A 57671-nucleotide genomic window follows, 5' to 3' on the forward strand; every position below is an offset into this window, starting at 1 on the left:
GCGCCGAGCGCCGCGACGATCGCATCGGTCAGCGCCAGCGTGCGCGACGGCCGTTGCAGGCCGCCCGATATCGCGACCACGTTGATTGCATTGCTCATCGGTTGCATTCCCATTGTCGAGTCGGGTGCCGACGCACCCGTCACGTCATGGGTCAGCAAGGAGCGTGCCATTTCAACGATCGAGACGGAAACCGATCGTCTGCATGACGAAATGCATCGCGATCGACCGCCAGTCGCGGCGCCGCCGTTGTTCGCGCACGTCGATAAGCGTGCCAGCGATGGCGTCACAACCATATTCCACAGTGCGATGAACTCGAGGAAACAACGCTGCTGATCCGCTGCTGCGTGATCAGCAGTGCGATGTGCGGCAGGCAGGTATTTCCGCTTCGACACGGATTCCGGCAGGCGCACGACGTCCATCGGCACGCGTTGGCGCCCGCTTTTCCCGTTCACGCGCCGGCGCGACGCCTCCCACCGTTGCAGTAGCGCCGGCATGGCTGCCGCATCGTCGCGTTGCGTGCCGCCGATCGCCGTGCCGCGCGACCGTGCCGTGCGCGACTGCGTCCAGCGCAGCAATCCCGCATTGGTTATCAGAAATCGATGTTTCCCGCGTTGCGCGAAACGTTGAACACTCTGCTGATCACGCAGCACCCGGCCAGCAACGCCCGCCGCGGCCTGACCGATTTCGTGCAGCCACCCGACACATTCATCGCCATGACACCCATTTCCGTATCGCCGCGCGCGGAAGGCCTGCGCGTCGTCGCGCCGCCCCGCGACGAACCCGCTCCCCCTGACGCGCTGCAAATCGCCGAGCGCCTGGCGGCCGGCTTTGCACGCACCGCGGCCGAGCGCGACCTGCAGGGCGGCACGCCGAAGGCCGAGCGCGATCAGTTGCGCGACAGCGGCCTGCTCGCGCTGAGCATCCCCGCCGCCTACGGCGGCCTCGGCGCGAGCTGGCGCACGACGCTCGACGTCGTCCGCGTGCTCGCGGCCGCCGACAGTTCGCTCGCGCACGTGTTCGGTTTCCACCACCTGATGCTCGCGACCGTGCGGTTGTTCGGCGCGCCCGCGCAGTGGGAATCGTGGTTCGAACGCACCGCGCGCCAGCGGTGGTTCTGGGGCAATGCGCTGAATCCGCTCGACGCGCGCACGATCAGCCGCTCGCGCGGCGCATGGCATGAATTCAGCGGCCAGAAGAGTTTTTGCTCGGGGGCGCTCGATTCGCAGATGCTGATCGCGTCCGCGCACGATGCGCAGACGCGCGCATTCCTGATCGCGGCAGTGCCGACACAGCGCAGCGGCATCTCGATCGCCGACGACTGGAACAACATCGGCCAGCGCCAGACCGACAGCGGCACGGTCACGTTCGAGAAGGTGCGCGTCGAGGATCACGAACTGCTGACGGATCCCGGCCCGCTGTCGACGCCGTTCGCGTGCCTGCGCCCGCTCGTCGCGCAGCTCGTGCTGACGAACGTGTATCTCGGCATCGCCGAAGCCGCGTTCAACGACGCGCGGCACTACACGCTGCACGAGGCGCGGCCGTGGCCCGGCGCGCAGGTCGCGAGCACCGGCGACGATCCGTACATCCTCGGCCAGTACGGCGAATTCTGGGTCGGGCTCGAAGCCGCGCGCGTGCTCGCCGACCGCGCGGCGGACCGGCTCGACGCCGCATGGTCGCGCGATGCGGCGCTCACCCAGGCGGAGCGCGGCCAGGTCGCGCTCGCCACGGCCGCCGCGAAGGTGTCGGCCGCGCGCACCGGGCTCGATCTCTGTACGCGGATGTTCGACGTCGCCGGCGCACGCGCGACGCACGGCGCGCTGCGGCTCGACCGGCACTGGCGCAACCTGCGCACCCACACGCTCCACGACCCGCTCGCATACAAGATTCGCGAGATCGGCGAATGGGCGCTCAAGCGAACCTATCCGACGCCGGGCTTCTACTCGTGAATCACACCCCTTCCGATGCGTGGCCCGACGCCGCGCCCGTCCTCACGCTGCCCGACCGCCCCGCGCTCGCGACATCCATTCGTGCCCGCGCGCAGGTGTTCGTCGATCCGCGCTCGGTCGCGCTGCTCGACCGGATTCGCCTGGTCGCGCCGAGCGACGCGAACGTGCTGATCGTCGGCGAGACCGGCACCGGCAAGGAACTGATCGCGCGCCACGTGCATGGCCTCAGCCGCCGCAGCAGCGGGCCGTTCATCGCGGTGAACTGCGGCGCCTTCTCCGAGACGCTCGTCGAGAGCGAACTGTTCGGTCACGAGAAAGGCGCGTTTACCGGCGCGTTCAGCGCGAAGCCCGGCTGGTTCGAGGCCGCGAACGGCGGCACGCTGTTTCTCGACGAGATCGGCGACCTGCCGCTGTCGATGCAGGTCAAGCTGCTGCGCGTGCTGCAGGAGCGCGAAGTCGTGCGGCTCGGTTCGCGCACCGGCGTGCCGATCGACGTGCGCGTGGTTGCCGCGACCAACGTGGATCTGCAGCAGGCCGTCGCGAACGGGCAGTTTCGCGGCGACCTGTTCTACCGGCTCAACGTCGTGCAGCTCGCGGTGCCGACGCTGCGCGAACGCCCGGGCGACATCCTGCCGCTCGCGCGCCACTTCTTCGACGACTACCGCAGCCGCCTCGGCTACGGGCCGCGCAGCATCGACCCGCGCGCCGAGCGCCGGCTCGAGGCACACAGCTGGCCGGGCAACATCCGCGAACTCGAGAACGTGATCCATCACGCGTTGCTCGTGAGTCGGAACGACTCGCTGCAGGAGGCCGATCTGCATATCGCGTTGCCGGGTGTGCCGACGGCCGCCTCGAGTACGTCAGCGCCGGAACCCGACCCGGGCGCCGGCGCGCAGGCCGCACTCGAACGCGCGCTGCGCGAGCTGTTCGACGAGGATCACGGCAACCTGTTCGAACGCATCGAGGACACCGTGATGCGCGTCGCGTTCGAATTCAGCCACCGCAACCAGATTCAGGCCGCACGGCTGCTCGGCATCAGCCGCAACGTGCTGCGGGCGCGGCTGATTCGCGCGAAGGAAATTGCGGCGGTGAAGTAGCCGCGTATGGGGGCGCACCGCTGCCTCGCTCCGGCGTGATCGCGCAGCGTTCTGTGCATCAACGTTCAAACCTGATGTATCGCGGCCCGAGCCGGAGCTTGAGCAGGCGATCGTACCGTAGCGGTAAACGATCAACTCAACGTCTTTGTCGTCCACAGGTGTCCACCTCCCCAATCGGTGGACACCCATGCTCGTTGGTCAGCGCGCCGTGACATCGACGTCGAGAATGGCCCCTCACGGCCGCTCAACCTCAATTGCTATAGATCAGACCGCGAGCGGCGCCATTGACGTAAATCCGGCCATACGTGTTCCAGTCGCCGGCCATCACGCCGGAGCCGCCGAATTGGTGCGCGTCATCGTTGAAGCGCGCCCACGTTGCCCCCCCATCATCGGAATGGTAAATGCCCCAGACGCCGTTCAATGTGCCTTCCACATAGACCGCGGCCGAGTACGACGAACCGGCCGGTGCCCTGCCCAACGCGATCACGGTGGCGCCCGGTGTGTCACTGGTCGACGCAAAGACGCCGAGCTTCGTCCAGGTTGCCCCCGAGTCCACCGAGTGGTACACGGCTGTGCCGTCGGCCAGCCAGAGATCACCCTCCGCGTTCGGATTGACCACCATCGACGTATCCCCCCATGCATTCCAGGCCAGGTTCGCGTTCACCGAGCCCTGGCTCAGCGCGAACGTGTGGCCGCCGTCGTTCGAGACGTAGATCTTGCCGCGCTGCCAGCTCCACGGTGCGCCGCCGGAGTCGTACGCATAGACCTTGTTCGGGTTCTTGCGGTCCGCGGCCAGGCGGTAGGCACGCGGGAAGCCGTTCCATGTGGCACCGAACGCCGGCAGGTTGGTCGCCGTCCAGCTGGCGCCATTGTTTGTCGTGTACGACGGCACCGAGTCCGGCGGTGCCCACGTCACGTTGTTACGAGACGGGACGACCAGGTTGCCCACGTTGCTCTGGCTTGCCGCGGCGCCGTTGGGCAGCGACGCGAACGTCGACCAGCTATTGCCGCTGTCGCCGGACCAGAAGCCCTTGGTCGCATGGCCGTTGGCGTTGTCGACGCCTGCGGCGGCGATGTACGTCGGATCGGACCACGACATGTCGGCCGAATTGCCGCTGCTCCACGTGTTCAGGGGGCCTTTCGTCGGCCTCGTCGCGAGGTCCGTATTGACCCACGTGCCGATGTCGCCGGCGCTGTTGATGAAGTTGTACGACGCGCCGGGCGGCGCCGTGACGAGCGCCAGCGTCACGGTTTCCTCGAGGTTGTCGACCTTGGGGCGCCAGGTTGGCGTGGGTGACGAGGCGTTCATGGTTTCGCAGATGCCGCCGCCGTGCACGTGCATGACGTGATCGCGATTGGCCGGGTCGATGGCGACGCTCTCGACCCAGCCGGCGCAGCCACCCGAGGCAGTGCCGGTATGCGGCATGCCGGCCTCGATCTCGCGCCACGTGCTGCCGCCGTCGTCGGATAACTGGATGGTCTTGCTGGTGTCGCTCCAGCCGGTCAGGCCCAGTGCGATGCGCGCGGACGCGCCCAGACCGGAGACGGACAGGCCGCCAAAGCCGTTGCTGCTGGAGCGGTTGAGCAGCGTCCAGTTGCTGTCGTTGCTTCCGCCGAACTTGTAGAGATAGCTCGGTCCGCCGATGCCCTGGCCGACGCCCGCGTTGAACACCACGTAGAAGTTGCCGTCGGACGTGCGCACGACGTGCAGGATGTAGTAGCCGGACACCGTCGGCGGGACAGGCACCGGCGTCCACGAGAAGCCGCCGTTGGTGGACTTGTACAGGGTCGACGTCAGGCCCGCCGCGTTGGCGTAATCCGGGGCGACGGTGGCCCACATGATCCAGGTCGGCTGGCCGCTACCCTTGCCCGACGTATCGAAGATCACCTGTTCGACGCCGATCGGGGAACTGCCACCGCTGATCGTGGTGGAGGACAGACCCGTGACCTGCGTCCAGGTCCGGCCCGAATCGGCACTCTTCCACAGGCCGGCCGTGCGCGATCCGTAGAACAGCGTCGACGGATTGTTCGGGTCGACCTGCAGGCGCTCGCCCGTGGCGCGGCCGTTGTCGTTGCCGCCCACCGGGAACGGCAGGTCGTAGTGCGTCCAGGTGTTGCCGCGGTTGCTCGAGATGTAGATGCGGCCGTTGTGACCCTGCGTCACGGTAATGCCGGTCACCATGTAGACGAGCTGATCGTTGTTCGGGTCGAGCGCGAGGCTTTCGACGCCGTGGAAATCGCCCTCGCCCGAGCCGAAACCGATGCCGTCGGTGATGGGCGTCCACGTCGAGTTGGTCGCGTTCCAGCGGTACGCGCCGCCGACGTCGGTACGTGCGTACAGCAGGCTCGCGTTGACGGGATGGTAGATCAGGCCGGTCACATAGCCGCCGCCACCCCACTTGACGCTGGTCCAGCTGGCCGCCGGCAGGTTGCTGCCGCTGCCATTTCCGCCGATCTGGCTACGATTGGCGGCTGCATTGGCGCCCGCACGGGGCACGCCTGTCGCGCTATCGGATCCGTCGCCACAGCCCCATAACGCACACGCGATCGCCGCAACGGCAATCCATCGTTGAGAAAACACGGTCATCAGAAGTCCTTATAGAAAGAGGTCCATCGCAAGGCCCGCCGTCGGGCCCTGCGTGATCAACTCGTCATGAGCGACGCAATCTGCGCAGCGTTGAGCGCACCGCGATAGAGGCGGAAATCGTCGATCAGGCCGTGGAACGTGGCGTCGGCACTGTATTGCGATTTGCCCAGCCAGTTCTGCGTGGTACTGCCCAAGCGGAACGGCGCCTGGAACATCGCCGTGTTGGTGCTGACGGGCGTGCCGTCCACGTAGATCGTGCCGGTCGACCCCGAAAGCGTGACGGCCACATGCACCCACCGCTTGCTCGGCAGCTCGGTGGGGGCGTCGATGATCTGTTCCGGCGGGCCGTCACCGGGGCCGTTGGCCGTCAAGGCGAAGCGCATGCCGGCCCAGCCGTTGCGCAACTGCGCGCGCGGCGTGAACATCATGTAGCGGTGGAAGCCCGTGCCGAAGTCGAACAGGCGTGCCCACGTTTGCGCGCCGTTCCAGAACACCCAGGAAGCGATGGTGAAGTCCGACACATCGACCAGCAGATCGTCGGGCAACGCGACATACGCGCCCGAGCCGTTGAGCGAGACCGCGTGACCGTTGTGCCCCGCCGCCCACGTTGCGCCGTTGAGCGTGCCATTGCGCCAGTTGCCCGAGCTATCGGCGGCCGTGATGCCGCTGCCTTCATCAAACGTGAGGTGTGCGAGCAGTTGCTGCGCCGTGATCACTTTCACTTCGTTGGAGGGCGCCGATTCGCCCGCAATCGTTTGCGCTGTCACGACGTAAAAATACGTGCCGGCAGCGGCTGGCAGATCCGTATAGGTCAGCAGATCGGTGATCCCGCTCTGAATGGTTTTGTACGGCCCGCCGGCAAGGGTGGCGCGCTTCACGTTGTAGCTGACGGCGTTGCTGCTGCCCCACCACGACAGCACCGCCTTGCCCGCGCTGGCGTAGCCGGTCAGGCCGGTCGGCGTTGCTGCAGGGGTGCCGGGGTCGAGCGTGCAAGTGAGCGTGCCGTAGCCAAGCTGATCGAAGCCGCCACTGTTGGGGCCATAGTTGCCGCCGCCGCCTTCCGGTGCCACAAGCTCGGCAGCGCGCTTGGTGTAAGGCGCCGCCAGACCTTTGCGGTTGATGTAATGGTTGGCTACCAACGCCCAGCAGGGCCGCCCGAGGGCGTCGCCTTGCCCGCCGGTGGAGAACTGCGTCTGGGTGACGCCGGCACTGTTCTGGTACGTGACGAAAGGCACCGTGTAGAACGCGCCGCCGGCCTGCTTCAGGTTGGCCTTGGCCACGTATTCCGCGCCCGCCAGAAAGCGATTGTTGTCATAGCCGTACAGGTCGATGCCCTGATTCCACGCCATCTCGCAAATGGCGCCCGTCAATGCAATGCCGAGCGTGCTGTGGCCCTGGTCCCGGCCGGCTTCCTGCCATTGCCCGAGGTTGCCGGGGTGCAGGTAGTACACGGCTTGCCGGATGCAGCCGTTGCTGCCGCCGGTCTTGAAATGGGTGACGGCCTCGTTGACGAGCGCGGCATCGTCGCACAGCACGCCGATGGCCAGGATGCACGCGATGTTGGCCAGGCCCCAGTTGGCCCAGTAGTGCGTGTCCATCGCGGTGTCGATACGGGTCAGGAAAGCGTGACTGACCGGGTAGAAGACATTGCGCATCATGGCCTGAAACGCGGCAAGCCCGGCCGGACTCCAGCCGCTGTAGCCGCGCATGATTTCGGCTGCGTTGGCGAACTCGTAGCCGTAGATGCCGGCGGCAAGCGCCACGTCGCTGCCGCCAAGCGTCGTCAGCTTCGCGGCCCACTGGTCCAGATACTCGACGGCCTTGTCGGCGTAGTGTGTGTCGTCCGACACCTTCCAGCGCAGCGCGTCGCCATAGGCGGCGGCGATGTCGTTGTAGAGCGCGCCGTAGTTCTGACCATGCGTGGGATCATTGCCGCGATAGATGCCGACCTGTGGGTTCGGCTTGTTCGTGAGGCGCGTGTGACCGTTGGCGACGAGCACGTTCCAGCTGTCGATCCACGGGGACGCGTGGGCGCCGACTTTAGCGCGCATGCGTTCGAAATCCGCGTCGGTATGCAGCAAGCCGGGATGCGTGAAGGCGCGGGTCTGGGCAGTGCCTGCCGACGTCGCGCCTGCGCCAATACCGTCCGAAGCTGGAACAACTCCGGACGCCTGACCGATGCCGTTTGCCGATGGTCGCTCACCGCCTGTCGCCGCGTCGCTTCCGTCGCCGCCGCATCCGGCCAGAAGCGCTGCACCAAGCCCCATCACGAAATGGCGTCGTGCAATATTCTCGATGTCGCCGAGTGGGACGATTTCCTCGGATGGCATCGTCGATGCTCCGTTGTCTCGCATGTTGGGATCCCCAGTTTTTTAGCTATGGTCGAAGCAAAAATATGTACGAACCGTTCCGTATTCATCAGGAACGCGTAGCATTCTATCCAGTGCGATAGGGAGGTAATCAAGCGAAAAAAAACATATTCACTCATGACACGCATTTGTCACATCGGTGATGGAAGAACCGAGGGACCCGCGAAGCGGCTGGGCGCCGCCATGGAACGGAACAAAGTCGAGCCTGGGCATGATCCGTTGTCCGTAGCGCGCTCACTGCGGAGCACGCCCCCTCGAATCCGACGCCCCACCTGCCGATAGAAGTGCGGCGTTGACGGCTGCGGCCGCCCGTGCACGCGCCGGATCAATCGTCCGACAGATGTCGGCCAACCGGATAGGGGACAAGGTCGGTCGTCTGGTCGGATTGCAGAAATCGGCAGCGCTGCGTGCCCGCACGGGCCACGTTACCGGGAATCCCGACAACGGCGAAACCACGGCGGCCTCCCAACGCTCTCCGCGCCCCCGCTCGGGTCAGTCGATGCGTCACCGGTTCGCTGCACGCGGCTGTCACGGAAGCGAGGTTGATATAGCGAGTCATGTGCCGTAGATCGCCGCGGCCGAACTGGCATCTCTTGCCTCGCCAGGAATGCGCCGCCCTCCGTGCATCAACGTCCGAACCTGATGTATCGTGGCGCGAAGCGTGCGCGTCGCTTCGCCCGTGCGGAAGGTCATCCATTCCATCACCGCCTGCCCCCGGCGACAGCGCCCGCACGATCCTGCGCAACACGAAAGGCCGTCCGGCGCCCGTGCGGGCCCGGCCAGGCCTCGTTCACCCGTCCGGAACCCGTCGCCATGAAAAAGCTTGTCAACCGCCCGTCCGATGTCGTGCGAGAAATGCTGGAAGGCATCGCACGGCAGTCGCCGCATGTCGCGATCCTCGGCGACGAGCACGTGCTCGTCCGCCAGCCGCTGCCCGAGCCCGCGCAGCGCCCCGTCGCCGTCCTCTCCGGCGGCGGCAGCGGCCACGAGCCCGCACACGGCGGCTATGTCGGCGAAGGGATGCTGAGCGCGGCCGTCTGCGGCGAAGTGTTCACGTCGCCGTCCACCGACGCCGTGCTCGCCGCGATCCGCGCGAGCGCCGGCCCGAACGGCGCGTTGCTGATCGTGAAGAACTACACCGGCGACCGGCTCAATTTCGGGCTTGCCGCCGAACTCGCGCGCGCCGAAGGCATTCCGGTCGAGACGGTCATCGTCGCCGACGACGTATCGCTGCGCGGCCGCGTCGAGCGCGGCCAGCGGCGCGGGATCGCCGGCACCGTGCTGATCCACAAGCTCGCCGGCGCGGCCGCCGCGCGCGGGCTGCCGCTCGCCCGCGTCGCGGCGATCGCGCGCGACGCGGCGGCCGAACTCGGCACGATGGGCGTCGCGCTCGACGGCTGCACGATCCCGGGCGCCGACAAGTCGGGCTTCAGCCTCGGCGATCACGAAATCGAACTCGGCCTCGGCATCCATGGCGAGAAAGGCGTCGAACGCCGCGCGCCGCTGCCGGCCGATGCGCTGGTCGACACGCTGCTGTCGAGCATCGTCGCCGATCTCGTGCTCGACCGCGGCGAACGCGTCGCGCTGTTCGTCAACGGTCTCGGCGCGACGCCGGACATGGAACTCGCGATCGTGCTGCGCGCCGCGCACGACAACCTGCACCGGCGCGGCATCGTCGTCGCACGCGCGTGGGCCGGCACGTTCCTGTCGGCGCTGAACATGCCCGGCTGCTCGATCTCGGTGCTGCGGCTGAACGACGAACGCGCGGTGCTGCTCGACGCGCCGACGCAGGCGCGCGCATGGCCGGGCGGCGGCGCGGTGAATACGCAGATCCGCGTGGCCTCGGCCGCCGTGCAGGAAGCGCCGTTGCCGCCGCTCGATGCGGCCGGCCGCGCGTGGGCCGCGCGCCTGCAACCGGCGCTGCACGCGGTCGCGCAGACGCTGATCGATCACGAGCAGACGCTGACCGACCTCGACGCGGCGGCCGGCGACGGCGATCTCGGCGCGAGCATGCTGCGCGCCGCGCAGGCGATCCTCGCGCTGCCGGAAGCCGCGTACGGCACGCCGGCCGGCGCACTCTCGGCGCTCGGCGCCGCGTTGCGCCGCGCGATCGCCGGCAGCTCCGGCCCGTTCTATGCGACGGCGCTGCTGCGCGCGTCGCGCCGGCTGGCCGATGTCGCCGAGCCGTCGGCGCGCGACTGGGCCGCGGCGTTCCGCGGCGCGGTGGATTCGATCAGCGAACTGGGCGGCGCGCACGCCGGCGACCGCACGATGCTCGATGCGCTGGTACCGGCCGTCGCGGCATTCGAGCGGGCGCTCGACAACGATCGCGATCCCGCGGGTGCGTGGGCCGCGGCGGTCGAAGCCGCCGAGCACGGCGCGCAGGAAACCGCACGCATGACGCCGCGCGCCGGGCGCGCAAGCTATCTCGGCGAACGCGCGATCGGCACGCCGGACGGCGGCGCGGTGGCGGTGTCGTATTGGCTGCGTGCGTTGCAGGCGCACATCGGGTGATCGTGGGAGGCGCGACAGCAGCGTCGCGCCTTCAATGCATCGGCACGCAAGACACGATGTCGCGTCACGTGCCGATGCCGCGGATCGTCGCGATGCCGGGCATCGTCACCTCGGTCGACCTCCGCATCGAGCGTCCGCAATCCATCAGCGCGTCTTCGTCCGCCCGGGCAACCATGCCGCGCCGACCGCCGCTGCAGCGAAACTCGCGAGCCAGCACCAGTAGCCGATCGCGTCGAGATGCACGGGTTCGACGTTCCCTGCTTCGTCGACGGCAATCTGGTGCTGCGACAGGAAGCTCATCCCGAACAGCAGCGCCAGACCGGCCAGCACGACCGCCTGCGCGCGATGGCGCTTCACGGTCAGCAGCCAGGCGGCAAACACGAGCGGATTCGCGAGCCATGCATAGATGCCGGCGAGCACGCCCATCCAGCCCGTCAACAGCACCTGCCAGCCGTCGGCCCATGGATGCGGGGCCGGTGCGCCGGTGCGGAACGGCGCGGTGAACATGGCGACAAGATAAAGCGCGACGCTGATCGCGAGCAGCACGGTTGCGGCGCGACCCATCGACGGGCGAACGGGCGCGGTGGCGGGAGTCGAAGGTTTCATCGGCGGGACGGGCGTCCGGCGTCGCGGCGCGCCGCCGGACACACCCGATGCACGTCGCTCAGACGCCTTCGACCAGCACGGCGCGATAGCGCGCGCCCTTGAAGCGGTGCTGGGCGACGGCCTGGTATTCCGGGCCGTGATACCACGCGTGCGCGGCTTCCTTCGACGGGAACTCGACGATCACGACGCCTTCCGGGCCTTCGCCCTCGAGCGTTTCCTGCGGCCCGTAGGCCGCGAGCACCTTCACCGGATGCCCGGCGAGCGTCGCGCCGACCTTGCTCTGGTAGAGGTCGAATTCCTGCTGGTCCTGCATGCTTTCCCGTGTAAACACGATGTAGGTTGCCAAGATACGTGCTCCTGATGCGATGCGTGGAAGGGGGCCGGATGCGCGCGGTGCCGTTCGGAACACCGCACTGGCCGCACAAGCCGCAGCCGCACCCATGGCGGCGCGGGCAGTGTGCAGATTACAGGGGTTCTGCCAAACGCGCCGACCCTGCCCGCTCACGCTTTCGCATCGAACCGGTACAGCGCCGCCGGCGTATCGACCAGCACCTGCCGGCGCCCGGCCTCGTCCGGCAGCAACGTCTCCATGTACCGGTACGCGAGCGCATCGTCGACCGCGCCCTCGTACCCGACATGCGGCCAGTCGCTGCCCCACAGCAGCCGTTCGGCACCGAACGCTTCGCGCACCGCACGCATCGCGGTCAGGCCGGACGCCTGCCAGCGATCGGCACGGTCGTTCCGGTACGCGCCCGACACCTTGACCCACACGCGCCGGCTCGCCGCCGTCGTCAGCAGATAGCGGAAGCCCGGATCGTCGATCCCGAGCCGCGGGTCGGGCCGCCCGAAATGGTCGAGCGAGACATCGACGCCCGCGTCGAGCAGCGGCGGCATCAGCACCGGCAGGCGCGCGGCTTCCGCATGCAGCTCGACCTGCCAGCCGTACCGGCGCAGAAGCGGCAGCAACGCGCGCCACGCCGCGCCCGCGAAATCCGGATCGCGTTCGCCGATCAGGTTCAGCCGGATGCCGCGCACGCCGAGCGGCGTCCATGCGGCGACCTGCTCGGCATCGCGCGCGGGGTCGATCACGACGATGCCGCGCAAGCGCGCGGGCTGCGCGCGCAGCGCGGCGAGCAGATAGCGGTTGTCGGTGCCGAGAAAGCTCGGCTGGATCAGCACGCCGTTCGACATGTCGTGCCGGTCGAGCATCGCGAGGTACTGGTCGAGCGACGCGTCGTACGCGATCGTGTAGCGATGGCCCGGCACGAGCGGCAGCGATTTCAGGAATATGTGCGCGTGGGTGTCGACGCCGGTGATCGTGCGCGTGCCGGTGATCGCACCGGCGCATCCGCCGAGCACCTCGGCCATCGCGAGTCCGACGAGTGCGCGATTGAACGAGCGCCTCGAAATCATGGGGGTCTCCTGTCTTGTTGGTTATTGTGCACGGCGGGCCATGCGGGCCGCGCCGGCTGCGTCGCGGCGTGTCAGCCTACATCGCACGCGCGACGATGAAAATCGGCACGAACGACAGCACCGTCGACAGCGCGACGACGAATGCCATCAGCCGGTGGTTGCCGCCGTACTGCGTGGACAGCACATACGAATTGCTCGCGCACGGCAGCACCGAATAGAGCAGGATCAGGTTCCCGGACAGCGGCGACACCGCGAACGCCTTCGTCGCGGTCAGCGCGAGCAGCGGAAACCCGACCAGCCGGATCGCGGTGGTCACGAGCCCCGCCCGCACGAGCGCCGCTTCCTTGCGCGGCAACGGCAGCCGCAGCGCGGCGCCGACGCAGATCAGGCTCAACGGCAACGCGGCGCCGCCGAGCACGTCGACGGTCTGGTCCAGCGCGGCGGGCAACCGCCAGCCGGTCAGGTTCAGCACGATCCCGAACGCGCTCGCGACGATCAGCGGATTCGCCGCCACCTTGCCGACGATCCCCACGAGCCCGCGGCCGCCGGCCTGGCCATGCTCGAACGACAGCAGCACGAGCGTGTTCGAGATCGCGACCATGTACGCGACGACCACCGCCGCGATCCCGTAATCCGCAGGGCTCAGCAACCCCGACGCGACCGACAGGAAGATGTAGCTGTTGAAGCGGATCGAGCCCTGGACGATCGACGTGAACGACGCATGCGGCACCGCGCACAGCCGGCAGCCGAGCACGACGGCGGCCAGCACCGCGAGCGTGAGGCCCGTCAGCAGCAGGATCGTCGACTTCGACGACGCATCGAGCGGCCCGGCCAGTCCGATCGAATGCACGAGGAACGCGGGAAACAGCACGTAATGGGTCAGTTTCTCGGCGGACGGCCAGAATGCCGCATCGACCAGCGCGATGCGACGCACCGCGACGCCGATACAGATCAGTGCGAAGGCGGGTGCGACGGCAACCCAGGCGAGTTCGGTATGCATGGCTGAACAGGTTCGGTGAAGGAGGAAACCAGTGAATCGGCGCGTTCGAGAAGCGACGGCTCGGGCGCGGTCGTGTCCGGATCGGGGTCGAACGGCAACCCGACGGCGGCGAGCGCTTCATACGCGAGCGCCGGTGCGAAACGCACGCCGGAGCCCGACGCGCCCGCCACCGCGCAGCCGTTTCGGCCGATCGGTGTGACCCGGGGATTGCGGTCGGTCGTGTAGCCGTCCACCGCCACGCGCGCGGCGAGGTGCGCGTCGCGCAGGCCCGGAAAATGACGCGCGAGCAGCCCCTGTGCCAGTGCGCGCTCGTCGGCGCTCGGCGCGACGCGCGCGCCGGCGGCGCACCCCCATGCGTGCGACGTGATGCTCAGCAACCAGCCGCGCCGCGCGTGCACCGGCGCGAGAAACGCCTGTGCGTCCGGCAGGTAGACGACCGGCGAGTCCGGTGCCGGCGGCAATGCGCGCCCGTCGACATCGAATGCGACGATCTTCTTCGTGACGATGTCCGGTCGCGCTTCGCCGCGCGCGTCGTCGTCGGCTTCGCCATCGACGGCCGGCCACGGGCCGCTCGCGCGGACGAGCCGGTCGGCGTGCAGCGTCACGCCGTTGGCCACGAGGGTCCAGCCGCCGGCATGGCACGTCACGTGTGTAACCGGCGCGTCGAAACGCGCGACGGCGCGCGCGCCCGTCAGGTAGTGCGCGACCAGCCGGGGCACGTCGACCAGCCATGCACGGCCGGCGCGCCAAAGACGCACGCCGTCGGGCAACGCGCCGAGCAGCGCGTCGCCGGCATCCGGCGTATCGGCCGGCACCGGCGTCGCGAACAGCGGGCCGCCTGCGTTGGATGCGGCCGCAACGAAGGCGAACGGCGCGTCGCGCACGCAGCGTCCGGCCCGCGCCCACGCGCCGTAATACGCGTTCGCGACCTGCGATCGCGCACGCCGTTCGCCGATGCCGCAAAACGGCGTGACGACGCCCGCCGACAGCGCCGTCGCGGTCTGCACGAGCGGCCGCGCATCGAACACGGCGATGCGCAGCGCACCCGCATGCCGCGCCGCCACGTGCGCGATCGTCGCGCCCGTCACGCCCGCGCCGACGATCGCGAGATCAACCCGCATCGGCTTGCCACCAGACGGTGCTGATCACGAGCGGCGTCGCGCCGTCGTTCTGCACCTGGTGCGACCGGTGCGATTCGAAATACAGCACGTCGCCGGCGCACACGCGCACGGGCTCGCCGTCGTAGGTCAGCCGGCCGCTGCCCTGCGCGATCATCCAGCATTCGCGCACCGCGTGAACATCCAGCCGCGACGTGCAATTCGGCTCGACCGTGAACAGGCCGCCGCGAAACGGAATCTCGCCGTCGCCGAGCCCGGCGAAATCGGCCTGGCGCAGCACGACGCCCGGCACATGCGACTCCGGCGGCAACGCGCCGACATGCGGAAACTTACGCGCGCTCATCGTGCACCTCCTCCCCGACCAGGCCCAGTTCCGCGAGAATCGCGTCGCGGTCGCGATCGAGCGCCGGTGCGGCCCGGCGGGTGGCCGGATCGGGGCAACCCGATATCTTGATCGGCGTCCCCACGAGCCGGTACGGGCCGACATCCGGATCGTCGACGTCGATCAGCATGTTGCGCGCGGCCGTCTGCGGATGGACGACCGCCTGATCGACACGGTTGATCGGGCCGGCCGGCAGCCCCGCACGCGCGAACCGCTCGCACCAGTGCTCGACGTCGTGCGCCGCCAGCAGGTCGTTGAGCGTGCGTTCGAGCTCGGCCTCGTGATCCTTGCGCGCCTCGCCGCCCGCGAAGCGCGGGTCGGCCGCGAGCGCCGGCACGCCGAGCGCGTCGCACAGCAGCCGGAACAGCTTGTCGTTGCCGGCCGCGATGATGAGCGGGCCGTCCGCCGCGCGATAGACGCCGAACGGCGGCGCGATCGCCGGCCGATAACTGCCGACCGGCCCGGTGACTTCACCGGTCGCGAAATAGCGGCCGATGAAATACTCCATCAGCGCGAGCTGGCAGTCGAACATGCCGATGTCGACCTTCGAGCCCTGCCCGGTCCGGCCGCGCCGCACGAGCGCCATCAGCAGCCCGGTCGTCAGGAACAGGCCGGCCGCGAGGTCGCCGATCGACGGCCCGACCCGCACGGGCATGCGCCCGGGCTCACCGGTCACGCTCATGATCCCGCCGAGCCCCTGGACGATCATGTCGTACGCACGGTGATCCCGAAACGGTCCCGTGTGGCCGAACCCCGATGCGCTACCGTAGATCAGGCGCGGAAAGCGCGCATGCAGCGTGTCCCAGTCGTAGCCGATGCGCGCCATCGTGCCGGGCCGGAAGTTCTCGGTGACGACGTCCGCCTTCTCGAGCAGTGCGTCGAGCACGCGGCGGTCGGCCGGGTCCTTCAGGTCGAGCGCGATGCTCTCCTTGCCGCGATTGAGCGATGCGAAGTAAGCCGACTTGCCGCCGTACCACGGGCCGTACGCGCGTGCATCGTCGCCGGTCGACGGGCGTTCGACCTTGATGACGCGCGCGCCGTGGTCGGCCAGCAGCATCGTGCAGAACGGGCCGGCCAGCACGCGCGTCAGGTCGACGATCACGAGCCCTTCGAGTGCGCCTTCCATCATGCGACCTCCCGCATGCCGGGCGGCAGCACCGCCGCCAGTTCCCCCGCCGTGACCGGATCGAAGCTCGCCAGCGGCGTGACGACCGGCGACGACAGCCGCGCGAAATCGCCCGCGTTCGGTTCGCCGCGCAACCCGAGCGCGCGCCACGCGGTCCGCGCGAGCGCCGGCATCAGCGGGTACGCAAGCAGCGCGAAGCCCTTCGTCCAGCCGTACAGGTCGCCGGCCGCACGCGCGCCGTCGAAGCGCGCACTCCAGCGTTCGACGATCCGGGCCAGCGCGGTCGGGTCGAACGTCGCGAAATCCATCGCGCGCTGCGCGTCGCGCCACGCCGCTTCTGCCGCCCGCGCCGTTTCGTCGGCCGGCGCGCGCGCCGTGAGCGGCCCGCCGATCGCCTCGGCCACATGCCGTTGCACGGTCGCATACGGCCCGTTCACGAACCGGCAGAACGCATCGCGATCGAAGTCGGTGCGCGCGTCGACCGGATTGGTCGACGCGACGAAGAAGCGCACCGCGTCGGACGGTACGCGCGTGCGGGCCGCGAGATCCTCGACCCAGATCGCCCAGCGCAGGCTCGTCGAGAACTTGCGCCCTTCCAGCGTATAGAAATGGTTGATCACGAAACGGTCGAACGGCTTCGACACGCCGTCGGCCATCGCCATTGCCTGGATCCCGACCAGGTGCGACACGCAGTTGTCGATCCCGAATCCGTTCACGGTGATCACGTCCGAGTCGCGGTCGAACGGGTTCGCGCGCAGCCCGTGCTTGCGCGCATAGAGATCGCCGACGAAACGGATCGCGCCGAACAGCAGGCCATGGCCGAACAGCGTGCGCGGCTCGCCGTTCAGCGCGTACGGCAGCCCCCAGCCGGCATGGCTCGTCATGCGAAAGCGCGCGCCGTCGCGGTCGAGATGGCGGCGCGCGATGTCGACGAACACCGGTGCGGTTTCGGTGCCCGCCAGTTGCGCGACCAGCGCGGCGGGCTCCGCGATGTCGAAGAACAGGTTGTCCTGTTCGCGCATCGCCAGCGTCTCGCCCCAGCGCGCCGACGGTTCTTGCACGTCCTCCGGCTGGAAATGCGCGCCGCAGTCCTCGCAGAAGAATCCCGAGACGTCGCGCGCGCACTGCGGGCACCGGCCGAGCAGGAAACTGCCGGTCACGTAGCACGCGCGCGCGGCCGAATACGGCAGGCGTTCACGCACCGTCGACACGCACCGCTGCGCGACCAGCCGTGCGACGAGCCCGTCGTGCGCGGCGAGGTAGGCGTCGTGATGCGCATCGCCGAGCGGATCGACGAACAGGTCGACGTCGATGTTCATGTCGGCGAGATCGTCGACGATGCCCGCGCAGCTCTGCCGCGCGAGCGCCGCCGCGTCGACGCCGGCCTGCCCGGCGCGCAGCGGGATATAGGAATCGTACGGGTCGCTCGCGCACGCGATGCGCGCGCATTCGCCGCGGCTGCGCAGGTGGCGCGCGAGCATGTCGAGCCGCAGGTACGGGCCCGCGATATGACCCAGGTGCAGGCGCCCGTTCGGCGCCGGCATCGCCGGCACGAGCAGGTAGTGGCGCGGGTCGCGAATCGTGTCGATCGCCATGATGGTCTCCGGTTCAGTCCAGCGTGACGGTCACGTCGGCCGCGAGCTCGCGCAGCAGCGCCACGATATCGCGGTCGAGTTCGCACTGCGCGATCAGGTACGCGATCTCGTACGCCTTGAACACGTCCTTCGGCAGCGCCATCTGCGCGCCCTTGCCGGCGACGACCTGCAGGAAACGCAGTTCGGGCCGGCGCCACAGTCGCTCGAAACCTTCGACGCGGGCAATGCGGCCAAGCCCGGGCGGCATCACGATGCGCTGGCCCGCGCGCGTCGACGCCGTGCCGAGCCGGTCGTCGAGCGGGCCGTCGATCGCGCCGCGCGCGAGATCGAGCACCGTGCGATAGGGCGAAAAGCCCGCGACGCTGTACGGGATCAGGTGCGAGTTGATGAACTCGCCGCCGAGTCGGCCGCCGATCTCGAGAATCTTCGGCCCGTCGCGCGTCACCATCACGTCCGCGTGGAACCCGCACCAGTCGATGCCGGTTGCCGCGACGCCCGCGCGCACCATGTCGCGAATGGCCGCCTGCGTGTCGGCCGGCAGCAGCGACGGCGTCACGTTCTCGTACTGGATCGGGATCGACCGGTCGAAGGTCTTGTCGATGATCGCGTTGATCGCGACGCGGCCGTGCGCGACGACGCCGGACACCGAGTGCTCGCTGCCCGTCAGCAGTTCCTCGAGCAGCGCATGATCGCCGTACAGGCTGAACATCTCGCCCTTCTCCGGCGAGTTGTATGCGCGAAATGCGCGATACACCTCGGCGGGGTCGTCGTGCACGTCGACCGGGAAAATGCCGCGGCTGCCGGAGTTGCCGGCCGGCTTCAGCAGCGCGGGCGCGCCGATCCGCTTCAGCGCGGCGGTGAACTCGGCTTCATTGCCGACCACCGCGTAGCGCGGGTTCGCGTTCGGCACCGCGTCCAGCACGCGGCGGGTCGCTGCCTTGTCGCGCACGTTGAGCGCGGCGTCCGGCGCCGTGCCGCGCAGCCCGAGCCGATGCGACAACCGGCTCGCGAGCACGACTTCGAGGTCCTTCCACGCGACGACGCCGGACAGCTCGACGCGACGTTCGCGCAGGTAGTCGAGAATGGTCCGCTCGGCAGCGTCGTAATCGCCGAGCCGGGTCGGAATGATGCCGGCGCAGCCGAACGAGCGGAACGCGTCCGGCGTCGGCGTCGCCACATACAGGTCGAGCCCGAGGCCGCGCGCCGCGTCGATTTCGGCGATCCGCTCGCCCGGAAGCGCGCGCGTGTCGAGATACAGCATGGCCGGTGCATGGGTCATGGCGGTGTGCTCCTGTCAGTTCACGAATTGTTGGGTGGCAGCGTGCGGCGCGTCGCCGTGCGGCCAGTCGACGAAGCCTGGCGGCGTGCCGACTTCGTAGATGGATGCGCCCGCGATCGCATTCGCGATCCGGCCGCTGCGCCACGCGGCGAGACTCAGGTTCGGGTCCGCGATACCGCGTGTCGTGCGCGCGGCGTTCTGGAAGAAAATCCGCGCGGCGCTCGGCCGGTTCCAGCGCACCGCATAGTCGTCGTCGAGCTCCGGCACGCCATTGCGCGTGTGCATCTCGAAGCGCAGCGATTCCAGCGCGCCCGGCATCTGGAATTCGCTCCCCGTCGCGAGCAGCACGACGTCGGCATGCAGCGGCGCGTGCACGCCGGTGCCGTCGTCGACGCTCAGCACGTAGCCGCCGTCCGCGCGATGCAGGTTGGCCATGTTGCGGCCGGGCATCAGCGCGCAATAGCCGGTGCGACCTTCGATGTGCGTGATCTCGTAGAGCCGCTGGTAGATCGCCGTCAGGAGCGGCAGCGTGACACCGTCGCTCGCGAGGCGCTGCGTGTCGAGCGCGTCGCGCTTGCGCTCCGGAGACAGCCGCGAGAAATGTTCGTTGTACTGCGGCACGAACCATTCGTTGACGAATGGCGAATCGTCCATCGGCAGGAAATTCTCGCGCCGGGTCAGCCATGCGACATGCGCGGGCGCCGCATCGCCCGTCAGACCGAGCAGGTGCAGCGCGAGTTCGGCGCCGCTCTGGCCGCCGCCGACGATCGCGACACGCCGGCCGGCGAGCGCCGGCCGCACGGTGCAGAACTGCGACGAATGCAGCACGTCGGCGCCCAGGTGCGGCCGTGCACACGCGGGAAGGGTCGGGCGCAGCCCGACGCCGACGACGAGGTTCGCGGTACGCACGACGCCGTGCGAGGTCGTGACGCGCAGCGCGCCCCCGTCCCGCACGACGCTTTCGACTTCGCAGTCGAACCGCAGGTTGTCGAGCGACGCGCAGACCCATTGCATGTACTGCTCGAACTCGCGGCGGCGCACGGTCGGAAAACGCGCGTTCGCGAACGAGTACAGGCGCTCCGTGCGTTGCAGGAACGCGATGAACGAGTAGCGGCTGCACGGATCCGCCAGCGTCACGAGGTCCTTCAGGAAGCTGGTCGTCAGCGACGAATCGGCGAGCATCAGCCCCGGATGCCAGCGGAACTCGGGCTTGCGCTCGACGAACAGCGAACGCAGGCCGTCCAGCGGCGCCAGCAGCGCCGCCAGGCTCAGGTTGAACGGGCCGACCCCGATCCCGAGCACGTCGACCTCCGCCCCGGTAAGGGCCCGCGGCTTGGCGCCATCGAGCGTCTGAATGTCGAAAGTGTTCATCGCGCCTCCCCGGCACCGGTGATCGAATCGTGAAGAACGGCGCTGCCGGCCTGGCCGAGCACGAGGCCGGCGAGCACCGCGCCGCCACGAACCGCCGTGGCGATCCCGCTGCCGCAATAGCCGCCGCACCAGCCCAGCCGCCCGGCCGTGCCGACATACGGCACACCGTGCGCCGTGAAGCCGAGCGGCGCGGACCACACACGCTCGACGCTCACGTGCCCGAGCGCCGGGAAATACGTCGCCAGCCGCGCGCGCAATGCGGCTTCGGCATCCGCAGGCGGGAGGTCCGGCGCAAGGCCGAGCCGGCTGCCGAACAGCAGTCGCCCGCGGTCGTCGAGCCGGAAGTAGTCCTTGTCGGCGGACAGCGTGCCGTACACGCGCGGCTGCCGCGAAATGCGGCGCTGCATCGCGTCGTCGAGCACGCAGGTCGCGAGCAGGTGCGTGCCGTACCGTTCGAGCGGCGGACGGACGTCGTCCGGCAGCAACGACCACGCGTCCTCCGCGCACACCAGCACGGTGCCGGCGGCGAGCGTCGCATCGTCGAGGTCGAGCGCGGCTGCCTCCGGCGCGAGCCGCAGCGCGTGCACGCGGGCGCCGCGCCGGATCCGCACGCCGAGCCGCGCGGCCCGCATCCGCATCGCGTCGCGTAGCGCGCGTGGCCGGATCAGCGCGAAACGCAGGTTCAACAGCCCGGCGATCGCATGCGCCGCACCGGTTTCCTGCGCGACCGCCGGTGCATCGAGCCATGCGACGCGCGCGTCCGGTTGTGCCGCGTAGTGGTCGAACCGGCGCGCCAGCTGCGCCGCCGACGCGTCGTCGCACGCGAGCGTGATGTGGCCCGGATGCGCCCAGCCGCACGCGAGGCCGCGGCTGTCGACGAAGCGCGCCAGATACGCGATCGCCTGCGCCGCCTCGCGCTCGGCGGCCTGCGCCTGCGCGGCCGAACCCGGGCCGCGCGGCAATGCCGGCGCGACGCTCGCGACCGAACCGAAGTTGAATGCGCTCGGGACGTCGCCGGGCGGATCGCCATCGCAAACGTCGACCGTCGCGCCCTGCTCCGCCAGATGGATTGCGGCGGACAACCCCGTATAACCGCCGCCGACGATCGCGACGTCGGCGGTTCGTTTGCCGGGCGCCATCATGCGTGCTCCGGCTGGTGCTGGTGCGCGTCGACGAATGCGCGGTACGGCGCGTCGAAGAAGAACGCGGGATCGCCGTCCGGCGGTTCGAGCTGGTCGAGCCAGCAGGCCGTTGCCGAATACTTCGCGAGGAACGGCCTGCGCAGCCAGCGCGGATCGCGCGCCTGCAGGAAATTCAGCAGGAAGTAGCGCTGCCCGTGCAGGTCGAGCGTGCCGGCGACCTCGACCTTGCCGGGGCCCGCGCTCATCGACGGGCCGCGCGCGCTGCGCGCGAGCCCTGACACCGACGCGATCGCCGTGTTGTAGATGTCGAGCGCTCGCGCGAGCGGCAGCTCGAAATAGGCGCGCGGCCCGGTATCGCGCTCGACGAACATGTAGTACGGCACGATACCGAGCCGCACCTGCCCGACCCAGTTGCGCCGCCACACGTCGGCGTCGTCGTTGATGTGACGCAGCACCGGCCCCTGCGAGCGGATCACGACGCCGATGCGGCGCAGGTTCGTCACGGCCTGCTCGGCGATCTCCGTCGACAGCTCGCGCCAGTGGTTCAGGTGCGCCATGACCGTCACGTTGCGCCCCGCGTCGACCAGCGTGCGCAGCAGCGCGAGCAGCTCGGGCGTATCCGGATCGCTGACGAAGCGGTACGGCCAGTAGGTCAGCGCCTTCGTGCCGATCCGGATGTTGCCGACATGCTCGAGCCCCGGCTCCAGCAGCGGCGTCAGGTATTCGCGCAAGCGTGCCGCGCTCATCACCATCGGGTCGCCGCCCGTCATCAGCAGGTCGGTCACTTCGCCGTGCGCGCGCAGGTAAGCGTGCAGCCGCGCCGCTTCGCTCGACGCGAATTTCAGCGTTGCATCGCCGACGAACTGCGGCCAGCGGAAGCAGAACGTGCAGTACGCGTGGCAGGTCTGCCCGTGGCTCGGAAAGTACAGCACCGTCTGCGCGTACTTGTGCTGGATGCCCGGGCACGGTTCGCCGTCCAGTTCCGGCTCGTTGAGCCGCTGGTCCGCCGGATGCGGGTTCATCCGCGCGCGCAGGCGCCCGACCAGCGCGTCCAGTTCCGCGTGGCGTGCCGCGTCGCGCGACAGTACGGCCAGTCGCTCGAGGTCCTCGGGCGCGAGCATGTCGGGCTGCGGAAACGTCAGCCGGAACAGCGGATCGTCCGGCACACGGGTCCAGTCGATCAGCTGCTCGACCACATAGCGGTTGACCTTGAACGGCAGCACCCGCGCGACCAGCCCGATCTCCTCGCGCATCCGCGGCGGGAGCGCCGCGAGCTGCGGGATGTCGTCCAGCTTCGAGCGGTTGTACGCCTTGAACACCGGATGCACCGGTATCGACTGACGCGGCGGCGCGCCGCCCTGCACGCCATCGCGCGCGGATATCCGTTGGCCCTCGGATAGTTCGATCATTGACTCGACTCCATTTTTTTAGATGTACTAATGTATGTCGTGTGTCTCGCTGCTCGCCGCCGACGGCCAGGCAGCCCGTCGACGTCCTGCAGATACTAGAAGCAATTGCCGAAGCGAAGCATTACCGCCGTGTTATTTATCCATAAGCGTTTCGCATGCTGCTGCGCACCAATTCAGCGCGGCGCGGCGGCGCCCACCGCTGGTCGCGCAGCCCGCACACGCCTGGCAGGATGGGTCTCCGGCATCCGCCAGTACACGACCAGCGAGATCGCCGCGCACGCGGCGACGTACCAGAAGAACATCGTCTCGTTGCCGCTCGCCTTCAGCCGCAGCGCAACGAATTCGGTCGTGCCGCCGAGGATCGCCGTCGTCAGCGCATAAGGCAACCCGACCGCCAGCGCGCGGATCTGCGGCGGAAACAGCTCGGCCTTCACCAGCATGTGCACCGATGTGAACCCGCTCAGCACGACCAGCCCCGCGAAGACCAGCGCGAACGCGGCGAGCGGTTCGTGCGCGTGCCCGAGTGCGGTGAAGATCGGCACCGACAGCAGCGTGCCGCCGATTCCGAACCACAGCAGCACAGGCCGGCGGCCGACGCGGTCCGATACGAGACCGAACAGCGGCTGCAGCGGCATGTACAGCAGCAGCGCAAGCGTGCAGATCCAGGTCGCCGTTTCCTTGTGCAGCCCGACCGAGTTGACGAGGTACTTCTGCATGTAGACCGTGTACGTGTAGAACGCGACGGTGCCGCCGACCGTGATGCCGATCGCGAGCAGCAGCTCGCGCCAGTGTGCCGCGAGGTCGGCCGTCATGCGCGTCTTCGTCGCGCGCGCCCGGCTGGCGATGAACGCGTCGCTCTCCACGACGTTGCGGCGCATGTAGAGTGCGAACAGCGCGAGCACGCCGCCGACGAAGAATGGAATCCGCCAGCCCCAGCGTTCGAGGTCGTGCGTGCCGGCGAAGATCCGTTGCATCGCGAGCATCAGGCCGAGTGCGACGAGCTGTCCGGCGACCACGCTCACCTGCAGGAAGCCGACGTAGAAACCGCGCCGGTTCGGCGGTGCGATCTCGCTCAGGTAAGTCGCGCTGGTGCCGTATTCGCCGCCCATGCTGAGCCCCTGCAGCAGCCGCGCGGCGACGAGCAGCGCCGGCGCGAGCACACCGATCGTCGCGTAGCTGGGCGTGACGGCGATCAGCATCGATCCCGCGCACATCGCGAGCACCGATTTCGTCAGCGCGGCCTTGCGCCCGCGCCGGTCCGCATAGAGGCCGACGAGCCAGCTGCCCGCCGGCCGCGCGACATAGCCGACCGCCGCGATCGCCGCGGTGTTCATCAGCTGCACGGTCGGCCGGTCGGCCGGAAAGAACGCCGGCGCGAAGTAGATCGAGAAGATGCTGTACGCGAGAAAGTCGTACCACTCGATCAGGTTGCCGGCCAGGCCGCCGACGATCGAACCGATGCGCGGCGGCCCGCCTGCCGCCCCGGTGGGGGAAGTTGCCAAGGTTGTCTCCTGTTCGTTCTGGATCGGGCGGCCGGCTTGCGGCCGCCCGTGCCGCACGCGGGCGTTACGGCTGCCGTGCGGCCGCGTAGCGCGCGTCGAGCCCGTCGAAGCGCGCCTTGTCGACGAGCCGCTGCCGTTCGGCGAACGGCGCGACGAGCGCCGGATCCTCGTCGAGCCGGCCCGTGTCGCGCAGCGTCGTCAGGGCCGCCTGCATCCCGCGCACCGCGCCCTGCAGCGCGGCGTTCGCATACAGCACCACGCCATAGCCGAGGCGCGCCAGTTCGTCGCGCGAGCGGGTCGGCGTCTTGCCGCCGATCACGATGTTGATGAGCTGCGGCGTATCGAACAGTGCGGGCAACCGCTCGACGTCCTCCGGCGTGTCCATCGCCTCGATGAACAGCACGTCGGCGCCGGCCGCCGCGTAGCGGTGCGCGCGCTCGATCGCGTCGTCGATGCCGTGCACGGCCGCCGCATCGGTGCGGGCGACGATCAGCAGGTTCGGATCGACGCGCGCGTCGACGGCCGCCTTCAGCTTGCCGACCATTTCCGCGGCCGGGATCACTTCCTTGCCCGCGAAGTGGCCGCATTTCTTCGGCAATACCTGGTCCTCGAGCTGGATCGCGTCCGCGCCGCTGCGCTCGAGCGTGCGCACCGTATGCAGCACGTTCAGCGCGTTGCCGAAACCCGTATCGGCATCGACCATCAGCGGCAGGTCGACGGCGTCGCGCACGCGTGCGGTGTGCTCGGCCAGCTCGCCGAGCCCGACGAAGCCGAGATCCGGCAGGCCGAGCGACATGTTGGTGACACCCGCGCCGCTCAGGTACAGCGCGTCGAAGCCGAGATCGGCGGCGATCCGCGCGCTCAGCGCGTTGAACGTGCCGGCAACGAGCAATCCCTCGCGGGCGGCGATGCTGCGCCGGAACGCGGCGCGACGAAGGGCGGTGTGATCGGTCATGCAGGGCCTCATTGGTCGAAACGGAACAGGGTAAGCGGCGTATCGCGCAGCACGCGCGTGCGCTCGCCGGGGTCGGGCAGCCAGCGTTCGAGCGCCGCGCAGGTCGCGCCGAAATCGACACGCTCGCGATGCTGCGTATGTGGCCAGTCGCTGCCCCACACGAGCCGCTCCGCCGTGAACGCGGCGCGCAGCGCCTGCGCGGCGCCGAGCGCCGCGTCGGTGCCGTCGCCGGCCAGGCTGTTGCGATAGGCGGCCGACAGCTTGACCCACACGCGCCCGGTGTCGGCCAGCGACAGCAGGTGGCGGAAGCCGGGATCGCGCTCGCCGAGCGTCGGCGACGGGCGGCCGAAATGGTCGATCACGAGCGTGCACGACTGCGCGAGCAGGCTCGCGGCGATCGCATCCAGGTCGGCCGCATCGCGATGGATCTCGACATGCCAGCCGAGCGCATTGACGCGCGCGAACAGCGCGCGCCATGCCCGCGTACCGAAGTCCGGAATCGGCAGGCCGACCAGGTTGAGCCGCATGCCCACGACGCCCGCGCGGTCCAGCGCGGCGAGCGCGTCGTCGTCGATCCCCGGATCGACGACCGCGACGCCGCGAAAGCGGCTCGGGTAGCGCCGCAGCACGTCGACGAAGAACGCGTTGTTGGTGCCGAGAAAGCTCGGCTGCACCAGCACCGCATGCGTGATGTCATGCGCGGCGAGATGCGCGACGTACGCGTCCAGCGACGCGTCGTAATCGGGCGCGTGGCGCACGACCGGCGCGAGCGGCAGACCGCGCGCAAACACGTGCGCATGCGCGTCGATCGCCGCGACGGCGGCCGCCGATGCGTACCACGCGGTGACATTCGGCGCCGATGAAACCGGCTCAACCGGCGGATTCACTGCTCGATCCATGACGACTGCCTGCAAGATGTACCCGGCCCGCATCGCGGGTGACGGGCGACGGAATGAAAGAAGGACGAAAACTACAGCGAGGCGCGGGCCTGCACGTCGCCGTCGGCGCCGGGCCCGGCCACCGCGTCGGGCAACCGGCGCCCGCGCGTTTCCGGCAGGAACCACACCGCAATCACGACCAGCCCGTATGCGATGCCCGCATCGATGCCGAGCGCCGTGCCGAGCGGCATCGATGCGCCCATGTGCCCGACCAGCACCGGGAAGCCGGCCGATGCGATGCGGCCGAAGTTGTAGCAGAAGCCGACGCCGCGCCCGCGCACGTTCCGCGGATACAGCTCGTTGAACAGCGTGCCGAGCGTCGCCGGAATGCCGGCCGAGAACAGGCCGAGCGGGAACCCGAGCAGCAGCATCGCGATGTCGTTCAGCGGCAGGAATACGTACAGGTTCACCGTCACCGCGCAACACGCGGCGAACAGCATCACGTTGCGGCGCCGGCCGATCCGGTCCTGCAGATAGGCGCTGACGAAGCAGCCGCAGATGAACGCGACGATCACGACCGCGAGATACGCCCCCGTGCCGAGCACCGACAGGTGCCGCTCGGTCTTCAGGTAGGTCGGCAGCCAGATCGTGATCGCGTGATAGCCGCCGTGCGCGCCGACGCCGATCAGGCCGCCGACGATCGTCGCGCGCAGCACCGAACGGTCGAAGATGCCCACCGTCGGCGCATCGTCCGCGTGCGCCCGCGCGGGGTGCGCGCGCGGCGGCTCGGAAATCGCACGGCGGATATACAGCACCAGCAGCGCGGGCAGCGCGCCGATCGCAAACAGCACGCGCCACGCCCATTCGGCCGGCAGCCACGCGAACACGATCATGTACAGCAGCACCGCCGCGCCCCAGCCGAATCCCCACGCGCTCTGCACGACGCCCATCGCCTTGCCGCGATGGCGTGCGCCGACCGTCTCGGCGAGCAGCACCGCGCCCGCCGTCCATTCGCCGCCGAAACCGAGGCCCTGCAGCGCCTTCAGCACAAGCAACTGCTCGAAGTTCTGCGCGAACGCGCTCAGGAACGTGAATGCGGAGAACCAGCACACGGTGATCTGCAGCGCGCGCACGCGCCCGTAGCGATCCGCGATCACGCCGGCCAGCAGGCCGCCCAGCGCGCCCGACACGAGCGTCGCGCCGCCGATCAGGCCGGCCTGCCCCTTGCCGATGCTCCAGGTCGCGAGCAGCGCCGGAATCACGAGGCTGAACATCTGGGTATCGAGGCCGTCGAGCGCCCAGCCGGCAAAGCAGCCGCGCAACGTGCGCCGTTCGGTCGTCGATAGTTCGCGCGTCCAGTTCAACGGAGGTCTCCTCGTGTCGTCGCCGTGCGCCGCGTCGTCGCGCCGCTTACCGGAGGCGCCGCCTGTCTCGGCGACGCTTGATGTGCATCCTATGAATCATTTGGATAATTCGCTACTATGTTTCGAATAATTATTCATAACACATGCTTATGGAAATCAGGCACGTTCGCTACTTCCTCGCGATCGCGGATGCCGGCAGCTTCACACGCGCGGCCAGCGAACTCGGCATTGCGCAGCCGGCGCTCAGCCAGGCGCTGAACCGGATGGAGAAGGAGCTGGGGGTCAGGCTGTTCGACCGGTCACGGCGCGGCGCGGCGCTCACGCCGGCCGGGCTCGCGATGGTCGACGACCTGCGCCTGAGCGTCGCGCGGCTCGACGCGGCCGCGCACCGGGCAGGCGAGATCGGCGCGCAGCGCGCCGGGCGCCTGACGATCGGCTTCGTCAGCGCCGCGCTGTTCGACACGCTGCCGCGCGCGATCCGCGCGTTGCGCGAGAGCGCGCCCGACGTGGAACTCGTGATGAGCGAGATGAGCAATGCCGAGCAGGCGATCGCGCTCGAGCGCGGCGAGATCGATATCGGGCTGCTGCATACGCCGGTCGCGGTCAACGGCAGGATGCGCGAGAAGCTGATCCGGCGCGATCCGCTCGTCGCGGTGCTGCCGAAGGATTTCCCGCGCCAGCCGGGCGGCGCCGTCACGCTGGCCGAGCTTGCCGCGGCCGGCCTCGTGTGGTTTCCGCACGATCAGCTGCCACTGATCCGCGCCGGCATCCTGAGCGCGTTTCGCCAGGCCGGGCATGCGGTTGACATCGTGCTCGACGTCAACCGCACGCTGACCGTGGTCGCGTGCGTCGCCGCCGGATGCGGCGTGTCGCTGCTGCCGCGCTCGATCCATGCGTTCGCCTTCGACGGCGTTGTATACAGCCCGATCCGCGACGGCGCCGCACTGCCGAATTTCGAACTGAGCGCGATCTGGCCGGCCCGGTCGCGCCCGACGCTCGCGGACCGCTTCGCCGCGCTGTTGCCGTCGGCCGACACGCGCGCCTGAGCGGCATGCGGCCGGGCGTGACGCGGCAAGCGTTCCGGCAACCGCCCGGGATGACACAGGCGCGCCGACGAACCGCACGGCCTTCCTCGGCACGAATCCGATCGGCTCCCGTTCGTCATGCCGTTCGTCAACCCCGTTCGACGACGCACCGCGCCCTGTATGCCCCGCGCTCGCCTGTCGCGTTACGCCAGGGTCGCCGTGGCCTGCATCGTCAGCCAGCCGTCGCGATCCTTCGCCCACAGCTCGATCGTCCGGCCATCATCCGACGGCTTGCCGCATAGCGTGAACGGCTCCCCGTCGAACGTCGGGCGCACCGCGCGGAACGCGAAGCTCGCGAGCGTCGCGTCGGGCCGTTCGCGATGCACGAGATCGACGAGCAGCGTCGCGATCAGCGGGCCATGCACGACGAGCCCCGGATAGCCCTCCTCCTGCGTCACGTAGCTGCGGTCGTAGTGGATGCGGTGACCGTTGAAGGTCAGCGCCGAATAGTGGAACAGCATCACCGCGTCGGCCGTGACCGTGCGCGACCACGTCTCGCCTGCCGGCGCCGCGACCGGCTTCGACGCCGGCGCGCCCGGCTGCGGCGCATCGCGATAGACGATGTCGTGCTCCTCCTCGACACACAGCTCACCGTCACACTCGACCCGGTGCTGCACCGTCACGAAGACGAGCCGGCCGCTGCGGCCCGTCTTGTCCTCGAGGTTCTCGATCGTCGATTCGCGCGTCGCGCGCCGCCCCGTGCGCAGCGGCGCATGGAAAGTCAGGCGGCCGCCGGCCCACATGCGGCGCGGCAGCGGCACGGGCGGCAGGAAGCCGCCGCGCTTCGGATGGCCATCGGGGCCAACTTCAGCCAGTGGCGCGACGGGCAGGAAATAGAGCCAGTGCCACATCGGCGGCACGACGTCGCCGGGTGACGGGCGGTCGAGCGTGGCGGCCAGCGCGTTCAGCGGAAACGCGGTGATGTCGTCGCCGAGCGTTTCGGTCTTGCCCAGCCACGCGTCGAGCGACGTCGGGGCGGGCGGCTGCGAGGATGAAGGGGACACGTGCGGAATCTCCAGGTGGCTTGCAACGGCCTCAATATGCATGCCGCGCGCCGTTTCGCGAAGCCGGATTTGCCGAACCCCGGCTTCGAACCTGCCTGACCCGCGAGCGGCCCTGCAGGACGACTTTCATCTGACCATTCGATCGCAGCCGCCAAACGCACCACCCGTGCCGGCAAAACCTTACAGCTTGACCATCCCCGGCACGCCGCCTAAATTGCATCAGATGGGCCTGCCGCGCCGCGTGTGACGTGTCATCCGGGTGACAAAAACGATAGTTTGCTATCGAATTAATTTGCCCCTATCATCTCGCCCATGACCAATCTGCACGACCTCCGCCTCGCCGTCAGCAGCCTTCTCGTGCTGTCCGCGCGCAAGTGGCGCCGCACCAGTGACGGCGTGCTGACTACGTACAACGTGTCCGAGGCGTGCGCGACGCCGCTGCTGATCGCCGGGCGCCTCGGCGAAGGCGTGCGCCAGGGCACGCTCGCCGAATACGTCGGCATCGAAGGGCCATCGCTCGTGCGCCTGCTCGACCAGCTGTGCGCGGCCGGCCTCGCGCGCCGCGACGAGGATCCGCACGACCGTCGCGCGAAAACGATCTCGCTGACGGCCGCCGGCCGCGCGGTCACCGCGAAGATGGAGGAAGACCTGCGCGTGCTGCGCGCGCAGGTGCTCAAGGGTGTCACGCGCGCCGATCTCGAAGCGACGCTGCGCGTGCTCGACGCCTTCAATGCGTCCGAGCTGCACACGCCCGCCGCGCGCGCCTCCCACACCGGTGACGCCACGTCATGACCTACCCGAGCCTTCGCGACTGGCTGTTCTCGGGCAAGACGTTCGCCGCGTCGATGCTGGCGCTGTATCTCGGCCTGTATTTCCAGTTGCCGCGCCCGTACTGGGCGATGGCGAGCGTCTACATCGTGTCGAACCCGTTCGTCGGCGCGACGCGCTCGAAGGCGCTGTATCGCGCGCTCGGCACAGCGCTCGGCGCGGCCGCCGCGATCTTCTTCGTGCCGCCGTTCGTCGAGACGCCGCTGCTGTTCGCGATCATCGTCGCCACCTGGTGCGGCACGCTGCTCTACCTCGCGATCTCCGATCGCACCGCGCGCAGCTATGTGTTCATGCTCGCCGGCTACACGATGCCGCTGGTCGCGCTGCCGACCGTGACCGATCCGTCCACCGTGTTCGACGTCGCGATCGCACGTACCGAGGAGATCGTGCTCGGCATCGTGTGCGCGAGCGTGGTGGGCAGCGCGATCTTCCCGAACCGGCTCGCGCCGACGCTGATCGAGCGCACCGACGCGTGGTTCAAGGATGCCGCGTTCTACGGCCGCGAGACGCTGTCCGGGCACATCGCCGGCAAGGCGCTGTCCGCATGCCGGCAACGCCTCGCGGCGACCATCACGGGCCTCGAATTCCTGCTGAGCCAGCTGAGCTACGACCATGCGCACCCGCGCGTCCTCGCGCGCGCGCAGGCGCTCGCGGGCCGGATGCAGCTGTTCCTGCCGCTGATGTCGTCGCTCGCCGATCCGTTGATCGCGCTGATGCGCGACCTGCATATCCGGCCGGCCGGGCTCGACGAGTTGCTTGCCGATGCCGCGACATGGTTCGACGCGCCGCTGCCGGCCGTCCGGGCCGGCGCCAACGGCGACATGACCGACGACCCGGTCGCGCAACGCCTGCGCGAACGCATCGCCGCGCTGCAGCCGGCTGACGACGCGCTCGCGAGCTGGGACGGCGCGCTGCTGTCGAACGCGCTGTGGCGGCTGCGCCAGGTCATCGACATCTGGCAGGACTGCCGCTCGCTGCGCGCGCTGATCGGGAACGAAACGGGCGTCTGGCAGCCGCGCTACCGGCACTGGCGGCTCGGCGGCACCGAGCGCTTCTTCGATCGCGGGATGATGCTGTTCTCGACGCTGACCGTCGTCGCCGCGATCGTGTTCGCGAGCTGGCTGTGGATCGCGTCCGGCTGGCACGACGGCGCCGCCGCCGTCACGCTCGTGGCCGTGTCGTGCAGCTTCTTCGCCGCGCTCGACGAGCCGGCTCCGCTGGTGTTCAAGTTCTTCCTCGCGACGACCGCGAGCGTCGTGTTCGCGGGCCTGTACCTGTTCGTCGTGCTGCCGCACGTGCACGATTTCGCGATGCTCGTCGTGATGTTCGCGGGCCCGTTCATCCTGATCGGCACGCTGCTGCCGCGCCCGCAGTTCAACATGGTGACGATGCTCGTCGCCGTGAACACGGCCACCTTCATCAGCATCCAGGGTGCGTACGACGCCGATTTCTTCGTGTTCCTGAACAGCAACCTCGCGGGTGTCGCCGGGTTGTTGTTCGCGTATGTATGGACGCGTGCGACGCGGCCGTTCGGTGCGGAACTCGCGGTGCGGCGCCTGCTGCGCTCGGGCTGGGAAGATGTCGCGCGTTCCGCGTCGACGCAGCCGCTCGACGACCAGCGCAACCACGCATCGCGGATGCTCGACCGCGTCACGCATCTGCTGCCGCGCCTCGGCGCGTCCGACGATCATCGCCACCCGTCGATCGAGAGCTTCCGCGACCTGCGCATCGCGCTCAATGCGCTCGACCTGCGCCGCTCGCGCCGCCGGCTGTCGGGCGACGTGCCCGATGCGATCGATCGCGTGCTGGCCGGCGTCACCGACCACTACGAACGCTGCGCCGCCGCGAACGCGCGCCAGCCGGCACCGCCCGCGCTGCTTGCAACGATCGACGATGCGCTGCGCCGCGTCGCGGGCCGCAACCTGCCGGGCGCCGCGCCGGCCGACGACGGCACGGCGCCCACCGCGCCCGCCGCACCGGCCACGCCCGCCACGCATCGCCGGCTGCGCGACACGCTGCACGCGCTCGTCGGCCTGCGCCTGTCGCTGTATCCGGCCGCGGCCGGGCAGCCGCCGCAGGCGCCGGACGGAGCACGCGCATGATCCCGCTTTCCCATCTGTCCTTCCGACCGCGACCATGATCGGCGAAATCGACATCTTCGGCGTATTCGTGCCGGCCCCGCTCGTGCTGATGCTGATCGCCTACCTGATCAACATCGTCGTGCGCGCCGTGCTCGAGCGCGTCGGCTTCTACCGCCTCGTCTGGCACCGTTCGATCTTCGACCTCGGCATCTACGTGTTCGTGTTTGCCGCCGTCGTGATCGTGTCCCACCATCTCGTGGCTACCTAACGTGAAAAAAACCTGGCTCTCGGCAGGGCAAATCCTGCTCACCCTGATCGTCGTCGTCGTGGCGGCCATCGTGCTGTGGCGCATCGTCAACTACTACATGTTCTCGCCGTGGACCCGCGACGGTCACGTGCGCGCCGACGTGATCCAGGTCGCGCCGGACGTGGCGGGCCTCATCACGTCGGTGCAGGTCGCCGACAACCAGGAGGTCAAGCGCGGCCAGGTGCTGTTCGTGATCGACCAGGCGCGCTACGCGCTCGCGGAACGGCTCGCCGAAGCCACGCTCGCGCAGCGCCGCGCGACGCTCGCGCAGGCGAAGCGCGAGTACGCCCGCAACCTGCAGCTCGGCAACCTGGTCGCGAGCGAGCAGGTCGAGGAAAGCCGCACGCGCGTCGAACAGGGCGAAGCGGCCGTCGCCGATGCGCAGGTGTCGCTCGACACCGCGAAGCTGAACCTGCAGCGCACGACGATCGTCAGTCCCGTGGACGGCTACCTGAACGACCGCGCGCCGCGCGTCGGCGAATACGTGCCGGCCGGCCGCGCGGTGCTGTCGGTCGTCGACCGCAATTCGTTCCGCGTCGACGGCTACTTCGAGGAAACCAAGCTGCGCGGCATCCACATCGGCCAACAGGTCGACATCATCGTGATGGGCGAGCCGCGTGCGCTGCGCGGCCACGTGCAGAGCATCGTCGCCGCGATCGAGGATCGCGACCGCACGCAGGGCGCGAACCTGCTGCCGAACGTGAACCCCGCATTCAGCTGGGTGCGGCTCGCGCAGCGCGTGCCGGTGCGCGTCGTGCTCGACGAGGTGCCCGACGATTTCCGGATGATCGCGGGCCGTACCGCGACCGTCTCGATGCGCGAAGCCGACACGCGCCGCAACGACCAAACGAAGCCGGCGGCCGGCGCGTCGGCGGTCGCCGCACCGGTATCGACGGCTTCCGGCACGGCCGCCAGCGCGACAGGAGCATCGCAATGAAGCGGCACGGTCTGCGCCTCGCCGCGACGCTCGCGCCGCTTGCGCTCGCACTCGGCGCGTGCAAGTCCGTCGGCCCCGATTACACGCTGCCGCAGCAGGCGTACGTGAATGCGCCGCTCGCGAACCATGCGCTCGACGATGCGAACCGCACGCTCGTGTCGCGCGACGCCGTGCCCGGCAACTGGTGGCAGCTCTACGACGACCCCGTGCTCAACGCGCTCGTGCGCGATGCACTGAAGTCGAACACCGACCTGCGCGTCGCCGCGGCCAACCTCGCGCGTTCGCGCGCGGCGCTGGAAGTCGCAAGCCAGCAGGGTGGCTTCTCGGGCGGCGCGGAAGCCGCCGTGCAGCGCGCCCAGGAGTCGGCCGAGCAATACCTGCTCGAGAACAAGCTGCCGATCGTCAACGAAGGCGCGGTCGGCATCAACGTGTCGTACGAGATCGACCTGTTCGGCAAGCTGCGGCGCGGCGTCGAAGCCGCGCGCGCGGACAGCGAAGCCGTCAGGGCCGCCGGCGACCTGGCGCGCATCACGGTCGTCGCCGACGTCGTGCGTGCGTACGTCGAATCGTGCTCGGCCGGCGACGAGCTGGCTGTCGCGAAGCAGTCGCTCGCGCTGCAGAAGCAGCGCGTCGCGCTATCGCAGCGGCTGCGCGATGCCGGGCGCGGCAACCAGACCGACGTGACGCGCGGCGTGACGCAGGTGCGCACCCTCGCCGCCGATATCCCGCGCTTCGAAGGCCGCCGCAAGGTCGCGCAATACCAGCTCGCCGCGCTGCTCGCGCGTTCGCCGGCCGACCTGCCGAAGGCCGTTGCCGAATGCGAGCGCCTGCCGAAGCTGCGCCAGCCGATTCCGATCGGCGACGGCGCCGCGCTGCTGCGCCGCCGCCCAGACGTGCGCGCAGCCGAGCGGCAACTCGCGGCCGCGACCGCGCGGATCGGCGTGGCGACCGCCGCGCTGTACCCGTCGATCAGCATCGGCGCGTCGGCCGGCTCGGTCGGTGTCGCCGCCGACCTGTTCTCGTCCACGACGAATCGCTGGTCGTTCGGCCCGCTGATCAGCTGGTCGTTCCCGGTCAACGGCCAGCGTGCCCGCGTACGCGAGGCCGAAGCCGCGACGGGTGGCGCGCTCGCGCACTTCGACGGCGTCGTGCTGAACGCGCTGCGCGAAACGCAGTCGAGCCTCGCAACCTATGCGGCCGACGTGCAGCGCATGGAAGCGCTGCGTACTGCGTATGAATCGGCACGCAATTCCGCCGACGAAACGCATCGCCTCTATCTGGCCGGCCGCGAGTCGTTTATCTCCGATCTCGACGCGACGCGTACGCTGACGAGCGCGCAGGCGCAGGTGGCAGCCGCCGAAGGCCAGGTCGCGACCGACCAGGTGCGGCTCTTCCTCGCGCTTGGCGGGGGGTGGGAATCCGACGGTACGACGGCCGCACCGGACGTCCGCCCCGACGCCACGCGCACCGCCGCGACACCCGCGACCAGCGAGTAATCACGGCAGCGCAGTCATCTTCAGGACATCACGCGCATCTGGCGAAACGCTTGGCGGCGGCGAGCTTTCCTGATGCGCGCCATAGCGTCGGAAGGACGACGAACCCCCACGTTGACGGTAAACTGGCCGATGCATTTCCATTCATCTTTTGCCGCTGAACCCCCAGCAGCATCCACCCGGAGATCCATCATGCGAACCAGCGCCCGCAACCATTTCGCCGGCCAGGTCAGCGCCGTCAAGACCGGTGCCGTCAACGACGAAATTACGCTCCACACGCAGGACGGCCTCGACATCGTCGCCGTGATCACCCACGGCAGCGCGGCTTCGCTGGGCCTCGCGGCAGGCTCGAAGGCATTCGCGCTCGTGAAGGCGTCGTCGGTGATCGTGATGGTCGACGTCGACAGCAGCAAAGTGTCGGCCCGCAACTGCGTCGCGGGCACCGTATTGTCGGTCGCGAAAGGCGCGGTCAATTCGGAAGTCGTGATCAAGGCCGCGGGCGGCGCCGAGATCGTCGCGATCGTCACCAACGACAGCGTCGATCGCCTCGGCCTCGCGAGCGGCACGGCCGCGTCCGCGATCTTCAAGGCATCGAGCGTGATCGTCGGCGTCGAATGAACGCATGACGATTGCGATGGCAACCCGTTTGGCACCGCGCATTCACGCGAATCGCGACGTGCGGCTGCCGGTCGGATGCATGCGATGACAACCGCGTTCGATCACGCTCGGCAACGGGCGCTGCAGTCGTTGCTGTCCGCGGCGGCCAGTGCCGACACACCCGATGCACGCCTGTTCGGCGCACTCGTTGCGGCACGCGCGCGCCGCAACGAACTCGGGCTGCTCGGCCTGTCTCGTCGTCAACTGGCCGGCCTGCTGACGCGGCAGTTTCCGCACCTGCCTGCGGCCGATGTCGCAGCGCTCGCGCCAACGGCCGCGATGGCAGTGCTGCCATCCCCTCACGCGGCGTTCGTCGCAACGCTGCACACGCGGCTGATGAACGACGCGAATCCCGCCGCCGACCGCGACGACGCCGGCTGTCTCGCGTCGATCATCGCGCACGCCTGCCTTCGCCCCGATCATCTGTGGCGCGATCTCGGGCTCGACGGGCGCGACGCGGTATCCGCGATGCTCGATCGCTATTTCCCCGCGCTTGCCGCGCGCAACGTCGCTCACCTGCGCTGGAAGAAATTCCTCGCACAGGAAGTGGCCGCCGCGCTCGATGTACCGTCGGGCCCCGCCCCCGGGTGCCCGGGCTGCGAGGATTTCGGCTTTTGCTTTCCCCACGCGCGATAACCACCGCGGCTGCCGGGCTGCTCATCCGAGTCGTCGCATCGCTATCCGGAGAACCCGCCCCATAAACGGTTACCTTGCGCACCGTATCGCCTGCTGGTCATGACGCGCTCAATGCCGGTGCCGGTGATGAATGTCCGGAAAATGCGCATGGCTGTGCGTGATCGGCAGATGCACGTGCGGATGCGTGTGCGGTTCGTTGCCGTCGTACGCAAAATCGTGCGCATGCTGATGATGTTCGTCGTGCCGATGCCGATGCGTGTGCTCGAGTGGCTCGTGCGTGTGCGTGTGTTCATGTCGTTCGCGAACGTGCAGCCAGATCCCGAGCGCCATCAGCACGGCAGCGATCCAGAACGTCCCGGGCGGCAGCGCGGGCCAGATCAGCAGCGACAGCACGACGCCGAACAGCGGCGCGATCGAGAAATATGCGCCCGTGCGCGCGCTGCCGAGATGACGCAGTGCGACGACGAACAGCACGAGGCTGATCCCGTAGCCGCCGAGCCCCGTCAGCATCGCGGCAGCCGTGACCGGGACAGCCGGCAGCGTCGCGCCGGTCGCCAGCGCGATGCCGATGTTCACGGGGCCGGCGATCAGCCCCTTCGCGCACGCGATGACCATCGCATCGTTTGCGGCCACCTTGCGGGTCAGGTTGTTGTCGACCGCCCAGCACAGGCATGCGCCGACGATCAGCAGCGCGCCGACCGGCACGCCTGCGTGGCCCGGCGTCCACGACAGCAGCGTGCCGCCGGCGACGATCGCGACCATTCCGAGGAACACCTGCGAATCCACGTTCTCGCGAAACACGACCCACGCGATGACGGCCGTCAGCACGCCCTCGAGATTGAGCAGCAACGCACTCGTCGCCGCTGGCGTGCTCGACAGCCCGAGCATCAGCAACGCCGGGCCGGCCACCCCGCCCGCCGCAATCGCGCCGGCCAGCCAAGGCAGGTCTGCACGCTGCAGCGGCGCGGCGCCTGCGGTCGTCGCCTGCCGGTTGTGCAGGCGACGAAGCAGGATCCCGATACCGAGCCCGACGCCGCTGCCGAGATAGAACAGGCCGGCGACCATGAACGGCGACATCGCGCCGATCAGCGCCTTGGCGAGCGGTGTCGCGGCGCCGAACAGCGCGGCAGCGGTGAGCGCGACGAGGATCGCGGAATGTCTCGAGTGCATGATCCGGTTCGAATTGACGTTGAAAGACGCTGGCCGTCGCAGCGGGTTGCGTCGCGGTGGGCTTTTCGACCTTTCGCAATGCAAGCTGCATGGCAGCCGGCGAGCTTGCGTGCGACCTGACGACATCGACGAGATTATCGCGCGTCAGCATGTCACGATGACCGAGTGGGATCGTCCACGCGTCAGTCGATGGTTTCGGCATGCCTTTATTTTAGGAACACGAATCAATCGAAAGAAGCGTCGCCGTATGCGCGGCATGCGTACCGTTCATGCGCAAACGACACAGTCGAGACAACGCGCGTGCAGCATCGATCGGCGAACTTTCTTCGTCCGGTCGCGTGGTCTGTTCGAGGTGGGATAGATAAGCGCCCGGCACGTCGAGCACCGGTGGGAGCAGTCCTGACCTCCCTCGGTCGAGGCAGGTCGGACTGTCGGGTCATTCACCGCAGGCGATGTGCCTGCGGGAAAGCGCCGTGCAGTATGCAGCGGCGCGGTGCGGATTACGCGTTTCCGGCCGTTTGCTGCTCGACCTGCGGCGCTGCATCGGCTTGCGCTTCCACGTTTGCCGCTTGCGGCTCGGCGGCGGCCTCGGCTTGCTGCTCAGCCTTCGGCTGCTGCGGCGCGCCCTTGGCCGATTGCCCCGCGCCCTTGTTGCCGGGGCGACGAGCCTTCAGGCGGCGTGCCCGAGCTGCATCGTCATGCGTGACACGCCCTGCTTCGTTACCCTGCAGATCGACCCGCACGGCGTCTTCGACGAGGCACGACCAGTAGCGGTTGCCACGGCACCACGTCGACATCGCTTCGCGCAGTTCGGCTTCGTTGAGCCCGACGGCCTGTGCTTCACGTGCGAGGTCGTCCCAGATACCGACCTTGAGCGGCACTTTGGGGGCCGGATTCTTCGGGAACGCACGTGGAAACTTACGCTGCAGTTTGCCGATCGCAACGATGACCGGATCGACCGGCGCCGACGGCTTCGCCGGAGCCGGCTTCGCGCGGTGCGCTGCTTTGCCGCCGGCCGCAGCCGGCTTGGCGCCACGCTGCGGCTGGTCGCCGGACTTCGGCTTCGCGCCGGTGTCCGCCGGCGCTGCCGGCCGCTTCGCGTTGCGCTCCTGCTTGGCCTTCGCTGCGAGCTGCGCCCGCAATTCGGCAAGTTGTTCAAAACCCATAAATTCAATCCACCAGGAATATAAGGTGTGGTTCGTGCGGCCATGCCGCGCGGCGCACAAGCTTCGCCGCCATGCGTGCGACCCCTCTGCCGCCGATGCGGAACACTACGGGGCCGCATCGCGCACGCCACTCTGTTTTCAGGCACCCGGCCACGATGCCGGACAAGGCAGGAGTGGAAGTATACCGGTACGCGCGGCGGCCGGTTGACTCACTGGTCTGCGTTGGCCCGATTCGGTGTACCGGAAATGCGTCCATGCGGTCGTGTTGCGCATTATATGGATACGTTTCCGGAAGTCACGCCGTTCACGCTCGTGGGCGGAAATCGGGGCCATTTTCCGTGCTGCGATTGCCCCGGCGACACCGATCGACGCCCGACACGTGGTATTCCGCCTCCGGACGTCGAACGCGATCCCGCCGCATCGGCGCGCCTCGGCCCCGGCTGCGCTTCTGCATCCCGGGCAGCGGCGTCGGCTGCGAGCGAATCAATGACCACGACGATGGATCGGCGCAAGTGCCGTACCCATTCGACAGCATCGGTGCCCGCATACGACTCGTTGCGTCCGCATCCATCACGTGGCGCACGAAGAGGCCGAAAAGTGCGTAGTATGGCCGGATCGATGTCGTCGGCAGCGTGCGTCGGCCCGTTTCGCCGAGCCCCACCGGCGACCCGCCGCCATCCCGCTTGCCTGCCAAAAGAACGAACCGGTTGTACGAAACGGAGCAGAGACATGGTTCCCCCACACGACATCCCGCACGACGGCATCACGCGCGAGGAGATTCACCATCGGCAAATCGACATGCGCGGCTATCGGCGCAGCGACGGCCGGTTCGAAGTAACGGCCTGCCTCGCGGACCGCAAAACCTTTGATTTCACGCCGCCGGGCGGCACGCGGACGGTCGCTGCGCTGTCGCCGATCCACGACCTCGGTGTGACGCTGGTCTTCGACGCCGACATGGTCGTCCGCACCGTGTCCACGTTCCTCCGGTCGCATCCATATGCGCAGTGCCCGGGCGGCGGTGACTCGCTGCAGGCGCTTGTCGGACTGAGCATCGGCGCGGGCTGGAACAGCGAGATCCGCAAGCGCCTGCCGTCCTGCGATACGTGCACGCACCTGAAGGAGTTGCTCGGCCCGATCGCCACCACGGCCTATCAGACGATGGTCGGCATGCGGAAGTCGTCGCTCGAGGCGCGCGACAGCGACGGGAAACCGCTCAAGATCGATAGTTGCCATGCCTACGGCGCATCGCGCGATCTCGTGAAACGACTTTGGCCCGAATATCATCGGCCTTCCGAGGCGCCAAAGGGCAGTTAAGGGCCGGGCGTTCGGCCAGTGCCGTATCGGCAGAATGCGCGCGTCGCGTGCACCACCGGGCGTCGAACAGTCGTCGCAGTTGCAGCACCGGCAATCAAAAAACGCCCAGTGCAAGCCCCGCTGCGAGACCGGCGCCCAATTCGGCGCAGCGCGCGAGATCGGCGGCGTCGATCGTCTTCGCCGCGAGGATGCGTTCCGGCGTCTGCGCGTGGGTACAGACGATCAGGCCAGGCGCCACGTTCTTCAAGCGCCATCCGGTCGCGATCCGGTCGATCTGGCGCAGCGCGTTCTGCCCATCGCTTCCCGCGCAGATCATCACCGCATACGGGCGGCCGTTCACGCGATCGAGCGCCGCGTAGTAGCAGCGGTCGAAGAAATCCTTCATCAGCCCGGACATTGCCGCGAGATTCTCCGGCGTTGCGAACAGATAGGCGTCGGCGGCCAGTACGTCGTCCGCGCTCGTCGCATCGGCGCGCTGCAGCCTCACGTCGACGCCGGTTTGCTCGCGCGCAGCACCGGCGGCCGCTTCGGCCATCTGTTGCGTGCCTCCGGTCATCGTGTGATAGACGATCAACAGCGTCTTCATTCGTCGTTGCTCACGTTCGGTTCAGGTGCGCTGACGGCATCGCCGATTTCCGCTGAATGGCCGGAGATCCGATAAGACATCCCGCGGTCGCTTTCCTGGATCTGCCGGTTTGCCGGCGCGTCGTTACGAAGCACGTTCCGATCATGCATGTTGCGCCAGGTTCGATTCGCGCAAGTTCGACCGGATACACACACGGTCAGTCCGTTACGCCGCGCGATGCGTCGGTATGTTCCGGCTGCGCGTAGTACGCGAGAAACATGTCGGCGGCGGATTCAGCGACTTTTTGTTGCGCCGGCTCCGCGAGCGGCGGTTGGCCCATCGTTATCTGCGGCCAGAACGCAAATGCCTTCACGACACCGTGCAGCTGATGCGCGGCAAACACCGGATCGGTGACGGACAGGCGTCCGGCCGCCGCGGCCGTCCGCACCCAGACCGTCATGTCTTCCTCGCGTTCTCCGAGGCGCTCGACCATGTCACGCGCACGTTCCGGCGAATGGATGGCCGCACCGATCGCGACGCGTGCGAGCGACAGAAATGCCTCATCGCTGAGCAGACGCATCTTGCGATCCAGCAACGCAAGCAATTGCTCGCGCAGCGGCACATCGGCACGATAGGTTGGCGAACTGCCTGTCCGGGTTGCATCCCACAATTTTTGCAGGATGGCGGCGAACAATGTTTCCTTGCCCGGGAAGTGGTTATAGACCGTGCGCTTCGACACGTCAGCACGCGCGGCGATGCGGTCCATGCTGGTCGCGTCGTAACCCGACGCGAGAAATTCCTCGATGGCCGCGTCGACGATGGCCGCGCGCTTTCGATCGGTCAGGCGCCGAGGGGGAGTGCTGGTATCCATCCAGAAATTTTACACCGGGTAGTTTACTTATCCCAGAAATAAACTACACTGTTTAGTGTACTTTCTCTTCCGGACGAACCGACATGGCATCGCCTCTCGTTTTGATTCACCGCATTCTGGGTTTGGCGGCCGCCCGGCGCGGCCGCGCACTGTCCGGCGGCTCGCCGCAGCACAATGGCGAGCGTTTCAGCAATGTCGCGCCCCGTCCGGTCGAGGGGTTGAGCAAGACGCTCGGGATCGCCTGGAACATGCTGTTCAACAAGCCGCGCCATACCGTGCCCGCGGGGCGGCTACCCGTCGATTCGTTGACGCGCGCCGCGCTCGACACGGCGCCCGATCGCAGCCTGTACCGGCTTGGTCATTCGACGCTGCTGCTTAAGCTGCGCGGCGAATTCTGGCTGACCGATCCCGTGTTCGCCGAGCGCGCGTCGCCGTTTCGGCGCGTTGGTCCGAAGCGTTTCCATGCGCCGCCGATCGCGCTTGAAGATCTTCCGCCGCTGCGCGGCGTGATCCTGTCGCACGATCACTACGATCATCTCGACCGCGACACGGTGCTCGCACTCGCGGCGACCACCGGCGTGTTCGTGACAACACTGGGTGTCGGCGACCGCCTGATCGAATGGGGCATCGACGCGAAGAAAGTCCGTCAGCTCGACTGGTGGCAGAGCGTCGACGTCGCCGGCCTGACGCTGACCGCGACGCCTGCCCAGCACTTTTCCGGGCGCAGCCTGTTCGACGGCAACAGCACGCTGTGGGCGTCCTGGGTCATCGTCGACGACGACTTGCGCGTGTTCTTCAGCGGTGACACCGGCTACTTCGACGGCTTCCGGACGATCGGCGAGCGCCTCGGGCCGTTCGATGTCACGCTGATCGAAACAGGCGCATACGACGCGCAATGGCCGTATGTGCACATGCAGCCGGAAGAGACCGTACAGGCGCACATCGATTTGCGCGGACGCTGGCTGGTTCCGATTCACAACGGCACGTTCGATCTCGCGATGCATCGCTGGCAGGAACCGTTCGAGCGTGTCACGGCACTGGCGATCGTGCGAGGCGTCGATCTGTCGACGCCCAGGATGGGCGAGCGCCTCGCACTCGACGAACCGCATCGCGGCGAGCGGTGGTGGCGCACGGTGGACGAGCGCGCGACGTCCGTTGCCACGAAATCGCGCCGCTGGACGCTTTGCGCGTCGCAGGCCGCGAAGTAAAGCCCGCCGACCGTTGTACATTTTTTCCCCGGAGCGCGGCAATGCCGCAGCTCCGGCAGGCGCGTTGCCGGCGTACCCGCACGTCGACGGGCTGTCTGTAGATCCGATTACCTGAGTCGAGAAGTCATGCATCCGGCACCCGTCCGATACGCCCCCGGCCACCCCGTCGACGACGCCACCATCGCCGCATTCAACCCCGTTGCCCCCCGATCAACGAGCCGCAGCCGGGAGAACGACTTGCGGCAGACGCTCGCAGAGCGCGTCGCGAGATGGACGAAAGACGTCGATCACCTCACCACGGCCATTCCGAACCTGAGCCTCCATCGAAGGGAGGCGACAACGCAGCCGATGGACTGCATGGTCGAGCCGAGCTTCGGTCTCGTCGTCCAGGGCACGAAGCGGCTCATTCAGAGCGGCGATGTGTATCTCTGCGACGCCAACCGCTTTCTGATCACGTCCCTCGACTTGCCCGGTTCGACGCAGGTCATCGAGGCCAGCCGCGAAAGGCCGTTTCTCGGAATCGGGCTCAAGCTTGATTTTCGCGTCATGGCTGAATTGATGGCGCAGGTCGCAGCGGATCACGAGGAAGCCCCGGCAGGCCGCGGCCTCGTCGTCGGCGATATGAACGAATCGCTCTATGACGCGGTGAATCGCTTGCTGGCGTTGCTGGATGATCCGAACGCCATCGCAGTTCTCGCACCGTACGTCGAGCGGGAAATCTATTACCGGTTGTTGACCAGCGACCAGGGTGCCCGCCTGCGTCAGATTGCGTCCGCCGGCAGTCAGGGCAACCGCGTGTCGCGGGCGATCCAGTGGTTGCGGACCCATTACGACGAGTCGCTTCGGGTCGACGATCTGGCGGCGCAGGTACAAATGAGCAGTTCGACCTTCCACCACCACTTCCGCCAGCTCACCGGCATGAGTCCGCTGCAGTACCAGAAATGGATACGGCTCAATGAGGCGCGTCGACTGATGCTGTCCGAGCGGCTCGACGCCGCGTCGGCCTCGTTCAGGGTCGGATATGCGAGCCCGACTCAGTTCAATCGCGAATACAGCCGGTTGTTCGGTAATTCTCCGCGGAGAGATATCGATAGCCTGCGAAGTGGAACGGATGTCGTTCTTTCGGTCGCGGCGACGTATTGATCACCGGGACGGTACCGGAGATGTGAGATACCGCGGTTGGTGGTATCCGCGGAATGCGTGGGTCGCCCCTTCATGCGCGAAGGGGCGACCCGCTTGAGCCAGACGAGCGCAGCGAGATGCGCGCTAGTTGCTTGCTCCGAAGTGATTGCTCGGCAGGCCGCCGCGAATTCAAATTAAGTATCGGGCGGTGCGCGGGCGCCTCGCGGCGTCGGACCTGTATCCGATATCGCAAATGTTCATCGGCTAGAGGCAAGTCATTTCATATCGATCTCATGAATTGATGAGGACCATGCCGTCTCCGCAACCAAGTCGTCTTAGTACCCTCCGGACGCTCGGCCACAAACGCTGCAGCGCTGGGAGTCTCGCGCCACGCTGCGAACCATCGATTTGCGCGGTGAAAGTGTGCGTTGTCACGTGACAACTCTCGCCGATAGACCGGCGTGGGCACCCACGAAGTCGCTCGACGCCTTGTCAAGATGCATCTGATTCGCCTCGGTTCGATTTATCTCGGCATCAGATCGACTGGATACGTTTCGAATACAACATTTTACGTATCGTTAAGTACATATCGAACCGCATTCACACCGTCTCTTGCTCGAAGAGTGCGAAATGGCCATACGCCCCTATTTACAAGGTTAATCTTGCCGATTTGGCGTGAAACAACATGAAGAATATAGCGCAACCCATTGCCGGATAAGGATTTCCGCGAACACCGAATTCCTTGGAAATGTTTCACGATCCGGCCCGTTTGAGTTGTTAGGTGGCCATCAACACTGCGGTTCGTCACAAATTGGAGCCTCATTTGCATAGTTGCCGAGCAGAAGCTCTCGACTGTACTGGTTACGTAACTCATGGGTACGCGCGGCAAAGCCCGCACCCTCCCCTTCCGGACAATACGCGCGCAATGTTGGTCTGACCGCCTCAAGTAAATAGGGTCATATCAATAGCATCAATGACACTCACTCGTAGGCGCGACCCAGCAAGCTGACCAGCGCCTTTCTTCTGGTACGCGATTGCAAATAGTCAGCGATGGAGCCCTCGTGCCTGCAGACCAATTGGTGACTAAGGCTTTTCGACATAGGCGCCCCCGACACGCGGCGCAACCCGCCGCTTCGACACGCAATTTCCCCGATACAACACTTCAGTTGTCACGTGACAACGCCCCAGCCAGTTCACCCAGGAAACTGCATGTCGCGACGAGATCGCGATGCGAATCTCTTCTTTGGCGATCCACGCGCCCATGTTCTATGAAGTCCGATCACAACTCGTCCTGGGGGCGATTCGGCACCGACGCGACCTGCCGCACCGCACCGCACCGCACCGCACCGCACCGCACCGCACCGCACCGCACCGCACCGCACCGCACCGCACCGCACCGCACCGCACCGCACCGCACCGCACCGCACCGATTGTCACGTGACAACTCATCGTGCCGGAAACAGTCATGCCAAAAACCTAAAGGGAGATTTCGAGCGTCGAATGATCTCGCCATAGCTTTAAGTGCAATCGAAGGAGAGATTTTCTGGCGCCGGACTACGTTGAGAAGGACCGAATCCCGCTACTTGTCACGTGACAACCAAGATTCCTTTCGACGCCCATGAACTGACTAGCGGAAACCGTGGTGATTTTTACCGCGAACACCGCGACATCAAGCGCCCCGTCTTCATCTCCATTTGCCAACGCAGCCATCGACATCGAGATCTATCGAATTTTTCTCGATCTTCGTACGTACTTTTCGATCTCGGTCGTCTATTTTATTTTTACTCGATCATCAATCACGACTGACTCATTGGCCGTTTGGCCCACTTGTCACGTGACAACCACATCGATCCTTAAGGCATACATCGCATCGAAGGCTTTTCTGGACATTTTTTCAATAACTGCATATATTACGCAAAACTCCGTGGAGGAATTTAATGGCTTTCAAGATCGCCGTCAGTAATCAAAAAGGTGGGACTGGAAAGACAACCATCTCCGTCAATATCGCCGCCGCATTCGAAGCCGGCGGCAACAAGGTCGCGCTGATCGATGCCGACCCTCAAGGAACGTCCGTCCGGTGGGTGACGAGCGGCGAGAACACGCTGCCGATGACGGTTCTCTCTCTGGCCCCTGCCGGTCGCGGCATCGGCGGCGAGATCAAGAAACAGGACGCGAACTTCGACGTGATCGTGGTCGACTGTCCTGGCAACCTCGAAGACCCGCGAATCGCCTCCGTACTCGAAGTCGCCGACTTTTGCCTCGTGCCGCTGTCACCGTCGCCAGCCGATCTCTACAGCACGGTCGCGATGATCCGCATGATCGAGTCGATGCGAGCCGTCCGTAACCCGAATCTTTCTTCCGCATTAATGCTGAATAGCGTTAATGGAAAAACTAAAATGCGTGAAGAAATTTTAAAAATTCTAAGAGCTGAAGAAATAGGGGAGCATCTGCTCGACAGCCAGATCGCGCAGCGCGAGGTCTACCGTCAGACGTTTGCGCTCGGCACCACGATCCATCACCACAATCGTTATCTGAAGGGCCTGAAAGAAGCCCGTGCGGAAATCGAAAAGCTGGTCACGGAAATGGCCCAATACATCGCGTCGACGCGCGCTACCGGAGCCGCCCATGGCTAAGGACACATCGAAAGACAAGAAGCCGACCGGCAACCTGCATCTCGCAGCCGGCCTGCTGCGCGGACTCGCGCAGGAGAATGCGGCGCTCGAAACGCGGCTGCCCGAACCGGCGGCTGCACCGAACGTCGTCGGCGAAACGGCACCCGCCGGCGCTCCGGCCGCGGCCACGCCGGCCAGCGCACCGGATCTTGGCGCGCCTCAGAAGGTATTGGTCAAGGATTGCATTCCGAACCCGTTCAACCCGCGCGTGTTCTACTCGGAGTCGAGCCTGCACGAGCTCGCCCTGACACTGAAACGGGAAGGGCAGATCGAGCCGATCAAGGTTACGCGGCTCCCGGAGTTTCCCGGCAAGCTCGTGGTGATCGACGGGCAACGCCGGCTCCGCGCGACGAGCATCAACGGCGATGAAACCATCAACGCCACGTTCCGCACGGATCACACGCCGGAGCAGCTCTACACGATCGCGTATCGCGCGAACCACGACCACGAACGCCAGACGATCTTCGACGATGCGGTCGCGTGGAAGCGTCTCCTCGACGAGAAAGTCTTTTCCGACCAGAACACGCTGGCGGAAAAGATCGGCAAGGACAAGGCATCGATCAGCAAGACGCTGTCGCTCAACGCACTCCCGAACACACTCCTGGAGCGGATGGCTAGCGCGAACGACGTGGTCGGCCTGCAGGCGGCGTACTTCCTGAAGCTGATCTTCGAACGCCTGGGCGAGCCGACTGCCGACCGGCTGTTGACGGCCGTGATCGACCGGAAAAAGTCGGTTCGTGATCTGGAGAATTTCCTGCGTGCACAAAGCGACGGCAGCAAGAAAGCGGGACGTACGCGTTACAGCGTTCGCCATGACTTCGCGCTCGAATCGCGAGCGATCGGCCAGTTGAAAACCTATCCGGACGGACGTCTGGATCTGCAGCTCAAGGGCGTCGACGCATCGCATCAGGAAGCGCTCGCCGACAAGCTCAAGACCGTCATCGATGCGTACGTTGCCGAACTGGCAACGGCCACGCAACAGTAACGCGCGAAAAGCAGAAGGCCTCGCATCCGCGGTGCACCGCGAAGCCGGACGACGACGTCCGGCGCGCGACACACATCCGTCTGCGAGGCCTGGTTCAGTTGCCGGCGAGACTGCTTTTCAGCAGGAATTCCAGCAAGTCGTCCGAAGTCGGTTCGCCCCACGTATCCAGCGCGAGCCACCGGAAGAAGCTGGTCTGCGCGAGCTTGCTCGCCTTCTTCTTCGGCGACAGCGTCAGGTCCTTCGAGCCTGCCACCGTCTCGTTGTAACGCTCGATCAGCTTGGTCTGGTCGTCGATCTCCAGTTCGCGGAAATACGCGCCGGCTTCCTCGACCTTCGCCGCCAGATATTTGTCGCGAATCTGTTCCTGCTTGCTCTGCGCGGATTCCTTCGCCGGAGCCGCCGCTTCCGTTCCCTGCCCGTCGGACAGCGTGTAGCCGTGCGTCAGCGCCTTGCGGAAATACGCGGCCACATTGTCGACCGGGGCCGCATTCTTCTTCGTAGTCCGATTGAGCGTATAGGCAATCGCCGCCTTGATGCGCTGCACGCCATATTGCGTAATCAGCCGGCGCGCTTCCGAGCGCGGGATGCCGAACTTGGCGACCTCCTCGACCAGCGCTTCGTTCTTGACGTCGCCATCCTCCACCGTATCGGTGCTCTGCTTGCGCGTCACCTTGAACTGAACCGCCTCCACGCTCCGGCCAGACTTGTGTTCGATCAACTCGAGCGTGTGATCCGAAACTTCGTTCACCTCCTGAATGCACGGCACCAGGACCTTGCTCTTGAACAGCTTGTATTCCTTGTACGACTGCGACGCCTTGTCCTGGCCGAGAATGAGGTCACGAAATTTCGGCAGCGGGATCTTCGCGGTGATGCCGATCCCCTCGTAGCGCACCGTGTTTTCCCACAACGCGAGCGAGTGCGACCGCCGGAACTCGCGGGCGATCCGCATATCGATCAGTGCGTAGATCTCGGGGTTGAGCAACTCGCTGCGAATCTGGTCGGAGAAGCTGTACTTCAGCACCGATTGCTCGAGCTCCGCGCCGGCGAGCAGGCCCGACGCTTTCCAGACGGTCGACCGATCCGCGGCCAGATAGTCCCAGTTGACGACGGTACTGATCAACGAGTTGACCGTGTCCTTCACGTACTTCGTATTGTTGCTGTTCAACCCGCTCTCGTGCGAAAGCGACGCAAGCGAAATCGAGAAGCTCGTCCGGCCTGGCTCGAACGCCTCCTGTCGAAGCGCGTTCTTGATCAGCGAGCTGAACATCTTGCGCTGCTGCAGGCCGATCTTCCCGGACTTGGGCGCGATATGAATCGCCTGGACCGCCTTGCGCAGCAAGTCGGGAGGCTCGGGTGTCTGAAACAGTGAAACCTGTTTGTCTGAGCCTTTGCTTGCGGGCTTGCGCGGCATCGTAATGTCCGGATAAGGTGACCTTGTTGAGAGCGGACTTTATACCTTTTCCCGCCGAGGAGCAACGTCCTTGTTCCGGCTTTACTTGCACTATCTCCGCTAACCTGCAGATATAAAAGGAAAATTTGCAACCAGAAGAGTTGTGCGGGACCCCATATCCAGCTACCTTTCGACAAAAATGCTTCCCACAAGCCGCTACCTTTCATGTCCGGACGTGGAAACCCGGCATGAGATTTGCCCTTGGCAAGGTAACCATCCATGGGAAGCAAATGCCGAGAATCGGGATCGTGGGACAAATTCGTGGTGCCCTGCAGCACAGACCGACTTTCTTCCCATAACCTGCTACCTTCACCGATTCCCACAGGAGGGTACCTAACGACAGGCTCCGGCTGCGTTGGCTGCACTGATTTCAGCCCGAAAGGCAACCATCGCTCCCATAAACGGCAACCCATTGTTTTCCCCATAAAAGGTTACCTGTCGGTCCCATCGATCCTGTCTATGGGAGACCGCCACAGGAAATCCTGGAGAAAGGCAATCGAGCTGCCTCAAATGTGACCCATAACTGGCTACCTTTGAGGTGCCCCATAACCGGCTACCCAAGAAAAATCACTGTGCGACCCGGCGTTCACGGATCCTCAAAGGCGCCCCATAAAAGGCTACCCACAGGCATCCCCATAGACGACTACCCAACGCGTTTCCGGGTCAATTTCCCATAACCGGGTACGCTTGCCCCATATCCACAACCCCGATTCCCCACAACGCGGTACCCGAATCCCCAAATCCACAGACCTTAACTCCCAAGCCCTTACACCTGTGCTCCCATAAATGGGTACCGAACACCCCTCAAACCCTTGTCAGATAAGGCTGTGAGCCGTCTAAAAGTAGTTAAAGAAGTAAACGTGGTTTACAAAAGATGTAAACACACGTGCGCTTCCACAGAAAGACGAACCCCATAAACCGCTACCAATGGGAGCCGTCTATGGTGTGCCTGGCATCTCAAACCTTCGATTCACACCTGAAAACAATGACTTGGCGCCCTGTTCTACACAGGCTTCAGGCCCGACAAGGCTCCTGGAAGAGGTGAGTACACACTCACATGAGCTTGAAACGTAGAAACCTATGGGAAAAAAACGGGAAGAAAACCTCGCTACCGAGCACAGGTTCCCATTTATGGGATCAAAAAAGCGGCTCCGAGACCTCGACGGCGCCCGTTGTCGACCCGCAAAACAGATCAACGATCCGGAAACACGAATCTCTCTGGTTTCGTTCACAGCAGTTTGAAATCATCCCGGACGACAGCCGAAGGGTTTTTTTGCACTCATGCTTCGCTGTCCATGGACAAGTTTTTCCATTCGCGCGCGCGTCTCTCGTCAAATTTAGCCTGTGGACCGTGTACCGAGGGAATAGGTGTCATTCGCTTGGCAGCCTCGGGGTCTTCCAACTTTCTACCTTTGGCGCCATCAACCCAATTTCGATGCTGTGCGCCACGCTCGCAAGGAGAGGCCCTGGAACGGCTTCCCGCAGATGAACCGGGTGGTCGCGCTGTCGGCACGCATCGCCGGCTCCTGGGTCGATCTACCGCACGTCGCGAACAACGTGAAGATGCGGGCGACCACGCAGCTCACCATAATCGAATTCGAGCGATGATCCCGAAAATGCTCACCTTCCGACAGTTTCGAATCCTGTAAAAGCTCACCAACCAGGCAAGGCACCGGGAATCGGCATGCTGTGCAGGCACCGACACCCGTCTGGGATGCCGGGCAACCCAGGCTGCGGAATGAAAAGCCTGAGGCGCGCGCACGTTGCGCGATGCGTTCCTGAGCAGAATCGGACGGTTCACAAGCGTGGCCGCGACACCGCAACCCAACGTGCCACGGTCACCAGCCGAGCGCCGCGACGTCAGTGCGGCACCGTCGGCGCAGCCGTGAAGTGAATGCCTCCGATGTATTCACCGCACGCAATGTGTTCACACCATTCGTCATACAGACCACAGGACCACGCGGTGACGCGTTGTACCGGTTCAGGTGACGCTCGGCATCACAGTGCGGCGATGGGTTGCCGGATCGAATGCTGCGCGCCGTGGCGATGCAATCGTGCATGCCTTGATCGCTGCAAAACCGAATCGTGGTCGTTTATGGGAGGAACCGCCGCTTGAGCCGCGTCGATCGGCAACGCGGCACACAGTTCGACTGCTGATGCTGTGATCGCGACTGGCCTGATAACCGTCACATCAGACGTGAGCATGCCGGCGACACCACCTATGAAACAGTCCTGGCTATTTCACCTCGCACTGTGCCGCGCGTACATCGCCCATCCTCGTCGCTGAATCGCGCGTACATCGACCGCTTCCTGTTGCCGCCGCAGCGCGATCGGCACACGCAACGATACGAGCGACACAGTTCGTCGTGTCCGTGACCGCCGACCGGCATCCACGTTTTCTCCCATACGTGTATCCCCAATTCCATTCCCACGTTGGCGCCACATTTTTCGCGGCGCGGTTATGATGCACAGGTCCCGAACGCGGCATGACAACCGATCGGGGCTGGGGCGGTATCTCGATGGTCTTTCAATCCGTGATAAACCAGAAAAGAGAGTTCAGCGATGCAAATCCAGATCAGAAAACTCACGCTGGCTGCTACCGCAGCCGCGTTCCTGTTCGGCTCGGCAGTTCCTGCGTTTGCGCAGACCGACGCCAGCGCACCCGCGGCACAGGACGCGAAGGCAGCGAAGAGCCAGGCACGCAAGGCGGCCCGGGCCCAACGCAAGGCAGAGCACAAGGCAGCGCGTGCGAAGAACAACGCCGAGCTGAAGAAACTCGAAGACGCCGGTTACAAGCCCGCGGCCAATGATCCGAACTATCCGCAGAACCTGCAGAACGCGGAGAAGAAAGCCGCCGGCGCTAGTCAGTAAGCGCCGTCCGGCGGCAAGCCACGGTTCGATCCGCGGCTTGCCGCGTGCGTCGCGGCTCCGCGGCGCACATCGAAAACAGCATTCCCGGCACCGACGAAGGCAAACGCGATCCAGGCGCTTGCGTTATTTGTTTCGCATTCCTGTCTGTCTCGGCGCGCGCGCTCCGCACACCGACACAGTCAGTTCCGCACGCCCATCGCGGCCGTATTTCCCGCCACCTTCAACCATTCCTTGAATGCCCGCACCGCATCGTCGTTCGCGCGTGCCGAGGCCACGTACGTGAAATAGCGCCACGGCGGCAGTGCCGGTTCGCTGAACGGCTGTACCAGCCGCCCCTCTGCGATGTCGTCTGCGACGAGCGCGATCGGACCCATCGCGACGCCGAGCCCGTCGAGCGCGCCTTGCAGCGTCAGGTAGAAATGCTCGAGCGTCAGCGAGTGACGTGTCACGAGATTCGGCTGTCCGGCTGCCGCGAGCCATTCAGGCCACATGCCGGGATAGGTGGCGGCGTGCAGCAGCGTGAAGCCGGCCAGGTCGGCAGGCGTATGCAACGGCCGGCCCTCCAGCAGCTTCGGCGCACACACCGGCAGGCGGACTTCGGACAGGAATTCCTCGGCAACGTAACCGTCGATGGCCTGCGGGCCGCCGCGAACGATCAGATCGACCTTGTCGCGCAGTTTGTCGATCGGCTCGTTCGACGTCGACAGCCGCACCTCGATGGCCGGATGGGCGACCTGGAACGACGACAGCTTCGGCACCAGCCAGCGCAACGAAAACGTCGCGGGTGCGCTGACGCGCAACACGCGCTGCTGCGCGTGGCCGAAATGCTGCGCGGTGGCGAGCGCGATTCGGTCGAACGACGCGCCGACCTCGGCGAGATACGCGCGGCCCGGGTCGGTCAGTTCGACCCGCCGGTTATGGCGTTCGAACAGCGGCCGCCCGAGCCAGGCTTCCAGCTGTTGCACGTGCCGGCTGATCGCGCCGTGGGTCACGCACAGTTCGTCGGCGGCCAGCGTGAAGCTGCCGAGGCGCGCGGCGGCTTCGAACGCACGCAGCGAATTCAGCGGAGGGAGTCGTCGGGCCATTACATCGTTCGCGTGAGTTTTACTCACACGATGGTTCAGGTTTAATCGTTTGATCGGGTACTCAAGCTCCGCCAATATGGCACACAAACGTCCGGCTCGGCCGAACGATTGTCTGAATTTCTCACATGGAGTACGGAGCATGCCGAACGTGGTGGTCGTGGGCGCCCAATGGGGCGACGAAGGCAAGGGGCGCGTCGTGGACTGGCTGGCGGCACAGGCCGATCTCGTTGCACGCTACAACGGCGGCCACAACGCGGGTCATACGCTGGTCGTGGGCGGCAAGACGTACAAGCTTGCGCTGCTGCCGAGCGGTGTCGTGCGCGGCAAGCGCGGCGTGATCGGCAACGGCGTGGCGCTCGATCCGGAAGCGCTGCTCGCGGAAATCGGGCGGATGGCCGAGCTCGGGCTGCCGGTGACGCCGGATAACCTGTCGATTGCCGAGAACGCAACACTGGTGCTGCCGATCCACCGCGCGATCGACCAGGCTCAGGAGCGTCTGCGCCGCGAGCCGATCGGCACCACGCTGCGCGGGATCGGGCCGGCCTACGAGGACAAGGTCGGGCGTCGCGGGCTGCGGGTCGGCGATCTCGCGGAACCGGGCCAGCTCGCCGCCAAACTGGATGTGCTCGTCGACCATCACAACGCGTGGTTCCGCGGGCTGGGGCTCGACGAATACTCCCGCGACGCGATGCTGGCGACGCTGGTCGACCTTGCGCCGCGGATCCTGCCGTTCGTGCGCCCCGTCTGGGCCGATCTCAACGACGCGACCGACCGCGGCGAGCGCATCCTGTTCGAAGGGTCTCAAGCCGTGATGCTGGATATCGACTGGGGCACGTACCCGTTCGTGACGTCGTCCGGCACCGTTGCGTCGGCGGCGGCGGCCGGTACAGGGCTCGGTGCGTCGAAGCTCGGCCACGTGCTGGGCGTCACGAAGGCGTATGCGACGCGGGTCGGCGGCGGCCCGTTCCTTACCGAGCTGTCCGACGCGACCGGCGAAACGCTGCGCGCGCGCGGGCAGGAGTTCGGCGTGAATACCGGCCGGCCGCGCCGCTGCGGATGGCTCGACGCCGCGCAATTGCGTCAGGCCGTCAGGATCTCGGGTATCGATTCGCTGGCGCTCACCAAGCTCGACGTGCTCGACGGTTTCGAGTCGATCGAGCTGTGCGTCGGCTACGAACTCGATGGCGTGCGGGTCGATCATCTGCCGGCGAGCCTCGATGCACAGTCGCGCGCCAAGCCGGTGTACGAGCGGTTCGACGGCTGGCGCGGCACCGTGAAGGGAGTACGTGAACGTGCGGCGCTGCCGCGCGCCGCGCAGGATTTCATAGCGCGCGTCGAAGCGGTCGCCGGCGCACCGGTATCGATGATCACGACCGGCGCGGAGCGCGACGACACGATCGTGTTGCGTCATCCGTTCGATGCGGCCGCCGGCGCCTGATGCGTCGTACATGCCGTGAATCGCGCGGCGGAATCGGGGTTGCCGGGTAGTTTTTGCCGATCCGATGCCGGTCGTGTGCCGGTGCGACGGGGCGCGTATGCGCGCGGTCCATACACCGTGCGCACGACGGCTCGGCGACACGATTCAGCGTCCGGATCACGCCGCATACGGCGAACTGGACACGTCTGCACTGCTGCTGTACTGTTCCGCACAATTCGCGCCAGACCGGCCTGCGCCGGCGCTGCCGGCACCATGGCCGCGCGGTGGCGCGACGTGATCTCAATCCCGGGGACAGGTCGATGGACACGTTACAGATGATGCGCATTTTCGTCCGGGTGGCGGAAGAGGGCAGCTTCACGAGCGCAGCCCAGCGCCTGGATATCACGACGGCTTACGCATCGCGGTCGGTCGCGCAGCTCGAAACGCACCTGCGCACGCGCCTGCTCAACCGCAGCACGCGCCGCATCGCGCTGACCGACGCCGGGCAGCGCTATCTCGACCGCTGCCAGCGCATCCTCGGTTATATCGACGAAGCGGAAGCCGAGGCGGCCGACGCACAGGCAAAGCCGTCGGGACGGCTGCACGTTCACGCGACGACGAGTTTTGGCCAGTCCTACGTGGTGCCCGCAGTCGTGCGCTACCGTGAGCGCTATCCGTCGGTGGCGGTCGAACTGACGCTGTCGCAGCATGTGCCCGACATCATCGACGAAGGCTACGACGTTTCGCTGCAGTTGAGCACGACCGAGTTGCCCGATTCCGGGCTCGTGTCGCAGCGGCTCGGCGAGGTGGGCAGCGTGCTGTGCGCGTCACCCGCATACCTGAAGGCGCGCGGCACGCCGCACACGGTGAGCGACCTCGACGGGCATGCGTGCCTGCAGATCGTCACGCCGCTCTTTCCGCGCGACCGTTGGCATCTCGATGGCCCCAACGGACGCGAAACGTTCGAACTGCCATTGCCGGATTTCCAGGTGAACATCGCCGATGCGCTCGGCGCCGCGTTGCGTGCCGGACTCGGCATCGGTTCGCTGCCGATGTCGGCCGCCCTGCCCGGGCTCGCGAGCGGCGCGCTGGTGCGCGTGCTGCCCGACTACCGGTTGCAGAAGCTGACGGTCTATACGCTGTACGCGTCGCGTCAGTATCTCGACGCGAAGATCCGCACGTTCGTCGATTTCCTGCGCGAATGCGTGCCAGAGTTGCTGGCGGCCGACGAGGCTGCGCTGGCCGCTTCCTGCAAGTCCTGAAGTCGAACCTTCCGCATGTGAGTACGACGTTGCGCGTCGATCGCACCAATAATACGCAGTCCTGTATTTAACGCGGATATCGGCCGCATCCCCACGACCGACCCGGGCAATGACGCCCGGATGACCGGCGTGCCCTTATGAAAGCGCTTGCTTTCGATATCGAACATCGTTGGTTCGGTGCGTGGCGCCAACCCCCTAGAATCGGTTCGACCGGCTTCATCGCATGCGTGCGCGAAGCGGCATCCTCTTCATCGAACCCGATACGACATGGCAGACCAACACTCCACAACCCGCCGCCGGCTCCTGCATGCCGGCCTGGCGATCGCGGCGGGCGCCGCCGCGCATCCGGGCTTCGCGCTGGCGAGCGCCGCCGGCGCGCGTACGTTGCGCATCGGCTATCAGAAAGGACCGCTCAGCCTGTTGAAGGCACGCGGTACGCTGCAGAGCAAGCTTGCGACTCTCGGCGTGACCGTCACGTGGACCGAGTTTCCGTCGGGGCCGCCGCAGCTCGAGGCACTGAACGCGGGATCGATCGACTTCGGCGACGTCGGTGAGGCACCGCCGATCTTCGCGCTCGCGGCCGGCGCTCCGCTCGTCTATTACGCGCAAACGCCGGCCGGCCCCGCGGCCGAGGCATTGGTGGTCGCGAAGGATTCGCCGGTGAAGACCTTCGCGGACCTGCGCGGCAAGCGCATCGCGCTGGTGAAGGGATCGAACACGCACTTCCTGCTGGTTCGGCTGCTGCAGTCGGCGAAGCTCAATTACACCGACATTTCGCCAGTCTGGTTGTCGCCGTCCGACGCGCGGGCCGCGTTCGAGAACCGCTCGGTCGATGCATGGATCATCTGGGATCCGTTTCTCGCGGTGGTCCAGCAGGCGTTCGGCGCGCGCATCGTCGCGGACGGCACCGGGCTCGTCGAGAATCGCAGCTATTACTTTGCGTCGCGCACCTATGCGCAGCGTAACGCCGACGTGCTGGACGCAACCGTGTCGGAATTGACGACGGTCCAGCGATGGCTCGATGCGAACCGCGCGCAGGGTGCGGCCGAGTTCTCGAAGCTGTGGGGGATTCCGGAGCCGGCGGTGGCGCTCGCATTTCGCCGCGCGCGCTTCGGTGTCGAGCCCGTCACGCGCGACACGCTCGCGTATCAGCAGCGCATCGCCGATGTGTTCTACCAGACTGGCGTCCTGCCGAAACGCGTCGACGTCAGTCTGGCCGCGCCACCCGCGCTCGCTTGACTGTCCAGCCGGCCAGGCAACCGCTCAACGGCGGAATGGCTATGCCACACCGTCCGCAATCGGGCAGATGTCCAGCCGGCCTACGGCGCGACGCGCGATAACGGCACCACTTCGTCGCGCAGCTTCAGCACATCGCGGCCCGGCGCATCGCCGAACAGGCGCGCGTATTCGCGGCTGAACTGCGACGCGCTCACATAGCCGACACTGCGGCACGCCTGCCGCGCATCCATTGCCGACAGGCACATCAGGCGGCGTGCCTCCTGCAGCCGCAATACCTTCTGGCATTGCAACGGGCTCATCGACGTGACCGCACGGAAGTGGTGATGGAAGGTCGACGGGCTCATGTCCACTTGCCGCGCGAGCGATTCGACCGTCATCGGGTCGAGGTAGTGGTCGCGTATCCAGGCGACGGCGCGCGAGATGCGCTGCGTCGTCGAATCGGCCTGGCCGACCTGCGCGACGCGTGCACCCGACGGGCCACGCAGCAGCCGGATGAGGATCTCGTCGACGATCAGCGGCGCGAGCAGGTCGATGTCGTCCGGTTGCGCGATCAGCCGCATCAGGCGCACGACGGCGTCGACGATTTCAGGCGG

48 protein-coding genes (2 of these 48 only partly in view) are annotated in these 57671 nt (G+C 66.8%); 21 read left to right on the plus strand and 27 right to left on the minus strand.

What is annotated here, in order from left to right:
- Positions 1-98, minus strand: the beginning of a protein-coding gene (gene msuE / locus CFB43_RS37105) for an FMN reductase (RefSeq protein ID WP_069250299.1). It extends 463 nt beyond the left edge of the window; only the first 98 of its 561 coding nucleotides appear in the window; it begins with the start codon at positions 96-98; its stop codon lies off the left edge, out of view.
- Between the two features lie 615 nt (positions 99-713).
- Between msuE and CFB43_RS37110 the strand changes: the two genes are divergently transcribed.
- On the plus strand, positions 714-1946 hold the full coding sequence (locus CFB43_RS37110) for an acyl-CoA dehydrogenase family protein (protein WP_373452581.1): 1233 nt from the start codon (positions 714-716) through the stop codon (positions 1944-1946).
- Complete coding sequence (locus CFB43_RS37115) at positions 1943-3043, plus strand: sigma-54 interaction domain-containing protein (RefSeq protein WP_089498988.1); 1101 nt, start codon at positions 1943-1945, stop codon at positions 3041-3043. Before CFB43_RS37110 ends, CFB43_RS37115 begins: the two co-directional genes overlap by 4 nt.
- A gap of 250 nt (positions 3044-3293) precedes the next feature.
- On the opposite strand, the gene CFB43_RS37120 is transcribed toward CFB43_RS37115, so the two are convergent.
- Both CFB43_RS37120 and CFB43_RS37125 read right to left on the minus strand, forming a co-directional pair.
- Positions 3294-5540 (minus strand): WD40/YVTN/BNR-like repeat-containing protein, encoded by a 2247-nt coding sequence (locus CFB43_RS37120; RefSeq protein ID WP_256990213.1) that lies wholly within the window; start codon positions 5538-5540, stop codon positions 3294-3296.
- A gap of 146 nt (positions 5541-5686) precedes the next feature.
- Entirely contained in the window at positions 5687-7960 is a 2274-nt protein-coding gene (locus CFB43_RS37125) for a LamG-like jellyroll fold domain-containing protein (protein ID WP_089498990.1), read from the minus strand.
- A gap of 852 nt (positions 7961-8812) precedes the next feature.
- Here CFB43_RS37125 and CFB43_RS37130 point away from each other — a divergent pair.
- Positions 8813-10513, plus strand: coding sequence for a dihydroxyacetone kinase family protein (locus CFB43_RS37130; protein WP_089498991.1), 1701 nt, complete (start codon positions 8813-8815; stop codon positions 10511-10513).
- Between the two features lie 144 nt (positions 10514-10657).
- Here the strand turns inward: CFB43_RS37130 and CFB43_RS37135 are convergent, their stop codons facing one another.
- From CFB43_RS37135 to CFB43_RS37210, 16 genes are all read right to left on the minus strand, one after another.
- Positions 10658-11119 carry a hypothetical protein gene (locus tag CFB43_RS37135; RefSeq protein WP_144023189.1) on the minus strand — a complete coding sequence of 154 codons (462 nt, stop codon included), beginning with the start codon at positions 11117-11119 and terminating at the stop codon, positions 10658-10660.
- Between the two features lie 58 nt (positions 11120-11177).
- A complete protein-coding gene (locus CFB43_RS37140) occupies positions 11178-11465 on the minus strand; it encodes a DUF1330 domain-containing protein (protein WP_039369252.1) in 288 nt (95 codons plus the stop codon).
- Positions 11466-11620: 155 nt separating this feature from the next.
- Positions 11621-12532 (minus strand): amidohydrolase family protein, encoded by a 912-nt coding sequence (locus CFB43_RS37145; protein ID WP_089498993.1) that lies wholly within the window; start codon positions 12530-12532, stop codon positions 11621-11623.
- A 76-nt stretch (positions 12533-12608) separates the two neighbouring features.
- Positions 12609-13532 carry an AEC family transporter gene (locus tag CFB43_RS37150; RefSeq protein ID WP_089498994.1) on the minus strand — a complete coding sequence of 308 codons (924 nt, stop codon included), beginning with the start codon at positions 13530-13532 and terminating at the stop codon, positions 12609-12611.
- On the minus strand, positions 13484-14653 hold the full coding sequence (locus CFB43_RS37155) for an NAD(P)/FAD-dependent oxidoreductase (protein ID WP_089498995.1): 1170 nt from the start codon (positions 14651-14653) through the stop codon (positions 13484-13486). Before CFB43_RS37155 ends, CFB43_RS37150 begins: the two co-directional genes overlap by 49 nt.
- Positions 14643-14993 carry a cupin domain-containing protein gene (locus CFB43_RS37160; protein ID WP_089498996.1) on the minus strand — a complete coding sequence of 117 codons (351 nt, stop codon included), beginning with the start codon at positions 14991-14993 and terminating at the stop codon, positions 14643-14645. Before CFB43_RS37160 ends, CFB43_RS37155 begins: the two co-directional genes overlap by 11 nt.
- On the minus strand, positions 14980-16161 hold the full coding sequence (locus CFB43_RS37165) for a CaiB/BaiF CoA transferase family protein (protein WP_089498997.1): 1182 nt from the start codon (positions 16159-16161) through the stop codon (positions 14980-14982). The genes CFB43_RS37160 and CFB43_RS37165 overlap by 14 nt, the downstream gene beginning before the upstream one ends.
- Entirely contained in the window at positions 16158-17753 is a 1596-nt protein-coding gene (locus CFB43_RS37170) for a methionine--tRNA ligase (protein ID WP_089498998.1), read from the minus strand. The genes CFB43_RS37165 and CFB43_RS37170 overlap by 4 nt, the downstream gene beginning before the upstream one ends.
- A 13-nt stretch (positions 17754-17766) precedes the next feature.
- Positions 17767-19032 carry an ATP-grasp domain-containing protein gene (locus CFB43_RS37175; RefSeq protein ID WP_089498999.1) on the minus strand — a complete coding sequence of 422 codons (1266 nt, stop codon included), beginning with the start codon at positions 19030-19032 and terminating at the stop codon, positions 17767-17769.
- Between the two features lie 15 nt (positions 19033-19047).
- Positions 19048-20403 carry a lysine N(6)-hydroxylase/L-ornithine N(5)-oxygenase family protein gene (locus CFB43_RS37180; protein WP_089499000.1) on the minus strand — a complete coding sequence of 452 codons (1356 nt, stop codon included), beginning with the start codon at positions 20401-20403 and terminating at the stop codon, positions 19048-19050.
- Positions 20400-21545, minus strand: coding sequence for an NAD(P)/FAD-dependent oxidoreductase (locus tag CFB43_RS37185; protein WP_089499001.1), 1146 nt, complete (start codon positions 21543-21545; stop codon positions 20400-20402). Before CFB43_RS37185 ends, CFB43_RS37180 begins: the two co-directional genes overlap by 4 nt.
- A complete protein-coding gene (locus tag CFB43_RS37190; protein WP_089499002.1) occupies positions 21542-22954 on the minus strand; it encodes a KamA family radical SAM protein in 1413 nt (470 codons plus the stop codon). Before CFB43_RS37190 ends, CFB43_RS37185 begins: the two co-directional genes overlap by 4 nt.
- Positions 22955-23127: 173 nt before the next feature.
- On the minus strand, positions 23128-24513 hold the full coding sequence (locus tag CFB43_RS37195; RefSeq protein WP_373452576.1) for an MFS transporter: 1386 nt from the start codon (positions 24511-24513) through the stop codon (positions 23128-23130).
- Between the two features lie 7 nt (positions 24514-24520).
- On the minus strand, positions 24521-25411 hold the full coding sequence (locus CFB43_RS37200) for an isocitrate lyase/PEP mutase family protein (RefSeq protein ID WP_089499004.1): 891 nt from the start codon (positions 25409-25411) through the stop codon (positions 24521-24523).
- An 8-nt stretch (positions 25412-25419) separates the two neighbouring features.
- The gene (locus CFB43_RS37205) at positions 25420-26310 is read right to left on the minus strand and encodes an amidohydrolase family protein (RefSeq protein WP_089499005.1); all 891 of its coding nucleotides are present in this window, start codon (positions 26308-26310) and stop codon (positions 25420-25422) included.
- A 71-nt stretch (positions 26311-26381) separates the two neighbouring features.
- Positions 26382-27653, minus strand: coding sequence for an MFS transporter (locus CFB43_RS37210; RefSeq protein WP_089499006.1), 1272 nt, complete (start codon positions 27651-27653; stop codon positions 26382-26384).
- A 149-nt stretch (positions 27654-27802) separates the two neighbouring features.
- On the opposite strand from CFB43_RS37210, the gene CFB43_RS37215 reads away from it, so the two are divergent.
- Positions 27803-28699: a LysR family transcriptional regulator gene (locus tag CFB43_RS37215; RefSeq protein ID WP_089499007.1), complete on the plus strand. Its 897-nt coding sequence runs from the start codon at positions 27803-27805 to the stop codon at positions 28697-28699.
- Between the two features lie 182 nt (positions 28700-28881).
- On the opposite strand, the gene CFB43_RS37220 is transcribed toward CFB43_RS37215, so the two are convergent.
- A complete protein-coding gene (locus CFB43_RS37220) occupies positions 28882-29742 on the minus strand; it encodes an FAS1-like dehydratase domain-containing protein (RefSeq protein ID WP_089499090.1) in 861 nt (286 codons plus the stop codon).
- Positions 29743-30054: 312 nt separating this feature from the next.
- On the opposite strand from CFB43_RS37220, the gene CFB43_RS37225 reads away from it, so the two are divergent.
- The 7 genes from CFB43_RS37225 to CFB43_RS37255 all read left to right on the plus strand — a co-directional run bounded on the left by CFB43_RS37225 (position 30055) and on the right by CFB43_RS37255 (position 36681).
- Positions 30055-30534 carry a MarR family winged helix-turn-helix transcriptional regulator gene (locus CFB43_RS37225; protein WP_089499008.1) on the plus strand — a complete coding sequence of 160 codons (480 nt, stop codon included), beginning with the start codon at positions 30055-30057 and terminating at the stop codon, positions 30532-30534.
- Positions 30531-32672: an FUSC family protein gene (locus CFB43_RS37230; protein ID WP_089499009.1), complete on the plus strand. Its 2142-nt coding sequence runs from the start codon at positions 30531-30533 to the stop codon at positions 32670-32672. The genes CFB43_RS37225 and CFB43_RS37230 overlap by 4 nt, the downstream gene beginning before the upstream one ends.
- Before the next feature lie 34 nt (positions 32673-32706).
- The gene (locus CFB43_RS37235) at positions 32707-32919 is read left to right on the plus strand and encodes a DUF1656 domain-containing protein (protein WP_011350409.1); all 213 of its coding nucleotides are present in this window, start codon (positions 32707-32709) and stop codon (positions 32917-32919) included.
- Position 32920: 1 nt separating this feature from the next.
- Complete coding sequence (locus CFB43_RS37240; protein ID WP_089499010.1) at positions 32921-33895, plus strand: efflux RND transporter periplasmic adaptor subunit; 975 nt, start codon at positions 32921-32923, stop codon at positions 33893-33895.
- Positions 33892-35391, plus strand: coding sequence for an efflux transporter outer membrane subunit (locus tag CFB43_RS37245; RefSeq protein ID WP_089499011.1), 1500 nt, complete (start codon positions 33892-33894; stop codon positions 35389-35391). The genes CFB43_RS37240 and CFB43_RS37245 overlap by 4 nt, the downstream gene beginning before the upstream one ends.
- A 189-nt stretch (positions 35392-35580) precedes the next feature.
- Entirely contained in the window at positions 35581-36006 is a 426-nt protein-coding gene (locus tag CFB43_RS37250; protein ID WP_089499012.1) for a TOBE domain-containing protein, read from the plus strand.
- Positions 36007-36090: 84 nt separating this feature from the next.
- Entirely contained in the window at positions 36091-36681 is a 591-nt protein-coding gene (locus CFB43_RS37255) for a nitrogen fixation protein NifQ (protein WP_089499091.1), read from the plus strand.
- A gap of 108 nt (positions 36682-36789) precedes the next feature.
- On the opposite strand, the gene CFB43_RS37260 is transcribed toward CFB43_RS37255, so the two are convergent.
- Together CFB43_RS37260 and CFB43_RS37265 are read right to left on the minus strand one after the other, a co-directional pair.
- A complete protein-coding gene (locus CFB43_RS37260) occupies positions 36790-37851 on the minus strand; it encodes a DMT family transporter (protein ID WP_089499013.1) in 1062 nt (353 codons plus the stop codon).
- Between the two features lie 500 nt (positions 37852-38351).
- Complete coding sequence (locus CFB43_RS37265; RefSeq protein WP_089499014.1) at positions 38352-39017, minus strand: ProQ/FinO family protein; 666 nt, start codon at positions 39015-39017, stop codon at positions 38352-38354.
- A gap of 729 nt (positions 39018-39746) precedes the next feature.
- Here CFB43_RS37265 and CFB43_RS37270 point away from each other — a divergent pair.
- Entirely contained in the window at positions 39747-40331 is a 585-nt protein-coding gene (locus CFB43_RS37270; RefSeq protein ID WP_089499015.1) for a DUF2889 domain-containing protein, read from the plus strand.
- A 94-nt stretch (positions 40332-40425) separates the two neighbouring features.
- Here CFB43_RS37270 and CFB43_RS37275 read toward each other — a convergent pair whose 3' ends face one another.
- Both CFB43_RS37275 and CFB43_RS37280 read right to left on the minus strand, forming a co-directional pair.
- Positions 40426-40917 carry a flavodoxin family protein gene (locus CFB43_RS37275; protein WP_089499016.1) on the minus strand — a complete coding sequence of 164 codons (492 nt, stop codon included), beginning with the start codon at positions 40915-40917 and terminating at the stop codon, positions 40426-40428.
- A gap of 196 nt (positions 40918-41113) precedes the next feature.
- The gene (locus CFB43_RS37280) at positions 41114-41767 is read right to left on the minus strand and encodes a TetR/AcrR family transcriptional regulator (RefSeq protein WP_089499017.1); all 654 of its coding nucleotides are present in this window, start codon (positions 41765-41767) and stop codon (positions 41114-41116) included.
- Positions 41768-41850: 83 nt separating this feature from the next.
- On the opposite strand from CFB43_RS37280, the gene CFB43_RS37285 reads away from it, so the two are divergent.
- From CFB43_RS37285 to CFB43_RS37305, 4 genes are all read left to right on the plus strand, one after another.
- Positions 41851-42975, plus strand: a complete 1125-nt coding sequence (locus CFB43_RS37285; RefSeq protein WP_089499018.1) for an MBL fold metallo-hydrolase — start codon at positions 41851-41853, stop codon at positions 42973-42975.
- Positions 42976-43101: 126 nt separating this feature from the next.
- The gene (locus CFB43_RS37290) at positions 43102-44118 is read left to right on the plus strand and encodes an AraC family transcriptional regulator (RefSeq protein WP_089499019.1); all 1017 of its coding nucleotides are present in this window, start codon (positions 43102-43104) and stop codon (positions 44116-44118) included.
- A 1916-nt stretch (positions 44119-46034) separates the two neighbouring features.
- Entirely contained in the window at positions 46035-46730 is a 696-nt protein-coding gene (locus tag CFB43_RS37300; RefSeq protein ID WP_031398033.1) for a ParA family protein, read from the plus strand.
- Positions 46723-47754, plus strand: a complete 1032-nt coding sequence (locus tag CFB43_RS37305; protein ID WP_089499021.1) for a ParB/RepB/Spo0J family partition protein — start codon at positions 46723-46725, stop codon at positions 47752-47754. The genes CFB43_RS37300 and CFB43_RS37305 overlap by 8 nt, the downstream gene beginning before the upstream one ends.
- Positions 47755-47848: 94 nt before the next feature.
- Here CFB43_RS37305 and CFB43_RS37310 read toward each other — a convergent pair whose 3' ends face one another.
- Entirely contained in the window at positions 47849-49165 is a 1317-nt protein-coding gene (locus CFB43_RS37310; protein ID WP_039369202.1) for a replication initiation protein, read from the minus strand.
- A 1524-nt stretch (positions 49166-50689) separates the two neighbouring features.
- On the opposite strand from CFB43_RS37310, the gene CFB43_RS39110 reads away from it, so the two are divergent.
- Both CFB43_RS39110 and CFB43_RS37315 read left to right on the plus strand, forming a co-directional pair.
- The gene (locus tag CFB43_RS39110) at positions 50690-50812 is read left to right on the plus strand and encodes a hypothetical protein (protein WP_256990214.1); all 123 of its coding nucleotides are present in this window, start codon (positions 50690-50692) and stop codon (positions 50810-50812) included.
- Positions 50813-51766: 954 nt separating this feature from the next.
- Positions 51767-52075: a hypothetical protein gene (locus CFB43_RS37315; RefSeq protein ID WP_046547226.1), complete on the plus strand. Its 309-nt coding sequence runs from the start codon at positions 51767-51769 to the stop codon at positions 52073-52075.
- A gap of 179 nt (positions 52076-52254) precedes the next feature.
- On the opposite strand, the gene gcvA is transcribed toward CFB43_RS37315, so the two are convergent.
- Complete coding sequence (gene gcvA / locus CFB43_RS37320; protein ID WP_089499022.1) at positions 52255-53160, minus strand: transcriptional regulator GcvA; 906 nt, start codon at positions 53158-53160, stop codon at positions 52255-52257.
- A 139-nt stretch (positions 53161-53299) separates the two neighbouring features.
- On the opposite strand from gcvA, the gene CFB43_RS37325 reads away from it, so the two are divergent.
- The 3 genes from CFB43_RS37325 to CFB43_RS37345 all read left to right on the plus strand — a co-directional run bounded on the left by CFB43_RS37325 (position 53300) and on the right by CFB43_RS37345 (position 57078).
- Positions 53300-54598 (plus strand): adenylosuccinate synthase, encoded by a 1299-nt coding sequence (locus CFB43_RS37325; protein ID WP_089499023.1) that lies wholly within the window; start codon positions 53300-53302, stop codon positions 54596-54598.
- Between the two features lie 299 nt (positions 54599-54897).
- Complete coding sequence (locus CFB43_RS37335) at positions 54898-55839, plus strand: LysR family transcriptional regulator (RefSeq protein ID WP_089430038.1); 942 nt, start codon at positions 54898-54900, stop codon at positions 55837-55839.
- Positions 55840-56106: 267 nt separating this feature from the next.
- Positions 56107-57078, plus strand: a complete 972-nt coding sequence (locus CFB43_RS37345; protein WP_089499025.1) for a sulfonate ABC transporter substrate-binding protein — start codon at positions 56107-56109, stop codon at positions 57076-57078.
- Between the two features lie 80 nt (positions 57079-57158).
- On the opposite strand, the gene CFB43_RS37350 is transcribed toward CFB43_RS37345, so the two are convergent.
- Positions 57159-57671, minus strand: partial view of an AraC family transcriptional regulator gene (locus CFB43_RS37350; protein WP_089499026.1) — the 3' portion only. It continues 468 nt past the right edge of the window; 513 of the gene's 981 nt are visible here — the last part of the coding sequence; its start codon lies beyond the right edge, outside the window — the gene reads right to left on this strand; it ends in the stop codon at positions 57159-57161.

It is taken from the genome of Burkholderia sp. AU15512 (genome assembly GCF_002223325.1).
In the GTDB taxonomy this organism is placed as follows: domain Bacteria; phylum Pseudomonadota; class Gammaproteobacteria; order Burkholderiales; family Burkholderiaceae; genus Burkholderia.

Excerpts from the sequence above, each read along its gene's own strand:
- CFB43_RS37280 (WP_089499017.1), bottom strand. The coding sequence starts at position 41,767 with ATGGATACCAGCACTCCCCCTCGGCGCCTGACCGATCGAAAGCGCGCG.
- CFB43_RS37285 (WP_089499018.1), top strand. The coding sequence starts at position 41,851 with ATGGCATCGCCTCTCGTTTTGATTCACCGCATTCTGGGTTTGGCGGCC.
- CFB43_RS37135 (WP_144023189.1), bottom strand. The coding sequence starts at position 11,119 with ATGAAACCTTCGACTCCCGCCACCGCGCCCGTTCGCCCGTCGATGGGT.
- CFB43_RS37225 (WP_089499008.1), top strand. The coding sequence starts at position 30,055 with ATGACCAATCTGCACGACCTCCGCCTCGCCGTCAGCAGCCTTCTCGTG.
- CFB43_RS37145 (WP_089498993.1), bottom strand. The coding sequence starts at position 12,532 with ATGATTTCGAGGCGCTCGTTCAATCGCGCACTCGTCGGACTCGCGATG.
- CFB43_RS39110 (WP_256990214.1), top strand. The coding sequence starts at position 50,690 with ATGAACCGGGTGGTCGCGCTGTCGGCACGCATCGCCGGCTCCTGGGTC.
- CFB43_RS37155 (WP_089498995.1), bottom strand. The coding sequence starts at position 14,653 with ATGCGGGTTGATCTCGCGATCGTCGGCGCGGGCGTGACGGGCGCGACG.
- CFB43_RS37300 (WP_031398033.1), top strand. The coding sequence starts at position 46,035 with ATGGCTTTCAAGATCGCCGTCAGTAATCAAAAAGGTGGGACTGGAAAG.
- CFB43_RS37270 (WP_089499015.1), top strand. The coding sequence starts at position 39,747 with ATGGTTCCCCCACACGACATCCCGCACGACGGCATCACGCGCGAGGAG.
- CFB43_RS37345 (WP_089499025.1), top strand. The coding sequence starts at position 56,107 with ATGGCAGACCAACACTCCACAACCCGCCGCCGGCTCCTGCATGCCGGC.
- CFB43_RS37335 (WP_089430038.1), top strand. The coding sequence starts at position 54,898 with ATGGACACGTTACAGATGATGCGCATTTTCGTCCGGGTGGCGGAAGAG.
- CFB43_RS37275 (WP_089499016.1), bottom strand. The coding sequence starts at position 40,917 with ATGAAGACGCTGTTGATCGTCTATCACACGATGACCGGAGGCACGCAA.
- CFB43_RS37245 (WP_089499011.1), top strand. The coding sequence starts at position 33,892 with ATGAAGCGGCACGGTCTGCGCCTCGCCGCGACGCTCGCGCCGCTTGCG.
- CFB43_RS37255 (WP_089499091.1), top strand. The coding sequence starts at position 36,091 with ATGACAACCGCGTTCGATCACGCTCGGCAACGGGCGCTGCAGTCGTTG.
- CFB43_RS37150 (WP_089498994.1), bottom strand. The coding sequence starts at position 13,532 with ATGCATACCGAACTCGCCTGGGTTGCCGTCGCACCCGCCTTCGCACTG.
- gcvA (WP_089499022.1), bottom strand. The coding sequence starts at position 53,160 with ATGGCCCGACGACTCCCTCCGCTGAATTCGCTGCGTGCGTTCGAAGCC.
- CFB43_RS37205 (WP_089499005.1), bottom strand. The coding sequence starts at position 26,310 with ATGGATCGAGCAGTGAATCCGCCGGTTGAGCCGGTTTCATCGGCGCCG.
- CFB43_RS37110 (WP_373452581.1), top strand. The coding sequence starts at position 714 with ATGACACCCATTTCCGTATCGCCGCGCGCGGAAGGCCTGCGCGTCGTC.
- CFB43_RS37235 (WP_011350409.1), top strand. The coding sequence starts at position 32,707 with ATGATCGGCGAAATCGACATCTTCGGCGTATTCGTGCCGGCCCCGCTC.
- CFB43_RS37310 (WP_039369202.1), bottom strand. The coding sequence starts at position 49,165 with ATGCCGCGCAAGCCCGCAAGCAAAGGCTCAGACAAACAGGTTTCACTG.
- CFB43_RS37230 (WP_089499009.1), top strand. The coding sequence starts at position 30,531 with ATGACCTACCCGAGCCTTCGCGACTGGCTGTTCTCGGGCAAGACGTTC.
- CFB43_RS37265 (WP_089499014.1), bottom strand. The coding sequence starts at position 39,017 with ATGGGTTTTGAACAACTTGCCGAATTGCGGGCGCAGCTCGCAGCGAAG.
- CFB43_RS37290 (WP_089499019.1), top strand. The coding sequence starts at position 43,102 with ATGCATCCGGCACCCGTCCGATACGCCCCCGGCCACCCCGTCGACGAC.
- CFB43_RS37200 (WP_089499004.1), bottom strand. The coding sequence starts at position 25,411 with ATGACCGATCACACCGCCCTTCGTCGCGCCGCGTTCCGGCGCAGCATC.
- CFB43_RS37325 (WP_089499023.1), top strand. The coding sequence starts at position 53,300 with ATGCCGAACGTGGTGGTCGTGGGCGCCCAATGGGGCGACGAAGGCAAG.
- CFB43_RS37190 (WP_089499002.1), bottom strand. The coding sequence starts at position 22,954 with ATGATCGAACTATCCGAGGGCCAACGGATATCCGCGCGCGATGGCGTG.
- CFB43_RS37175 (WP_089498999.1), bottom strand. The coding sequence starts at position 19,032 with ATGACCCATGCACCGGCCATGCTGTATCTCGACACGCGCGCGCTTCCG.
- CFB43_RS37250 (WP_089499012.1), top strand. The coding sequence starts at position 35,581 with ATGCGAACCAGCGCCCGCAACCATTTCGCCGGCCAGGTCAGCGCCGTC.
- CFB43_RS37215 (WP_089499007.1), top strand. The coding sequence starts at position 27,803 with ATGGAAATCAGGCACGTTCGCTACTTCCTCGCGATCGCGGATGCCGGC.
- CFB43_RS37180 (WP_089499000.1), bottom strand. The coding sequence starts at position 20,403 with ATGAACACTTTCGACATTCAGACGCTCGATGGCGCCAAGCCGCGGGCC.
- CFB43_RS37315 (WP_046547226.1), top strand. The coding sequence starts at position 51,767 with ATGCAAATCCAGATCAGAAAACTCACGCTGGCTGCTACCGCAGCCGCG.
- CFB43_RS37160 (WP_089498996.1), bottom strand. The coding sequence starts at position 14,993 with ATGAGCGCGCGTAAGTTTCCGCATGTCGGCGCGTTGCCGCCGGAGTCG.
- CFB43_RS37130 (WP_089498991.1), top strand. The coding sequence starts at position 8,813 with ATGAAAAAGCTTGTCAACCGCCCGTCCGATGTCGTGCGAGAAATGCTG.
- CFB43_RS37170 (WP_089498998.1), bottom strand. The coding sequence starts at position 17,753 with ATGGCGATCGACACGATTCGCGACCCGCGCCACTACCTGCTCGTGCCG.
- CFB43_RS37185 (WP_089499001.1), bottom strand. The coding sequence starts at position 21,545 with ATGATGGCGCCCGGCAAACGAACCGCCGACGTCGCGATCGTCGGCGGC.
- CFB43_RS37260 (WP_089499013.1), bottom strand. The coding sequence starts at position 37,851 with ATGCACTCGAGACATTCCGCGATCCTCGTCGCGCTCACCGCTGCCGCG.
- CFB43_RS37165 (WP_089498997.1), bottom strand. The coding sequence starts at position 16,161 with ATGATGGAAGGCGCACTCGAAGGGCTCGTGATCGTCGACCTGACGCGC.
- CFB43_RS37305 (WP_089499021.1), top strand. The coding sequence starts at position 46,723 with ATGGCTAAGGACACATCGAAAGACAAGAAGCCGACCGGCAACCTGCAT.
- CFB43_RS37125 (WP_089498990.1), bottom strand. The coding sequence starts at position 7,960 with ATGCCATCCGAGGAAATCGTCCCACTCGGCGACATCGAGAATATTGCA.